At 58.3% G+C, this 55,325-nt stretch carries 45 protein-coding genes and 2 pseudogenes; 36 read left to right on the forward strand and 11 right to left on the reverse strand.

Translation table 11 applies throughout. From position 1 onward, the window contains the following. Positions 1–273: 273 nt before the first annotated feature. Together ACUTJJ_RS09230 and ACUTJJ_RS09235 are read left to right on the forward strand one after the other, a co-directional pair. Positions 274–1,167, forward strand: coding sequence for a lytic transglycosylase domain-containing protein (locus tag ACUTJJ_RS09230; protein ID WP_209091863.1), 894 nt, complete (start codon positions 274–276; stop codon positions 1,165–1,167). 156 nt (positions 1,168–1,323) lie between these two features. Further along, entirely contained in the window at positions 1,324–1,737 is a 414-nt protein-coding gene (locus tag ACUTJJ_RS09235) for a hypothetical protein (RefSeq protein WP_445541945.1), read from the forward strand. A 120-nt stretch (positions 1,738–1,857) separates the two neighbouring features. Here ACUTJJ_RS09235 and ACUTJJ_RS09240 read toward each other — a convergent pair whose 3' ends face one another. Beyond that, the gene (locus tag ACUTJJ_RS09240; protein ID WP_445541946.1) at positions 1,858–2,757 is read right to left on the reverse strand and encodes a hypothetical protein; all 900 of its coding nucleotides are present in this window, start codon (positions 2,755–2,757) and stop codon (positions 1,858–1,860) included. A gap of 189 nt (positions 2,758–2,946) precedes the next feature. On the opposite strand from ACUTJJ_RS09240, the gene ACUTJJ_RS09245 reads away from it, so the two are divergent. The 7 genes from ACUTJJ_RS09245 to chrA all read left to right on the forward strand — a co-directional run bounded on the left by ACUTJJ_RS09245 (position 2,947) and on the right by chrA (position 10,610). Then, complete coding sequence (locus ACUTJJ_RS09245; protein WP_445541947.1) at positions 2,947–3,927, forward strand: 3'-5' exonuclease; 981 nt, start codon at positions 2,947–2,949, stop codon at positions 3,925–3,927. Positions 3,928–4,109: 182 nt separating this feature from the next. Next, positions 4,110–5,195 (forward strand): ABC transporter ATP-binding protein, encoded by a 1,086-nt coding sequence (locus tag ACUTJJ_RS09250; protein WP_445541948.1) that lies wholly within the window; start codon positions 4,110–4,112, stop codon positions 5,193–5,195. A gap of 31 nt (positions 5,196–5,226) precedes the next feature. Continuing rightward, the gene (locus ACUTJJ_RS09255) at positions 5,227–6,516 is read left to right on the forward strand and encodes an ABC transporter substrate-binding protein (RefSeq protein WP_445541949.1); all 1,290 of its coding nucleotides are present in this window, start codon (positions 5,227–5,229) and stop codon (positions 6,514–6,516) included. Positions 6,517–6,744: 228 nt separating this feature from the next. Continuing rightward, positions 6,745–7,659: an ABC transporter permease gene (locus ACUTJJ_RS09260; RefSeq protein WP_445541950.1), complete on the forward strand. Its 915-nt coding sequence runs from the start codon at positions 6,745–6,747 to the stop codon at positions 7,657–7,659. A gap of 3 nt (positions 7,660–7,662) precedes the next feature. Further along, the gene (locus ACUTJJ_RS09265; protein ID WP_445541951.1) at positions 7,663–8,481 is read left to right on the forward strand and encodes an ABC transporter permease; all 819 of its coding nucleotides are present in this window, start codon (positions 7,663–7,665) and stop codon (positions 8,479–8,481) included. An 11-nt stretch (positions 8,482–8,492) separates the two neighbouring features. Then, complete coding sequence (locus ACUTJJ_RS09270; RefSeq protein ID WP_445541952.1) at positions 8,493–9,248, forward strand: aspartate/glutamate racemase family protein; 756 nt, start codon at positions 8,493–8,495, stop codon at positions 9,246–9,248. A gap of 123 nt (positions 9,249–9,371) precedes the next feature. Then, positions 9,372–10,610 (forward strand): chromate efflux transporter, encoded by a 1,239-nt coding sequence (gene chrA / locus ACUTJJ_RS09275; RefSeq protein ID WP_445541953.1) that lies wholly within the window; start codon positions 9,372–9,374, stop codon positions 10,608–10,610. On the opposite strand, the gene ACUTJJ_RS09280 is transcribed toward chrA, so the two are convergent. Continuing rightward, on the reverse strand, positions 10,607–11,485 hold the full coding sequence (locus ACUTJJ_RS09280) for a LysR substrate-binding domain-containing protein (protein WP_445541954.1): 879 nt from the start codon (positions 11,483–11,485) through the stop codon (positions 10,607–10,609). The two genes, chrA and ACUTJJ_RS09280, sit on opposite strands and share 4 nt — an antisense overlap. Positions 11,486–11,618: 133 nt before the next feature. Here ACUTJJ_RS09280 and ampC point away from each other — a divergent pair, with 133 nt between their 5' ends. The 6 genes from ampC to ACUTJJ_RS09310 all read left to right on the forward strand — a co-directional run bounded on the left by ampC (position 11,619) and on the right by ACUTJJ_RS09310 (position 21,430). Next, complete coding sequence (gene ampC / locus ACUTJJ_RS09285) at positions 11,619–12,773, forward strand: class C beta-lactamase (protein WP_445541955.1); 1,155 nt, start codon at positions 11,619–11,621, stop codon at positions 12,771–12,773. Between the two features lie 170 nt (positions 12,774–12,943). Then, positions 12,944–14,347: a diguanylate cyclase domain-containing protein gene (locus ACUTJJ_RS09290; protein ID WP_445541956.1), complete on the forward strand. Its 1,404-nt coding sequence runs from the start codon at positions 12,944–12,946 to the stop codon at positions 14,345–14,347. A gap of 198 nt (positions 14,348–14,545) precedes the next feature. Then, complete coding sequence (locus tag ACUTJJ_RS09295) at positions 14,546–15,868, forward strand: solute carrier family 23 protein (protein ID WP_209089823.1); 1,323 nt, start codon at positions 14,546–14,548, stop codon at positions 15,866–15,868. 38 nt (positions 15,869–15,906) lie between these two features. Beyond that, positions 15,907–16,599, forward strand: coding sequence for an aspartate/glutamate racemase family protein (locus ACUTJJ_RS09300; protein ID WP_445541957.1), 693 nt, complete (start codon positions 15,907–15,909; stop codon positions 16,597–16,599). 176 nt (positions 16,600–16,775) lie between these two features. Further along, complete coding sequence (locus ACUTJJ_RS09305; protein WP_445541958.1) at positions 16,776–20,783, forward strand: Pls/PosA family non-ribosomal peptide synthetase; 4,008 nt, start codon at positions 16,776–16,778, stop codon at positions 20,781–20,783. Continuing rightward, positions 20,780–21,430 carry a 4'-phosphopantetheinyl transferase family protein gene (locus ACUTJJ_RS09310; RefSeq protein ID WP_445541959.1) on the forward strand — a complete coding sequence of 217 codons (651 nt, stop codon included), beginning with the start codon at positions 20,780–20,782 and terminating at the stop codon, positions 21,428–21,430. Before ACUTJJ_RS09305 ends, ACUTJJ_RS09310 begins: the two co-directional genes overlap by 4 nt. Positions 21,431–21,438: 8 nt before the next feature. Here ACUTJJ_RS09310 and ACUTJJ_RS09315 read toward each other — a convergent pair whose 3' ends face one another. The 6 genes from ACUTJJ_RS09315 to ACUTJJ_RS09340 all read right to left on the reverse strand — a co-directional run bounded on the left by ACUTJJ_RS09315 (position 21,439) and on the right by ACUTJJ_RS09340 (position 26,555). Further along, positions 21,439–21,942 (reverse strand): cupin domain-containing protein, encoded by a 504-nt coding sequence (locus tag ACUTJJ_RS09315; RefSeq protein WP_445541960.1) that lies wholly within the window; start codon positions 21,940–21,942, stop codon positions 21,439–21,441. Between the two features lie 146 nt (positions 21,943–22,088). After that, positions 22,089–24,098 (reverse strand): hypothetical protein, encoded by a 2,010-nt coding sequence (locus ACUTJJ_RS09320; RefSeq protein ID WP_445541961.1) that lies wholly within the window; start codon positions 24,096–24,098, stop codon positions 22,089–22,091. Between the two features lie 146 nt (positions 24,099–24,244). Next, positions 24,245–25,138, reverse strand: a complete 894-nt coding sequence (locus tag ACUTJJ_RS09325) for a DMT family transporter (RefSeq protein ID WP_445541962.1) — start codon at positions 25,136–25,138, stop codon at positions 24,245–24,247. Positions 25,139–25,275: 137 nt separating this feature from the next. Next, positions 25,276–25,680 (reverse strand): hypothetical protein, encoded by a 405-nt coding sequence (locus ACUTJJ_RS09330; protein ID WP_209089805.1) that lies wholly within the window; start codon positions 25,678–25,680, stop codon positions 25,276–25,278. A 45-nt stretch (positions 25,681–25,725) separates the two neighbouring features. Then, positions 25,726–25,944 (reverse strand): hypothetical protein, encoded by a 219-nt coding sequence (locus tag ACUTJJ_RS09335; RefSeq protein WP_063950150.1) that lies wholly within the window; start codon positions 25,942–25,944, stop codon positions 25,726–25,728. Positions 25,945–26,099: 155 nt separating this feature from the next. Beyond that, a complete protein-coding gene (locus ACUTJJ_RS09340; RefSeq protein ID WP_144578013.1) occupies positions 26,100–26,555 on the reverse strand; it encodes a pyridoxamine 5'-phosphate oxidase family protein in 456 nt (151 codons plus the stop codon). On the opposite strand from ACUTJJ_RS09340, the gene ACUTJJ_RS09345 reads away from it, so the two are divergent. Further along, positions 26,506–26,886, forward strand: coding sequence for a hypothetical protein (locus tag ACUTJJ_RS09345; protein WP_209091992.1), 381 nt, complete (start codon positions 26,506–26,508; stop codon positions 26,884–26,886). The two genes, ACUTJJ_RS09340 and ACUTJJ_RS09345, sit on opposite strands and share 50 nt — an antisense overlap. A 116-nt stretch (positions 26,887–27,002) precedes the next feature. Further along, positions 27,003–27,173: pseudogene (locus tag ACUTJJ_RS09350) on the forward strand (acyl-CoA dehydrogenase); the annotation flags it as partial. On the opposite strand, the gene ACUTJJ_RS09355 reads toward ACUTJJ_RS09350, so the two are convergent. Continuing rightward, positions 27,170–27,562 carry a winged helix-turn-helix transcriptional regulator gene (locus ACUTJJ_RS09355; RefSeq protein WP_445541963.1) on the reverse strand — a complete coding sequence of 131 codons (393 nt, stop codon included), beginning with the start codon at positions 27,560–27,562 and terminating at the stop codon, positions 27,170–27,172. The pseudogene ACUTJJ_RS09350 and the gene ACUTJJ_RS09355 sit on opposite strands and share 4 nt — an antisense overlap. 81 nt (positions 27,563–27,643) lie before the next feature. Between ACUTJJ_RS09355 and ACUTJJ_RS09360 the strand changes: the two genes are divergently transcribed. From ACUTJJ_RS09360 to ACUTJJ_RS09395, 8 genes are all read left to right on the forward strand, one after another. Beyond that, positions 27,644–28,375 (forward strand): SDR family NAD(P)-dependent oxidoreductase, encoded by a 732-nt coding sequence (locus ACUTJJ_RS09360; RefSeq protein ID WP_445541977.1) that lies wholly within the window; start codon positions 27,644–27,646, stop codon positions 28,373–28,375. A 425-nt stretch (positions 28,376–28,800) separates the two neighbouring features. After that, a complete protein-coding gene (locus ACUTJJ_RS09365) occupies positions 28,801–30,063 on the forward strand; it encodes a RhtX/FptX family siderophore transporter (RefSeq protein WP_209089803.1) in 1,263 nt (420 codons plus the stop codon). A gap of 41 nt (positions 30,064–30,104) precedes the next feature. Beyond that, a complete protein-coding gene (locus ACUTJJ_RS09370) occupies positions 30,105–31,460 on the forward strand; it encodes a diaminobutyrate--2-oxoglutarate transaminase (protein WP_445541964.1) in 1,356 nt (451 codons plus the stop codon). Further along, positions 31,457–32,941, forward strand: a complete 1,485-nt coding sequence (locus ACUTJJ_RS09375; protein WP_445541965.1) for a pyridoxal phosphate-dependent decarboxylase family protein — start codon at positions 31,457–31,459, stop codon at positions 32,939–32,941. Before ACUTJJ_RS09370 ends, ACUTJJ_RS09375 begins: the two co-directional genes overlap by 4 nt. After that, positions 32,928–34,682 carry an IucA/IucC family protein gene (locus ACUTJJ_RS09380; RefSeq protein ID WP_209089800.1) on the forward strand — a complete coding sequence of 585 codons (1,755 nt, stop codon included), beginning with the start codon at positions 32,928–32,930 and terminating at the stop codon, positions 34,680–34,682. The genes ACUTJJ_RS09375 and ACUTJJ_RS09380 overlap by 14 nt, the downstream gene beginning before the upstream one ends. After that, the gene (locus ACUTJJ_RS09385; protein ID WP_209089799.1) at positions 34,675–35,265 is read left to right on the forward strand and encodes a GNAT family N-acetyltransferase; all 591 of its coding nucleotides are present in this window, start codon (positions 34,675–34,677) and stop codon (positions 35,263–35,265) included. Before ACUTJJ_RS09380 ends, ACUTJJ_RS09385 begins: the two co-directional genes overlap by 8 nt. A gap of 2 nt (positions 35,266–35,267) precedes the next feature. Then, positions 35,268–36,632, forward strand: coding sequence for a putative histamine N-monooxygenase (gene basC, locus ACUTJJ_RS09390; protein WP_445541966.1), 1,365 nt, complete (start codon positions 35,268–35,270; stop codon positions 36,630–36,632). Further along, the gene (locus tag ACUTJJ_RS09395) at positions 36,616–38,421 is read left to right on the forward strand and encodes an IucA/IucC family protein (RefSeq protein ID WP_445541967.1); all 1,806 of its coding nucleotides are present in this window, start codon (positions 36,616–36,618) and stop codon (positions 38,419–38,421) included. The genes basC and ACUTJJ_RS09395 overlap by 17 nt, the downstream gene beginning before the upstream one ends. Before the next feature lie 33 nt (positions 38,422–38,454). On the opposite strand, the gene ACUTJJ_RS09400 is transcribed toward ACUTJJ_RS09395, so the two are convergent. After that, positions 38,455–39,315: a helix-turn-helix transcriptional regulator gene (locus ACUTJJ_RS09400; protein ID WP_445541978.1), complete on the reverse strand. Its 861-nt coding sequence runs from the start codon at positions 39,313–39,315 to the stop codon at positions 38,455–38,457. 251 nt (positions 39,316–39,566) lie between these two features. On the opposite strand from ACUTJJ_RS09400, the gene ACUTJJ_RS09405 reads away from it, so the two are divergent. After that, on the forward strand, positions 39,567–41,819 hold the full coding sequence (locus ACUTJJ_RS09405) for a TonB-dependent receptor (RefSeq protein ID WP_445541968.1): 2,253 nt from the start codon (positions 39,567–39,569) through the stop codon (positions 41,817–41,819). Next, positions 41,819–42,922, forward strand: coding sequence for a GNAT family N-acetyltransferase (locus ACUTJJ_RS09410; protein WP_445541969.1), 1,104 nt, complete (start codon positions 41,819–41,821; stop codon positions 42,920–42,922). Before ACUTJJ_RS09405 ends, ACUTJJ_RS09410 begins: the two co-directional genes overlap by 1 nt. A gap of 560 nt (positions 42,923–43,482) precedes the next feature. On the opposite strand, the gene ACUTJJ_RS09415 is transcribed toward ACUTJJ_RS09410, so the two are convergent. Then, positions 43,483–44,220: a DeoR/GlpR family DNA-binding transcription regulator gene (locus tag ACUTJJ_RS09415; protein WP_209091860.1), complete on the reverse strand. Its 738-nt coding sequence runs from the start codon at positions 44,218–44,220 to the stop codon at positions 43,483–43,485. Between the two features lie 333 nt (positions 44,221–44,553). On the opposite strand from ACUTJJ_RS09415, the gene ACUTJJ_RS09420 reads away from it, so the two are divergent. The 9 genes and pseudogenes from ACUTJJ_RS09420 to ACUTJJ_RS09460 all read left to right on the forward strand — a co-directional run. Then, a complete protein-coding gene (locus tag ACUTJJ_RS09420) occupies positions 44,554–45,600 on the forward strand; it encodes an autoinducer 2 ABC transporter substrate-binding protein (protein WP_209089783.1) in 1,047 nt (348 codons plus the stop codon). A 71-nt stretch (positions 45,601–45,671) separates the two neighbouring features. Then, on the forward strand, positions 45,672–47,171 hold the full coding sequence (locus tag ACUTJJ_RS09425; RefSeq protein ID WP_445541970.1) for a sugar ABC transporter ATP-binding protein: 1,500 nt from the start codon (positions 45,672–45,674) through the stop codon (positions 47,169–47,171). A 13-nt stretch (positions 47,172–47,184) separates the two neighbouring features. Next, a complete protein-coding gene (locus ACUTJJ_RS09430; RefSeq protein WP_445541971.1) occupies positions 47,185–48,162 on the forward strand; it encodes an ABC transporter permease in 978 nt (325 codons plus the stop codon). A 14-nt stretch (positions 48,163–48,176) separates the two neighbouring features. Continuing rightward, on the forward strand, positions 48,177–49,175 hold the full coding sequence (locus ACUTJJ_RS09435; protein WP_445541972.1) for an ABC transporter permease: 999 nt from the start codon (positions 48,177–48,179) through the stop codon (positions 49,173–49,175). A gap of 4 nt (positions 49,176–49,179) precedes the next feature. Then, positions 49,180–50,262 carry an aldose 1-epimerase family protein gene (locus ACUTJJ_RS09440; RefSeq protein WP_445541973.1) on the forward strand — a complete coding sequence of 361 codons (1,083 nt, stop codon included), beginning with the start codon at positions 49,180–49,182 and terminating at the stop codon, positions 50,260–50,262. A gap of 24 nt (positions 50,263–50,286) precedes the next feature. Next, positions 50,287–51,225 carry a ribokinase gene (gene rbsK / locus ACUTJJ_RS09445; protein WP_445541974.1) on the forward strand — a complete coding sequence of 313 codons (939 nt, stop codon included), beginning with the start codon at positions 50,287–50,289 and terminating at the stop codon, positions 51,223–51,225. A 19-nt stretch (positions 51,226–51,244) separates the two neighbouring features. Then, a complete protein-coding gene (gene deoC / locus ACUTJJ_RS09450) occupies positions 51,245–52,204 on the forward strand; it encodes a deoxyribose-phosphate aldolase (protein WP_445541975.1) in 960 nt (319 codons plus the stop codon). A gap of 10 nt (positions 52,205–52,214) precedes the next feature. After that, positions 52,215–54,611 (forward strand): aldehyde dehydrogenase family protein, encoded by a 2,397-nt coding sequence (locus ACUTJJ_RS09455; RefSeq protein ID WP_445541976.1) that lies wholly within the window; start codon positions 52,215–52,217, stop codon positions 54,609–54,611. 467 nt (positions 54,612–55,078) lie between these two features. After that, positions 55,079–55,325, forward strand: a pseudogene (locus ACUTJJ_RS09460) (RHE_PE00001 family protein); the annotation flags it as partial.

Consider the following 55,325-nt stretch of genomic DNA (forward strand, 5'->3'; position numbering starts at 1 on the left):
GAATGGCAGGACTTTTGAGGACTGGTCAGTCATCGCCCTCGGGCGGCAGGTGCTAATCGAGCAGTCTCCCGCTCCTATGCCTCGGGCCGGTCCCGTCGCAGGGGGCGGGATCTCCCGTTTTGCCAGCGCATCCTTTGAACGGGGCTTCTCGACCGGGGTGGCCACGTGATGACAAGGCTAAAGACAACGGATATGGTTGTGGATCGGCCGATACAACCATTTCCGCCTTAGCAGTCTGGGGACATTCGTTTGTCAGGACCATCGATAAGCCGCCTGGCTCTTGTCATCTGCCTGCTGGCCGCGGGGGACGCGGCGGCGCGGGATCAAGGTGGCGCTGATCCCAAAGCCGTCTGCACCTATAGGCACGATGTCGCACCGGAATTGTGCATCCATGCAGCGACCTACAACAAAGATCTTTGCCGTGCCATCGAAGCGCTGGCTACCCGGCACGCGGTTCCGCCGGATTATTTCGCGCGTCTGATCTGGCGGGAAAGCCTGTTTCGGCCGAATGCCGTCAGCCCCAAGGGGGCGGAAGGCATTGCACAGTTCATGCCGGGAACGGCGCGGCTGCGCGGTCTGAACGACAGTTTCAACATTATCGCCGCACTGGAGGCGTCTTCCCGTTATCTGTCCGAACTCAATACGCGGTTCGGCAATTTCGGTCTTGCCGCAGCGGCCTACAATGCGGGCGAGGCAGGCCTTCGCAATTTTATTGCCAACGGTCGCCTGCCGACGGAGACACGGGACTACGTCTTTGCCATTACCGGTCATCCGGTGGAGACCTGGAAGGATAATCCGCCTGAAAAGGCCGCTCCGGCACTGGACGACAGCCGCCCTTTTTTCGATGCCTGCGTGCGGCTCGCCGACACCCGCACCATGAATGATCCCGTCCTTGTTTCCTCGGCAGACTGGGCGCCCTGGGGTGTGCAGCTTTCCGCGCACTATAATCCCGGCGTGGCGAACCGCCTGTTTACGCGCGCAATTGTTCAATTGCCCGAGCCGCTCAATGCAGAACGCGCACTGATCGTGCGCCAGAGAGGCGGAAATTTTGGCTCGCGCCCGCGTTATGCGGCCCGTATCGGCCGTGAAAATAGAGCCGAAGCCAACGCTCTTTGTCATGACATCAGGCAAGCGGGGGTACCCTGTACCGTTTTTCGCAACAGATAGCCGCGTGCCCCGTGACCGGTTCGCAAGGCGCCGCATCATCATAACAAGTTGATCTCGCAAAGCAGTGCTCGATCTTTAAGGGAGCCATGAACGTGCCTAGATTGGCGGCGATTGCCGGCCAAGGGGGCCGCTGTATCGGTGGGGATTGATCTGAAAATGAAATGGTTTGAAACCGCTTGTCTCGCAGCCGTTCTCGTCTTCGTAGCGGCCTGCACCACGACAGGAGAGACGCAGATTTCACGCGCTGTCGCGGCTTTTGTTGGTCAACCGCGGGAAGCCGCGATCGCTCGCCTTGGCCGCCCGAACAAGGTTATCATCGAAAACGGCGCAACCGAATCCTATTGGCTGAAGGTCGATGTGGAAACCTATGCGGGTCTCAGCAACAGGCGAGAAATCAGCACTGTCGACGGAAAGGCGCAGGTGTCAGAGACAGAGGGCATGAAGATCAAGCAACATCGGCGCGACTGCATCATCAAGATGACCGCCGACGCAGCATCGGTCATCAAGACGAGCGAAATCATCGGTCGTCCCGCCAATTGTAAGAATGTCCTCAATCGCCAGACGTCGTAAAGCGTTCCGTTGTGGTTGAGAGGCGGTCCGGGCGGTTCAGCGCCCGACCGACTTAAGCCACAATCTCTTTTGGGTCGTCGCTCCAGAGGTGTTCCATTGTCCTTGGCAAACGCCCGGCTGTTAGAACTCCATCTTGAACGTCAGCATATATTCCGTTCCCTTCGAGCGGTCTCGGGTCCGGGAGACTTCAAGTGAGGCCTTTTCGAATTTGTGGCCGATCGTTTCCTTGATCATGCCCGGCTTATCTTCCCGGCGCAGCGAGGTATTGCCGTATCCGATACCGATTTTGCGGGTGATCGCGTTCTCCGTGTAGGTTCTGCCAAACATCGCTGAAGCCCCGCCGCTGCGGACGGTCGTCTCGAAGCCGCGGGAATCGACATCGCGATAGGCGGAAGCGGCGATCGAATTGTCGGACTGGGTATAGCTGCCGCCGGCGCTGATTTTTGCAAGCCGGTGCCCGTCATGTTCAAGCGAAATGTTACCATCGGCCGATGGACCGAACTGGCCGCCATACATGCTGTCTTTGTAAGTGAAGCGGAAGCGACCACTTCGCGCGTCGATCTGATAATTATAGGATGCATCGCCGCTGCGTATCTGGATGCCAGGCGCCGGCTCACTGCCGAGGATCGGCGAAACCTTATCGGCAAACTGGAAGAGCGGTCGCGTGACCTGGTCGAATTCCGATTTCGATAATGGCAGCGGCTTGCCATCCGGATCAAATTTACCCACAGCGAGGCAGGGGCGCTGATTGATGATGCTTTTCAGTGCAAAGACGGTGCAATTGTCGCTGGTGATGCCAGCAATTGCGGCGTGGACGGAATTGCGCAATGTATAGCTGCCGCAGCAGGAGAAGGCTTCGTTGTCCACGCTCGCGTCGCGCGTATAGCCCGTGAAAATGATGCCGCTCGCTCCGGGCGACTGGTCGACATTCGCGAAATGAGGCCCGCTTTGCAGCGGGAAGAGCCTCAGCTGGCCCTCATTGGCTTGCGTTTTCGGGTTGGAAGGTAGTGGAAGCGCCATTCTCTTCTCTCCTGGAACACGGGAACGATGCGCTTTTCTACCATCCTGAATTGAGGCTGCAACCCTCAACTGTACCCGTGGATATTCGTCGTTCCTGTGGATGAGGTTTCATGCTGTTGTTACCGTCAGCCTCTGCGCATATGTTGGGTCCCTTAATTTCGATCTTTCGGCAAGGCGGACAGGCGCATAATGACCTCTCAGTTGGACTTCTTTGCTCCTGCCGCGTCGCGGCTTTCCCAGGCTGACAAGGGGCGGAAAGCGTTGGTGCGCGATAGAACTCAGCGCGCCGCGCCTGATGATGAAGCGCTTGCCAACTATCTGGAGTCCACTGGCAACTATCGCGTCCTGCGCCGGCTGCAACAGCGCGCCGTCGTTGACCGGCCGAGGCCGGACTATCCGCGCCGGGGCGTGATCCTCGATACGGAGACGACTGGCCTTGACCACCGCGCAGACGAGATCATCGAAATTGGCGTCATCGCCTTTACGTTCGACGATCACGGGATGATCGGTGATGTGACCGGGATCTATGGCGGACTTCACCAGCCCGATATCGCAATCCCCGAGGATATTACGCGCCTGACGGGGATTACCGACGAAATGGTTTCAGGGCAGTCGATCGATATCGAGGTCCTGACCGCCCTTGTCGTGGATGCGGATTTGATCATCGCCCATAATGCCGGGTTCGACCGGCCGTTTTGCGAGGCTTTTTCCCCTATGTTCCACGACAAGGCCTGGGCCTGTTCCGTTTCCGAAATCGACTGGAAAGGCCGGGGCTTCGAGGGTAACAAGCTCGGCTATCTCATCGGGCAATCCGGCTACTTCCATGACGGACATCGCGCCGTGGATGATTGCTTCGCTCTGCTGGAGGTCCTTGAGCAGACCCGACCCGGCGACAGCATCACGCCGTTTGCCGAACTTTATGCGGCAAGCCAGCGGTCAAAAGTGCGCCTCTACGCGGAAAACAGCCCGTTCGACATGAAGGATCATCTGAAAAAGCGCGGCTATCGCTGGTCCGACGGCTCGGATGGCAGACCGAAATCCTGGTGGGTGGAATTGCCGGAAGAGCGTCTGGACGACGAACTGCATTTCCTGCGCACGCAAATCTATAGGTGGGAAGCTTATCCTGTTATCCAGCGTCTCACCGCTTTCGAGCGGTTCAAGGCCCGTTAGAAGCTGCAAAATCCGCCGGTCAGGATTGCATACAATTTCTGCAGTGGATCGAAAACAATCGACCTAAATTTGAGCATGTCCGAATTCGCCTTTTCGGGCAGCGGACAAATATTATTTTAGATCAATGGCAAAGCCCAACTGGCACGGCTCCTGCATGACCAAGATGTCGCAGGAGAGTGTTTATGAGCAAAGCCGCAGCAATCGACATCGCTTCCGTTTCCAAGGTCTACGGCAGCACCACCGCCGTGCATGCGATCAGCCTCAAAATTCCCGCCGGCAGCTATTGCTGCCTTCTTGGTCCCTCGGGCTGCGGCAAGACGTCGACGCTGAGGATGATCGCCGGCCATGAGACGATTTCCAGCGGCGATATCAGGCTTGGCAATACGGTGGTGACGGACCTGCCGCCCGCCCGACGCGGCACGGCGATGATGTTCCAGTCCTATGCGCTGTTTCCGCATCTCGATCTCGTCGACAATGTCGCCTTCAGCCTCAAGATGAAGGGTACGGATAAGGAGACCCGGCGGGCCAAGGCGCTTGAGATGCTGCAGCTGATGCAGCTCGAACCCTATGCCAGCCGCCGTCCGGCCCAGCTTTCGGGCGGGCAGCAGCAGCGTGTGGCACTGGCGCGGGCGCTGATTACCGATCCGGAGGCGCTGCTGCTGGATGAGCCGCTTTCGGCGCTCGATCCGTTTCTTAAGATCCGCATGCGCGCCGAGTTGAAGAAGCTACAGACCTCGCTCGGCATCACCTTCGTGCACGTCACCCACAGTCAGGAAGAGGCGATGGCGCTTGCCGATATCGTCGTCGTCATGAATGACGGCCGCATCGAGCAGGCGGCCACACCGCGTGAGGTGTTCGAGCGCCCGGCCACCGCTTTCGTTGCCCGTTTCATGGGGGACCATAACGTTATTTCCGGCCGCTACCGCGAAAAATCGGGTGATCTCGTGACGCTCGAAGTGGCGGGCGGCGGCACATTTATCGCCAGTGGCGTGGCCCCGGATGACGGCGCGGTCGATATTGCCGTGCGCACCGACCGGGTGCGCGTCGGCGAAGCGGATCAGCCGGGCCTCGGTTTCACCGGCATCGTTTCCAACGTCGAATATCGCGGCGCCAGCGTGAAGATTGCCGTCACCGGCGCGGGCATAGAGGATTTCAACGTCATCCTCAGCGATGCCGCCTTCTTCGAAAATCCGGTCAAGGCCGGTGATGCCATACCACTTTCATGGAATGCGGCCGATGCCATCGTGCTCGGCCGGGTAGAGAAGTGACCCCAAAAAATAACCAGAGGAGAACTTTGAAATGACCGATACCATCAACAGCAAGAAGGGCTTGTCCCGCCGTGGCCTTCTGAAGGCAGGCGCGGCCGCGACGGGTGCGGCGATCGGCTCCGGCCTCATCACCGGCTTCCCGACCATCTGGGCGCAGAACCCCATCACCATCCGCCAGTTCGGCACCGGCGTCTCCAACCTCAACGCCATCGCCGAGAAGTGCAAGGCGGACCTCGGCATCACACTTGAGATGACGGCGACGGATTCCGACGCCGCTGCCCAGCGTGCCGTCACCCAGCCGAATTCCTACGATATCGCCGATATCGAATACTGGATCCTGAAGAAGGTCTATCCGGCCGGCGTCATCCAGCCGATGGAAATCAAGAAGCTCAAATACTACGACAAGATCGTGCCGCTGTTCAAAAACGGCAAGCTGAAGCCTGACAGCGTGGTCGCGCAGGGCACTGCGCCGCACACGGTCGGCTACGTCGAAAAGCCCGGCGACAAGACATTTGCCAAGGGTGAGACCGATTATTTCACCATGGTTCCGACCATTTACAATGCCGATACGCTCGGCATCCGCCCCGACCTCGTCGGGCGCGATATCACCAGCTGGGCCGATATCATGGACCCCAAGTTCAAGGGCAAGACCTCGATCCTCAACATCCCGTCCATCGGCATCATGGACGCGGCGATGATCATGGAAGCCATGGGCAACATTAAATATGCCGACAAGGGCAACATGACGAAGGCAGAGATCGACAAGACCATCGATTTCCTCATCAAGGCCAAGAAGGACGGCCAGTTCCGCGCCTTCTGGAAGAGCTTCGATGAAAGCGTCAACCTCATGGCGTCGGGCGAAGTCATCATCCAGTCCATGTGGTCGCCGGCCGTTGCCGCCGTCCGCTCGAAGGGTATCGCCTGCAAGTACCAGCCGCTGAAGGAGGGCTATCGTTCCTGGGGCGGAGGTCTGGGTCTCGCCAAGCATCTGTCCGGTGCGAAGCTCGATGCAGCCTATGAATATATCAACTGGTACACCTCCGGCTGGGTCGGTGCTTACCTCAATCGTCAGGGTTATTACTCCGCTGCGATGGAAACAGCAAAGGAGCACATGACCGCCGACGAGTGGGGCTATTGGGTCGAAGGCAAACCCGCGCAGGGCGATATCATCGCACCAGATGGCAAGGTCATGGAAAAGGCCGGCGCGGTGCGCGATGGCGGCTCCTTCGAGGAGCGCATGGGCAAGGTGGCGTGCTGGAACTCTGTCATGGACGAAGACCGCTATATGGTCCGCCGCTGGAACGAGTTTATCGCGGCCTGATCCTTTTAGGACGACCGGCGGCAAGTGCCGCCGGTCAATTGCGACAGGCACCCACCTCTCAACGTCATCCTCGGGCTTGACCCGAGGATCTAACGAACCACCACATCAAACGTGGTTGGATCCTCGGGACAAGCCCGAGGATGACGTCGAGGGTGTAGCGGACTTTCCAATATGCTTGCTGGCGGCATTGCCGCCGGTGCATCCGCAAACTCAGCGAAAGGCACACCCATGGTGACGGTCAGACTCATCGGCGTCAGCGATAAAAATAAGGACAAGCCGCCCCGCAGCTTCGCGCTGCCGACAAAGCTCGTCTCCTATGTGCAGGCGACGCCGCTTTTCCTGATCCTCGGCTTTTTCCTGGCTCTGCCGATCCTGATGATCGCCGTCGTCAGCTTCTGGGATTATGATTTCGCCCAGATGTACCCCGATTTCGTGACCTTCAATTACCTGGAGACGCTCGGCTCGTGGGTTACCTGGCAGACCTATCTCAACACGCTGAAATATGCCGCCATGGTCTGGGCGATCACGCTTTTCTGCGGTTTCTGGGTGGCCTACTTCCTCGCATTTCACATCCGCACCACCACCATGCAGATGGTGCTGTTCCTCGTCTGCACCGTGCCGTTCCTGACCTCGAACATCATCCGCATGATTTCCTGGATTCCAGTCCTCGGGCGGAACGGTCTCGTCAACAGCGCGCTGGTCGGCACCGGCATCATTCCCGAGCCGATTGAGTGGTTGCTCTATTCCGACTTCGCCGTGCTGCTGGCCATGGTGCATCTTTATACGCTGTTCATGGTCACGCCGATCTTCAACACGCTGATGCGCATCGACAAATCGTTGATCGAGGCGGCGCGTGACGCCGGCGCGACCGGCTGGCAGACACTCATCAATGTCATCATTCCGCTCGCCAAGCCCGGCATGGCCATCGGCAGCATCTTCGTCGTGACGCTGGTCATGGCGGATTTCTCAACCGTTCAGGTCATGTCCGGTGGCCAGAGCGCCTCGGTGGCGCTGATGATGAAGAACCAGATGTCGCTGCTGCAATATCCGGCTGCGGCCGCCAACGCCGTCATCCTGCTCATCCTCGTTCTTCTGATGGTCGCGGGCATCCTGCGCATCGTTGATATTCGCAAGGAGCTTTGATCCATGCACCGGGAAAAACGCAGCCGCGAATTCTATTTCCTTGCCTTCTTTTTCGCCCTCTTTGTGCTGTTTCTGTATGGCCCGCTATCGGCCATTCTCATCCTCGCCTTTCAGGGCCCGAATGGCGGCCTGACCTTCCCGCTGAACGGCATGTCGCTACACTGGTTCGGCAACCTCTTCGAGCAACAGGCAGTCGGCGACTTTGGCGGCTCGTTCCGCCGCTCCTTCGGCCTCGGGCTAATGGTGATGATCGTCACCGTATTTGTATCGCTGCTGGCAGGTCTTGCCTTCCGTCGCAAATTCATCGGCGCGACACCGCTGTTCTACCTGTCCATTGCCAGCCTTGTCGTGCCGTCGATCATCATATCGCTCGGCATTGGTGTTCTTTTTCAGCAGCTTGGGTTGGAACCCTCATGGTATACATCAGCTTTCGGCGCGCATCTGACCTGGACGTTGCCCTTCGGCGTGCTCATCATGTTCGCCGTCTTCAACCGCTTTTCTCCGTCCTATGAGGAAGCGGCGCGAGATCTTGGCGCATCCTCCTGGCAGACCTTCGCCCATGTGGTGCTGCCGATGATCGCACCGAGCCTGATCGGCGTCGGTCTTTTCGGCTTCACGCTGTCTTACGACGAGTTCGCCCGCACGTTGATGACGGCAGGCACTTACAATACTTTGCCGCTGGAAATCTACGGCATGACCACCAACGTCACGACACCGGTGCTTTATGCGCTGGGCGCTGTGACAACCCTGTTCTCATTCCTGGTGATCGCGGCCACGCTCGGTCTGATCGTCATGCTCAATCGCCGCCATTCTCGCGGATAAAGAAACGGAAAATGCGCGTTCTCGTCATCAATCCGAACACCACGCAGTCCATGACGGCAACAATTGCCGATGCCGCCAATCGGATCGCTGGCCGCGGCACGGAAATCGTTGCCGTCACCTCTTCCATGGGCCCTGTTTCAATCGAGGGTTACTACGACGAGGTTTTTGCCGTCCCGGGCCTGTTGCTGGAACTCGCAAAGGCGCCGCAGCTTGGAGCCGACGCTGCGATCATTGCTTGCTTCGACGATACCGGGCTCGATGCGGCGCGCGCTCTGGCCGATATTCCCGTTCTCGGCATTTGCGAAGCCGCTGTGTCGGCGACCGCTTTCATCGCCCAGAAATTCACCGTCGTCACGACGATGGAGCGCTCAAGATTGCCCCTGGAACACCTTGTCCATCGATATGGCATGTCCTCGCGCTGCAATGTGAGGGCCGCGGATATTCCGGTGCTGTCGTTGGAAGATCCCGGCTCCAACGCGCGCGAAAGGTTGCGCGAGGAAATCGCGCTGGCGATCAGAGATGACAGGGCGGAAGCGATCGTGCTCGGTTGTGCCGGCATGGCTGACCTTGCCGCCGAATTGCGCGAGGAATTCGGCGTGCCTGTTGTCGATGGTGTCGCGGCAGCCGTCAAACAGGCGGAATCGCTGGTCGCCATGGGGCTTTCCACTGCCAAGCGCGGTGCCTATGCCAGCCCGCTCGCCAAACCCTATCGTGGATTGTTGGAAGCCTTCCAGCCGGACAGGCTGTCGGCGATGTCGGCAGGCTGAGTTACCGACGCCGTTTTGCGGGTGCCACCCCTTCATATCCCTGTCATCATGGTGTTTGATATCGAGACCATTTCAAGCCAGATCTGTGTTGACGACTAGCCGTTTGCACACAAGGGAGCTTCCGTGGAATCGTCAGCGCGAACTGTAGAGGCAGAGGGGCGCAGCCTCAGGCATGGCACACCGGGGGAGGTTTTTGCGGCGTTCCTGAAGCTCGGGGTCACGTCCTTTGGCGGTCCTATCGCGCATCTCGGCTATTTTCGCGATGAGCTGGTTGTCCGGCGCAAATGGATCGATGAGACAGCTTATGCCGATCTTGTGGCGCTCTGCCAGTTCCTGCCGGGGCCGGCCTCAAGCCAGGTCGGTTTTGCGCTGGGGCTGCTGAGGGCAGGGCCGCTCGGTGCGCTTGCAGCGTGGACGGCCTTCACCCTGCCTTCGGCTATTCTGCTTGTTCTCTTTGCCACGGTTGCGGCTTCCATCGATGGATCTGTCGGGACGGGCTTGCTGCACGGCTTGAAGATCGTTGCCGTTGCCGTTGTGGCGCAGGCGGTCTGGGGCATGGCGAAAAGCCTCACGCCGGACCGGGAGCGCGCAAGCATCGCGCTTGCCGCGATTGTCTGCGTCGTCTTTGTCGCTGGCGCCTTCGGACAGGTGTTGGCGCTCGCTGTCGGTGCCGTCGCCGGTCTGGTCTTTTGTCGTGCAGAAGCCGCTGGGCAGGCAAGCCATCTCTGTTTCCGGGTGCCGAAAACTGTCGGCTTTGTCTCGCTTGCCAGTTTCACTCTCCTTCTTGTTTTTCTGCCCCTGCTCGCGGCATCGGATGCATCGCAGGGCCTTTCCCTGTTTGATGCATTTTATCGGGCTGGCGCTCTGGTTTTCGGTGGCGGGCATGTGGTCCTGCCGCTGCTGCAATCGGAAGTCGTTTCAAATGGCTGGGTGACGAGAGATGCCTTTATCGCGGGTTACGGGGCGACCCAGGCCGTTCCCGGGCCGCTTTTCACCTTCGCGGCCTATCTTGGCGCGGTTGTCGGGCCGCAGCCGAATGGTCTGGCAGGTGCTGCTATTGCGCTTGTTGCAATCTTCCTGCCGGGTATGCTTCTGCTTGTCGGCGCGCTGCCATTCTGGGAGGGGTTTCGCAAACGGCTGCTCGCGCAAGCGGCCATGCGTGGCGCAAACGCCGCCGTCGTCGGTATTCTCGGTGCTGCTCTCTATGATCCGGTGTGGACGAGTGCCATCTTTACGGCAAAGGATTTTACCCTCGCGCTTGCCGGTTTCATCCTGCTGACGGTGTGGAAAACACCGCCATGGGCGGTGGTGTTGTTCTGTGCCGCCGGAGGCGTCCTGCTGGCTATCTCATCGGCTGCTTAGGAGGAACCAATCGTCTCAAACATCCACTCGGAAAACACCTGCATCGCTGGTGTCGGCGGTTTTGATTGCAGCCGGGTAAGCCAATAGCTCCCGAGCGAAATCGTAACGGGAAATGGCTGAACGATCGCACCCGAGGCAAGATGCCGTGAAAACATCGATGGTGGCGCAAGCGCAACGCCAAGCCCCTGAAGCGCGGCTTCCATCATTCCAAGCGAGGTATCGAAGACAATACCCGCGTTGACCTGCGCTGCGGGCGTCACGCCGGCTGCTGCAAACCAGGTGCTCCATTCATCCGCACGGTAACTGCGCAGCAAGGTCGCTTCCATGAGGTCGGCGGGAGTTTTCAGTGTCTCTGCGAGTTTCGGCGTGCACAGCGGGGAAAGCGGCGCCTCGAAGAGCCGGAATGCATCGGTGCCGTGCCATGAGCCCTGGCCAAAACGAACGGCAAAATCAAGGCCCTCGGCTGCCATATCCACTCGGTTGTTGTTGGTCGAAATCCTGACGTCGATAAACGGGTATCGCTTTTGAAAGGCCGCCAGCCGTGGCAGCAGCCAGCCCACGGCGAAAGTGCCGACGACGCCCAGAAACAGCAATTCGCGCACCTGCCCGGCTTCGATCCTGTCAAGCGTCGTCGCCATCTGGTCGAAGGAGCTGGTAACCGTCGGGAGCAACGCCTCGCCTTCGGCCGTGATTTTCAAACCGCGCGGAAGCCGTTGGAAAAGCGCCACGCCAAGCCGTCTCTCCAGCCCCTTCACCTGCTGGCTCACAGCCGCTTGGGTCACGCAAAGCTCGATGGCCGCACGGGTAAAACTCAGATGCCGGGCGGAGGCTTCAAAAGCCCGCAGACCGTTCAGGGGAAGAAATTGCCGTACCATCCAAGACCTAGATTTTCTTGTGTCTCGTCCCAGATATCATGGTTTGTTCGTGCAATGTAGCGCGGTTACACGTTTTTCGCTGGGGCTGGCTGAGAGGCCGAAAATCCACCTGAGGTTTTGGAGAAAGCGAAACATGAAATTCACCCGCCGACATATCGCATTGGCTGCCTTGCTCTCGACGGGCCTTTCCGTGCAGGCATCTGCCGCCGATGAGGCCGAGCTGAGAGCGGCAGCCGACGCCGCCATCAGGCCGATCATGGAGAAGAACGGCATTCCCGGCATGGCCGTTGGCATCACTGTTGACGGACAGAGCCAAGTCTTCACCTACGGCGTCGCCTCAACCGAAACGCGCGCGGCGGTTACGCCGCAGACGCTGTTCGAACTCGGCTCGATCAGCAAGACCTTTACCGCGACGCTCAGCGCCTATGCCGCACTAAATGGTCAGCTTTCGCTTGAGGGGAAGGTTGCGGACTATGTTCCGGCGCTGAAGGGCAAGCCTTTTGGCAACGTCCAACTTTATCATCTCAGCACCCATACGGCAGGCGGCTTTCCCTTGCAGGTGCCGGACGACGTGAAAACGGAAGAGCAACTGATGTCCTATCTGAAGGGGTGGAAACGTTCCTATAGGGCCGGCACCCACAGAAGTTACGCCAATCCCAGCATCGGCATGCTTGGATACATCACTGCAAAGGCGATGGGGCAGGGCTTCGATGACGCCATGCACAACACGCTTTTTTCTGCGCTCGGTCTCAAAAACACCTTCACCGTGGTGCCGAAAGCAAAGATGGACGACTATGCGCAGGGTTATAAAAAGAATGGTGACCCCGTCCGCCTGACACCCGGTGTCCTCTCTTCCGAGGCCTATGGTGTGAGATCGACGGCCGACGACATGATCCGCTTCGTCAACGCTAACATGGCGCTCGAAAAACTGGATGCAAAAATCCAGCAGGCAGTTACGGCTACCCACACCGGCTATTTCAGCGTCGGTCCCATGACGCAGGACATGGTATGGGAGCAATTTGCCTATCCGGTTTCGCTCAACACCTTGAGTGAGGCGAATTCGGGTGCACTGGTGAAGACCGTCCCGGTCACGGCAATCTCCCCGCCCATGGCGCCGCGAAAGGATGTGCTGATCAACAAGACCGGATCTACCAATGGTTTTGGTGCCTATGTCGCCTTCATTCCAGAGCGTAAGATCGGCATCGTCATCCTGGCCAATAAATTCTATCCCAATGTCGAGCGGGTTCGCGCCGCCTATGAGATATTGGCGGCTATCGAAAAAAGATAAAGCTGCGATCGCGGCGCCGGCTACTGACTTGTAGGGCCGGCGCCGTCCGCAATTACGCTATAGCTAAAATAAAGCATTAACCCACACGTCTGAAAAAGCAGAGATCGTAACCGCTGTTAAACGCCGCAACGTCAATATGCCGTCTCCACGACATCAGGACGCCTATTAAGATGCGCTCAACCCAATTCAGACTTGTAGGCTCCGCCGTCCTGCTCGTCGCGGTCCTTCTGATCGGTCTTGCCGCGATCCCGTACTTCGGGGTTGCCCGGCTAGACAGGGAAGTCCGCGAGCGTCAGGAGACGCTGGTATCCCGCAATATTTCGATCTGGATTTCCGACGTAGAGTTCGCTTTGACGGCCTGGACGATATGGGATGAGGCCATCGCCAAGGTCGACAATGCCTTCGATCTGGAATGGACTGACCGCAACATCGGCCGTTCGCTGATCGGGACGTCACGGACGCGCTTCGTCATGATCATCAACGGTCGCGGAGACATCGTCTACACTAAAACGGACGATGAATTCCAGGGCCAGCCCTTTTTCGCTCGCGGGCCGCAAATGATAGCCGCTGATGCGCGTCCGCTCATCGATTCCGTCAGAGACAAGGAAAAGGCCGGTCACCCAGCCGGTATCCCTCAGCCGATCGCCTTCAGCAAGATCGAAGTGATTGGCGATGAAGCAGTGCTGCTGTCGGCAAGCCTGTTTCAGCCGGATTTCAGCACCACCGTTCCACAAGGTACACATGCCCCCATCCTCGTCTCAGCAATCCCTATCGCCGGCAGTCTTCAGGAATTCCTCGGTAATCGTTTCCTGCTCGACGACGCGACCATGGGACCCGCAGTGAACGTTTCCGAAGGGCGTGCGAAGGTGGAGGTGGCAAGCGGGCCGAACGGGCAGGCGCAGGCATTGTCCTGGCGTCCAGCGACGCCGGCACATGATCTGCTAAGGCAATCGCTGCCACTCGCAGGCGCCGTCATTCTGGTTCTCGTTGTCGTCTGTACGGTTGCGGCACGCATTTCACGGCGTGCCATCGTTTCTCTCGTCGAAGCCGAGCGCCGGATGAGGCATGCTGCCACGCATGATTTTCTGACTGGCCTCGCGAACCGATCGATGGTTTCCCCGGAATTCGGTCGAATGTCCAAAACCGGAGAGGTTGCCGTCGTTTGCCTTGATCTTGACGGTTTCAAAGCGATTAACGACCGCCATGGCCATGCAGCGGGTGACGCGTTGCTAAAGGAAGTCGCTGCACGTCTGAAAGCGGCCTGTCGTGCAGGAGACAGCGTCTTCAGACTTGGAGGTGACGAGTTTGCCCTCCTGATGTCAGACGTTTCTCCTGCGAAAGCCGAGTTGTTTTGCCGGCAACTCTGCTTGGAGATTTCCCAGCCTTATCTCATACAGGAAAAGCCCGTGGTTATCGGAGCGTCGTTCGGGCTCAGCGTCGTGCCTGCCGGCGAGACGAGCTGTGACGCTGCGTTTCGAAATGCCGATGAGGCGCTTTATCGCGCAAAAAATACGCTTCGATACACACCGCCTACCCAGCAACCGGAGAGCGACCACGTGCGGCGTGTTGGCTGACAAAACACTGACATCTGGAAAACCGGCCGGAGCGGATGACAGTCGGGGTGAACCGCTGTACCTGACAATAGTGCGCCGGCAACCGATTCGGCTTCGTGCGCAAGCGGTATGTCATTAAACGGCAGACGTTCTGTGAGGCGGTGAATCCAGGGGAGGAGCCTCGCGCATGCCTGCCGGTTGTTTCCTTGGGGGACGAGAATGAGCGATAGGGGTGGATATTTTCCGCGTTGGAGACTGAAAACCGAAGGGCGCATCCTGCCCGATGAGCGGTTGCCCGCCGGACAGACGGCTGTGCTTGGGCTGCAGCATGTCGTTGCGATGTTCGGTTCTACGGTTCTAGCCCCGCTGATCATGGGTTTCGACCCCAACGTCTCGATCCTGTTTTCCGGTATCTCGACGCTGATCTTCTTCATCGCCGTTGGCGGTCGCGTTCCAAGCTATCTTGGCTCGTCCTTCGCATTTATCGGGCCCGTGCTTGTTGCAACGGGTGCCGCTGCCGGTGCCGCGAGCCCGAATATTGCCCTGGCGCTCGGCGGCATCATCGCAGCCGGTATGCTCTATGCGTTGATCGGCGTTATCGTCATGATCGCCGGACACAACTGGATCGAGAAACTGATGCCGCCGGTTTTGACGGGCGCGATCGTCGCGGCGATCGGCCTCGTTCTCGCGCCTATTGCGATTGCCAGCGCTTCCGGCTCTGGTCCCGGTAATCCCGATGGCGACCAGCTCTCGCGTTGGATTGCGATCCTGACTGTCGCATCAGTCGGTGCCATTGCCGTCTATGCGCCCGGCATGGCGCGCCGCCTGCCGATCCTCCTGGGTGGTGCCATTGCCTATATCGCCTATCTCGTGGTGGCAAACGGCCTCGGTCTCGGCAAACCCGTCGACTTTAGCGGCGTCGCAGCTGCATCATGGTTCGGTCTGCCGACTTTCACTGCTCCGGTGTTTTCCGCATCCGCCATCACGCTGATTGCGCCCGTGGTCGTTATCCTTGTTGCTGAAAATCTGGGGCATATTAAAGCGATCGGCGCAATGACCGGCCAAAACCTCGACCGTTATCTCGGGCGCGCCTTTATCGGTGATGGTCTAGCAACGATGTTTTCCGGCGCTTTCGGTGGAACCGGCATGACGACTTATGCCGAAAACATGGGCGTCATGGCGATCACCCGAATTTTCTCGACGCTCGTGTTCGTTGTTGCGGCACTGGTCGCCATCCTCCTCGGTTTCTCACCGAAGTTCGGTGCGCTGATCCAGACAATACCGGGACCCGTTATCGGCGGGCTGTCCGTTGTCGTTTTTGGCCTGATTGCCGCGACTGCGGGCCGCATCTGGGTTGAAAACAAGGTCGATTTTTCCGAGCCACGCAACCTCATCACGGTCGGTATTGCGCTTGTTCTCGGTGCCGGCAACTTCAAGCTCAACGTCGCCGGCTTCACGCTCGACGGTATCGGCACGGCGACGATCGGCGCGATTGCCTTTTATCATCTGCTGGGCCTCGGCAGATCAACGGGCGCGAAGTGACGCACAGATAATGTTGTCGCTTGGATGGTGATGAGATCATGAAAACCATCGGAATTCTCGGCGGCATGTCGGCCGCATCGACCCAGATCTATTATCGGACGCTGTGCGAGATCACCCGTGATCGCCTCGGCGGCCTTCATTCGCCCGAGCTTTTGATCCGCTCTCTCGATTTTGCGAAGATTGAGGCGCTGCAGGCGCTCGGGCAATGGGATGTTGCGGCCTCCATTCTCAATGCCGAGGCGAAGGCGCTGGAAAAGGGCGGTGCAGACTTCATCCTGCTGGCGACGAACACGATGCATAAGGTCGCATCGGCGATGATGGCTGACGTGACCATTCCGTTACTGCACATCGCTGATGCCACCGCGCAACGCATTTCAACCGCCGGTCTCAACCGCCCGGGGCTGATCGCCACCGCCTTTACGATGGAGCAAAGCTTCTATCGTGACCGGCTTGTCGAAGCATCACTTCACCCAATTATTCCAGACGAAAATGACCGGGCAGAGGTGCATCGCATCATCTATGATGAGCTCTGCATGGACATCATCGAGGACGAAAGCCGCTCGAAATTCGAAGACGTTGCCCAGCGTCTGGTGGCCGTCGGGGCTGACAGCGTGATCCTTGGCTGCACGGAAGTATGCATGCTACTCAACCAGGGCAATGTGACGGTGCCCGTCTTCGATACGACACGGATTCATTGTGAGGCAGCCATCGATCTGGCCCTTTCGCCGTGACGGTATCCGCGCCGGCATTCTCGCGTCTTGCCGAGGCCCGGATAAACGCCTGTCTGAGCGCCGGACGGAACGGGCGATGCTAAAAAAGTAGCCATATTGCTCCTCCTTTCGTCGCAATTCCAAATCATGTATAGCGGCATCAGTTTTACATGCCTGGTGACACTATGGATCGGAATGTGACCGCCGAAAGGCAGTTGGAACTTACGGTATTTGCGCCGATTGCGCCTTCTCTTCCAATCCGAGAGGATGAGCCTTATGCCCGCGACGAGATGCTGCACGAAATATTCGAGCAGACAGCGAGGCGTTACCAAAACAAGTGCGCAGTCCGACTGCTCGGGAATGACCCCGAAAACAGCCGCCGCAAAGAACTGACCTACGGACAGCTTGCCGAGCGCGCCGTCCGGTTTGCGAGGCAGCTGCATTCGATGGGCGTCAAGCGTGGTGATCGTGTCGTCATCTGCCTGCCGCGCGGCCTCGATCAATATATGGCCATTCTCGGCACGCTTTGGGCCGGCGCGTGCTACGTGCCCGTCGACTGGACCTATCCGCAGGATCGTATCGATTTCATTGCCGAAGATAGCGGCGCGAAGCTAATCGTTACGGATGCCGAGCGCGCGGGCGGCATGCGGGTCACGACCCTTGTCGTCAACGAGACGCTTGGCGATCTTGCCGCTCAGGACGCCGTGCCAATTACCCGCGCCGAAAGCGGCGCGACGCCTGATGATCTCGCCTATATCATCTATACATCTGGAACCACCGGGCGCCCGAAGGGAGTGATGATCTCCCATTGCAGCGCCTGCCACTTCCTGCGGTCCGAAGGCGCAATCCTTGCTATCGAAGACAGCGACCGGGTGTTCGGCGGCTTCAGCATCGCTTTCGACATGTCCATCGAAACCATGTGGAGTGCATTTGCCGCCGGGGCAGAGCTGCTTGTCGCGACCGAGGCGCTTCACAAAGCTGGCCCGGATGTGGCGATCACCCTTGCGGAAGAAGGGGTTACCGTCTGGCATGTCGTGCCGTCGCTCTTTACCCTCGTTGAGACGCAGATACCGACATTACGGATTGTGAACCTGGGTGGCGAAGCCTGCCCGCCTGATCTGGTCGACCGTTGGGCGCGTCCCGGTCTTCGTATCCTCAACACCTATGGCCCGACCGAAACGACTGTCACGGCAACCTGGACGGAGGTGCAGCCCGGCCGCCGCGTAACGATAGGCCGGCCGCTGCCGGGCTATACCGCCTGGATCGTCGATGACAAACTCTGGCCAGTCAATGCCGGTGCCGAAGGCGAACTCGTCATCGGCGGGCCTGGGCTCAGTGGCGGTTATGTGAACCGGCCGGACCTGACGGCCGACAAATTCGTGACAACGCCTTTTAACGGGCCGGACGGCCGCCCCGCCCGAATTTACCGATCCGGCGACCTTGTACGTCTCGATGCCGTCGGTGACATCGAGTTCATGGGCCGTATCGATACGCAGGTAAAAATTCGCGGTTTCCGTGTCGAACTCGCAGAAATTGAAGCAGTCATTGCCGAGGATGCGTCCGTCGCCCAGGCGGTCGTCCACCTCTTCCGCGACAACGACGGATCGGAGCTTTTGGCTGCATTCCTTGTTGCGCGCGGCAGTGCCGCAGTCGACATCGAAGCCGCGCGCAAACGGGTGAATGACCGTTTGCCCAATTATATGCGGCCGGCCGCCTACCAGGTGCTGGATGCCCTGCCGACACTGCCGGCCTCTGGCAAGGTGGATCGCAAAGCGCTGCAGCGTCCTGTGGTCGTTTCCGTTTCCGACCGCGAGATGGTCGCTCCCGAAACGCCGCTCGAAATGCAGCTTCATGGCATCTGGTCGGAAGCTTTCGCCCCGCAGAAAGTATCGGTGGTGGACGATCTATTCGAGGATTTGGGTGGCCATTCCCTTAAAGCCGCCCGCCTGGCATCGGCGATCCGCAAATGTCCCGGCCTTTCCGGCGTTTCCATTCAGGACCTTTATGCCGCGCCGACTATCCGTCTGCTTGCCGAACGGCTGCGGGACCGCGTCATAGCCGAGAGCGTGGTGCAGGAACCGTTCCACCGGGTCAGCCAGTCCCAGAAACGCCTATGCTGGGCGCTTCAGACACTTGCCCTCATCCCCATTTACGCTGTGGCGGGCCTGCAATGGTTCTTCCCCTATCTCGCCTATACCTATCTGGTCGAAGACTTCGGGCGCGTCTCAGCGCTGCTTCTTGGCGGCCTGAGTTTCATTTTCATTCCGCCCCTGGGTATGTTGTTTGCCATTCTCGTCAAATGGCTGATCATTGGCCGTTATCGGTCGGGCGACTATCCGCTCTGGAGCAGTTACTATCTGCGCTGGTGGTTCGTCAGGCGCCTTTCAGACATCATAGCCACGCCTTATCTCAGCGGCACGCCGATGATCCGTTTTTATTATCGGTTGCTTGGCGCCAGGATCGGTCGTCGTGCCTTCATCGGAACCGTCAACATCGACACGGCCGATCTCGTCAGCATTGGCGATGACGCCATTGTCAGCGATTACGCGATGTTGGCAACAAGTTCGGTCGAACGCGGGCTGCTCCGCATCGGTCCGGTATCAATCGGCAACAGCGCCTTTATCGGGACGATGTCGGTGGTGGGACGCAATGGGGCAGTTGGCGACGCTGCAGCACTCGATGATCTTTCGTCCCTGCCGATGAACCAGTCGATCCCGGCGGGGCAAAGCTGGAGCGGCTCCCCCGCTAAATGTATCGCGACCGGACGTGTTCCAAAGCGGGATGAGGAGGCGGGCTTCCTGCGCCGGTTCCTCGTAGGTTTTGGCCTTTTCGTTGCCGCCGCCGTTCTTCCGCTCGTTGCGATCCTGCCGATCGCGCCGGGTCTGATTGCGATGATCGAAATCGACTGGAATACGGACGGGTATTCCTACCTGTTGATTTCGCCGGTCCTGGCGCTCACCTATATCGTCCTCATGTGCGTTCTGACGGTCGCTGCCAAGCGGCTGATCCTCGGGTCGGTGCGACCGGGGCGCTACTCGATCCACAGCTGGTTCTACCTGCGGTTCTGGTTTGTCCAGCAGGTGAACGATCTCGCATTGGCACTGCTTCATCCGATCTACGCCACGCTTTACGTCATTCCCTGGTACCGGGCGCTTGGCGTGCGGATCGGCAAGCGCGCCGAAATCTCCACCGCCGCGAAGATCGTTCCCGACCTCGTCGATATCGGGCCGGAAAGCTTCATCGCCGATGCGGTTGTCTTCGGCGCGGCGCGCCATGAGCCAGGCATTATCGAACTTGCGAATACGCGCATCGGGCGTCGATCCTTCATCGGCAACTCGGCGCTTTTGCCAACGGGCGCAACCATTGCCGATGGCGTTCTGATCGGCGTCCTGTCCAAGCCCCCGGCAGATGGTGGCGCCGAGAAGCCCGATGGGACGTGGTTCGGCTCCCCGCCGATTTCGCTCCCCGTGCGACAGGCCGTTGGCCTGTTCGATGAGGGTGCGCGCTTCAATCCCGGACCGCGCCTCGTTGCGATGCGCCTTGCGATCGAGGCGATCCGCGTGATCCTGCCGCTGACATTGTTCCTGGCGTTCTTCAGCCTGCTGTTCTCCATCGTCGGTGATATCCAGGATTTTGACGACAGTCATTGGTTGATCGCAGCAGTTTTCCCTTTCCTCTATATCGGGTTTGCTGTCGCCTGCGGCTTGTCTGTCGTCGGCCTTAAATGGCTGGTAATGGGGCGTTACAAGCCGACGACAAAGCCGCTCTGGAGCACCTTCGTGTGGCGGACGGAACTTGTGACAGCAACCTACGAGAACCTTGCAGTACCGAACCTGCTCCAGCCGCTGCGTGGAACGCCTTGGCTCGCCTTTTATCTCCGCCTTCTCGGCTGCAAGATCGGTCGGGACTGCTTTATCGACACGACCGACATCACCGAACATGATCTTGTACGGATCGGCGATGAGGTCGCGCTCAACGAATATTCCGGCTTGCAGACACACCTGTTCGAGGATCGCGTCATGAAAGTCAGCGGCGTGGCGGTTGCTGACCGTGCCGTCATCGGTTCTTATGCCATCGTGCTTTACGATGCCGAGATCGGCGAGGATGCCCAGCTCGGCGATCTCTCTGTCGTCATGAAAGGCGAGACGCTGCCGGCCGGAACATCTTGGGAAGGGTCTCCGGCGCAGCTCGTGCGGAATGCATGAGCGGCATTATCTGGCATTCGGGAGATGGCGGTTCGCTGAAGCAGGCGGGCGATCAGGGGCTCGTCTGGCACTTCCGTCTCGATGAGGTTGCGACGGAGCGTATGGCGGGCGGGGCAACGCTGTCTCGCTCCGATTTCGAAGATCTCGCATCTCGACCGGATGCTGGGGTGCGCGGCCTTCGCCGACGCCTGGTGAAGGTTCTTCTTGCGCGCGCGTCAGGTTTGCACCCGGACGAAATCATTGTCGGCAGGACGCAATTTGGCGGGCCGCACGTCTTTCATCCGACCGGATGGCATATGAGTGTTGGGGGACGCTTTCCACATTGCCTGATCGGCCTCAGCCGTGCGCCAATCGGCGTCGATATCGAGCCGCTCGATGCCGAGCCGCCACCTGACGACAGCTTTACGGACGCGGAGGCGGTCGAGCTTCATGGTGGCGCGCGAACGTTCCTTCTTTCCCGCTGGGCAGCAAAGGAGGCGCACGCAAAATGTCTCGGTATCGCATCGCGCATCGAGGCGGTTGAGATTGAAACACGTCTCTATGAAGGCAGGTTAAGCGCCGTCTCGAGTTACGGCGCGACAGAGGTCTTTTGGCGGGTGGAGGGGGAGGCTGTACAGGCCGCCGCCATTCTTCAGCCTGACGCGTAGCTCCGTCTTCAACGCCACATCGTCGTGAGGCCGCCGACCGCGCCATGCACCGGGTCGGTCTCGGGCTTCGGCAGTGACTTGATCGCCGCCAGCATGTCGTCGTCAGGCGAAGACGTCTGGATGTCCGCTTCCTGGCCGGGTGGATAGGCGCCGACGACCTGGAAGTCGGCGGAAGCCTTCAACCTCTTGTGGCCGGTTCCGGCTGGCAGAATCAGGCAGTCTCCCTGCTTGACGTCCACCGCCTCACCCTTTGGTCCGCCAATCTGCAATGTCGCTTCGCCACGCCCGACGCCCAAAACTTCGTGCGCTTTCGAGTGGTAGTGGTGGTAGTCAAACACGCCATTGCGCCAGATGCCGGTCCACCCGTTGCGGGAGAACAGCGCCTCAAATCCCGCGGAGTCGAGAGCCGGTCCGACGCCCTGATAGATCACTACCGAAAATCTCCCGTTGTTGGGGACTTGCTCGCTCGGGCGGAATGTTAATTCTTGGGTCTTCAAGGGACTGATCCTCATGCCTATGACCGCCGTGACCGTCAGCGGATACGACCGTCATAATCCCTGCACGCGCGGGGAAGTTCCCTGCCCACGACTTTCTGATCATGCAGAAAAGGTGGTCTCAAGCCCGACAGGTCGAGCTTGAGACGTTTGGCATGGTCGGATTATTCGGCTGTTGCCTGAATATCCACCTTGTCGAGAAGTAGCATCGGATTATCAGAGGCCGCGATCAGGTCGAACATGCCGAGGCCGTTTGCACCTGTGGATTTCACGGTCACCGTCAACGTCCCGGGCTTGCTGATAAATTTGACGAGCGCGTCCACGGCATTTTGCAGCTTTGGCTGGTCGGCGGCCAGTTGTGGCAGCATCATGCCGGCAACCAGCGTGAGCATTGCCCGCACCTGATCTTCCGACATGTTGTTTTCGAGCGCGTAGAGTTTGATCGCCTTCGCCACCAAGCCTTCGTCCTTGACGGTCAATGTCAGCTCGCGGCCGGCCAGACCGAAGAGAGCCGCCTGGGCGCGATTGATATCGAAGGAGAAAAACTCCTCCGTAAAGCCGCTTGCCAGACCCGAGAACTTGATGCTGCCGATATCCTTGCTGCTAAGCGAGATGTCGCGGATCACGAGATTGCTGTTCGGCTCGTCCCAGCCCGCGGAAAGCCCATAAGAAACTGCGAGCGTTTCAAGACCAAGCTTGCGGGCCTGAACGAAAATGTCTTCTTGCGAGTCCGCTGGAACGGGAAGCGTCAGGTCTTCCTGCCTGATCTCGATGTCGGTCGGAATTCCGTTGTAGGGCTTCGTCAGTCCCATATCGAAATTCTTGAGCGAGAGCTTGATGCGCTCAGGCTTGGGGGGAGCCTCTTCATCGGGATTTTCCGGCGCGGCGAAATCGACGTTGATACCACCCAGATGCATCCGGCCGAATTCCGGTATCAGGCGGTTGAAGGCAAAGGTCTCCATCTCGCTCTCGTCAAGCCCGACGATGTCGGACATTCCGTTGAGCGTAGAGCTCCAGTCGAAACCTGTCAGGCTCGCTTCGGCGACTTCCATCTTTCCGTCTTCATCGCCGATCGACATGCCTTTCACGCCGATGTCGAGCTTGCGGCTATCCATCTTCATGTCCATGCGGTCGATGGTGGCCTTGAGCCTTTTGCCAGCGGCGCCTTCTTTTTCGTCTGGCACGTCGATCTTGAAGCCGATCAGCTGGATGTTGCTGTTGCCGATCATGTCGATGATCGACACGGCCTTGGCGAAGAGCGCCTGACGCGCCTGCGGCGACAACTCGTCAGGGTTTTGAGTTGCCGTCAGCGCTTTCAAGGTCTCCGAGAGCGGCTCTGCCGGCATGCGAGCTGTGAAACCGTCGCTGCGGATTTCGTCGTAGCTGAAATGAGCGGTCCCATCGGTGAGGGTCACGGCGCGGATGGAAAGCGGGCCATAGAGCGGCTTTGCTTCCTTGTCCTCAGGGCCGGCCTTTTCCGTGTAGAACCGGGCGAGATAAGCGACGTCGATGCTTTCGCCCGCTATAGTGCCGGTGGAGGCCACGATGTGGCTGTCTTTCATCGCGCCTTCTGCGTCGGGCAGCTTCATCTTGATGTCGTAGCTGCCGCTCTCGATGGAATAATGGCCAATGCGGCCGCCTGCGATGTCCGAAAGCGCGAGGTTCTTGTAAACGGTCGTCTGCTCGGTGGTCGCGACAGACTGGGTAAACGTCAGCGCGGGGGTGGAAATACGCGTCGCGCCGAAGCGCTCGAGGCGCCGGGGCAACGAGTTGCTGTCTCCGCCGGCCGGCGCCGGCTGAGGCCTTTCGAACACCGCGTTCTCGATGCGCGCATCGTCCATCGAGATTTTCCCGGTCGGCACCTCGATGTCGATCGATTTCACATCAAGCGCCCCATCCAGAAACGGCAGCTTCGGGCGTCCGTCGATGGAGGCAATCTTGATGTTTTTGCCGTCTTCCAGCGGCAGCGTCAGGTCGCGAACATGGATTTTACCAAGAAAATCGACCTCCACGGAGGCGGCCTTCGCGCCGGCGCGGGCAACGACTTCCTTCACCTTTGTTTCCAAAAAGATCTTGCCGCCGATGACGCCGGTGGCGGCCACCGCAATGATTGCAACCGCCGCCCAAAGCGCCTTGCGCCGAGCCTTTCCAGGTTGGGTAGTTTCCTGTTCCACGACGTGGCCCTCTCTCACGAACTGATCATATTGCGCACCTTTTAAGCACGCGGAGGTTGCTTATCAAGTGGTCGCTTGAATGCTTGTCAGGAGCCGAAATATCGCCGTGGTTTCGGCGCTCCCCAGGCGGTTCTGCAGTGTTTTGGCTATTTCCAGAACATCAGCGCCATCCCGGCCACGACCAGCGCAGCGCCGGCCCAGGCGCCGGGCGCCGGTACTTCGCGTGTTTTCAGCCAGAGCAGCGGCAGGATGATCACGGGTGTCGTCGCCGATAGTGTCGAAACGATCCCGACCTTTCCGCCGGAAAGGGCAAAAAGAAGCAGCGTCATGCCGAAGGCCAGAGCAATGAGGCCCGTGGCCGCCGTCTGCAGGAACAGGGCCGGGGTTAGCCTCGTCTTCGGTTTAACGGCTTGGATTGGCAGACTGGTCAGAGCGGTGAGGCAGATCGCCGCTATGCCGACGCGTAGCATGGAGGCCGCCAGAGGGTCGATCCCGGTCGCCATGACAGGCCTTGCGATCAGCGATCCCACCGCCTGGCTGAGCGCGGCGAGGAGCCCTAGAAGCACGCCGATCCAAAGCGGCCCTTTGACGTTTTCCCATTCGTGCAGCTGTGCCTTACGCTTGCCGAAAAGAATAGCGAGCAGAACGCCGCTCAGCGTCAGGCCGATACCCGCAATGGCCTTTCCGGAAAGCTGTTCGCCAAGCACGAGCCATCCCAGCAGCGCGGCCATCGGGGCGTTCAGCGCAAACAAAATCCCCGACCGACGCGGACCAACGCGATTGAGGCAGGTGAAAAGCAGCGTGTCACCGACAAAAATGCCGATGAAACCGGACAGGAGAAGCGACCATAGTGCCTCGGGCTGAAGCTCCCGCCAGCTGCCCGAAGCAAGTACATACACCCCGAGCAGGGCAGCGACGAAAAGCTGGCGCGTCCTGCTGAAGGCGAGCGCGCCCAGCCGACCCGCAGGGCCCGCCGAAAGCATGCCAGTCATCGCCCAGCATGTTGCCGCACCCAAGGCGGCCAGTTCATAAATCGGCATGGTCCCCCCAACCGCTTCCAGGCCGATTTCAGGCCAAAGGCACAATTCGTCCGGCACTCATGGCAGATTCTGGCACTTCCTGCCACACCATAAGCGCGGTCCACGGCGTGCGGTCGGGCGGCTCGGTGCTTCGTGGGTCAGGCGCCCTTGATGATGTTGCAGATCCCCTCACGGATGACGTTCTTATCCGCGATCTGCCCTGCCTGAATATTGAAGACGGCGTCAATCCTCACGCTGGCGCCTTTCTGCCGGGCCACGACCCGCAAGGTCTGGATTCTGCCGCTGCCACTCGTTTCCTGATGTGCGTCGATAGCGGACAGTTCCTTGTTGATCTGGATACCGGAAAAGCCTTCCGCCGCCACGGCCTGTGCGAGCTTTTGCAGCACCGCCGGAGCCTTGGCCTTGGGCAGCTCCTGCCATGATTTGTAGGAAACGGCCGTGACCATCGGTACGCCTGAAACGGAGAAGTTTTTCTCGCAGGATGCCGCAAGGACAGGGCTTGAGAACGCAATCAGGGCGAGGGCTGCGATAAGTGATTTCATTGAATCTATCCAATTGCTGGTGAAGGTTTATCGGCTGTTGCCGCGTTAAAACGACGATCGCTTTCCTCGGTACGCTGCGGGTGGCGGGAGCGCCTCATGGGCTTGCGCCAGCGTTTCAAGCCATGTGGCAAGGCCCTCGGGCACGATCTCATTGCCGGCTTCCAACGCCTCAATCCACGAAAGCTCGCATTGCAAGGCAGAGGCAATGTTGATCGGCGTCCAGCGGATCACCCGCAGGCATTGATTAAACCGTTCCGGCGACATGATGATTGGTCGTTCCTCGTCGTTTTCGCGAAGCTCACTCACACTGACACGAGAGTCAATCCTTTTCTGCAACCTTTGATCGCCGACGCGAGTTCTTGGGTTGCATTCACCTTGAGGGCATGACGTTCCGGATGTGTTTGCAACGCCGGCTCGCGTCACACGGCTCCAATCGTTGCCGCATCGCTGGATCGTTCTATGACGCCGCTTTCGTCGCCATCCCAGAACTTGATTGTATGCGCCGACACTTTGATAAGAAGAAGATGTGGCGTATCCGTTCCCTGTGGAAACCATCTGTCGAGTTCATTTACCCAATGGGCCTCGAACTCGGCCTTGTCTCGAATTAAGCTCGCCTGGCCGTCAACGGAGATGAATATCCCCGGCTTTCCCAGAATGCTGGGCGGCGCGGAAAACGTCAGTGTGACCGTAGAATCCCGCTCGATTTCCGCGACCTTAGCGGTGTCTTCATACGAAAAGAACCAAGAGTCGCCGTCATATTCCACATCGCCATTATTGCTCATCGGCCGAGTATTAATTCGCCCAGCTGCACCTTTGGTGTTAAACATGCAAAAGTCTATCTTGCTCAGTTTCTTAGAGAGCTCATCCATCGTCATTTGCAACTCCTCGCTTTCGACCGACGAATTTCAACCCTCACCGCGGTTTGAAGTTCCGCGAGCTGGGAAAGATCGTCAAAAAGCCCAATGGACGATAGGGAGAAAACAGGTTCAACCGGTGAGACGGCATGAGATATTAACGCTTTTCATCGACTGGCCGGTGAGCCTCGTGGAGGAAGGGATCGACTTTCCCTTGCGTATCGTCCATCCGCAAGGGCGCCACGCTCCAGCAAAACTTCGCGCATTCGTCGACATGGCTGCGGCCAGCCTGCGCGAGAACCGCCTTCTCAATCAGCCCTTTAATATCACCAAACGAAGCCTGAACGTTTGAGCGAACTGCCTCCGTCCGCCGCGCAGTAGCGTAAGCTGAAGCGTTTGACGCGAAGATCCTCACCCGAGTTGTCGACATAGGCCGCAAAAAGGTTGTGCCCGGCGGACGCGAGGTTGGTGGGCGTGACGGATCTCGCGCTGGAGCTCGGCGGCAATCGGGGCTTACGGCGTGAGCACAATCTTGAGTGTCACCATCGCGATGCCATCACCGCAAGGGCGCACGGACTACAGAGCCATATGATCCGCAAGATCCTCGGCCGACAGAGCATCAATGCTTCATCCGGTTAGCGCTGCTTACGTGTGGTGTCATACTGTAGAATCGCCGCCTCGATCTTGGCACCGTTGGCGGCGGCCCATAGGCACAATGCTTCAAAGGGCTCCCGCAACGAGTGCCCTAGCGGCGTGATCGCGTATTCAACTCCAATTGGCTGCGTGGGAAGGACTGTTCTGGTGACAAGTCCGTTTCGCTCCAGCCGCTTTAACGCGTCGGCTAAGGCCTTGTGAGTGATACCATCGAGGCGGCGCTTGATTTCGTTGAAGCGCGAGGGTTTGGGACAAATCACTGTCAGGATCAGAATTGTCCATTTGTCCGCAATTTTATCCAGAACCGGGCGAGCCAGCGGCATGTCGCAAAGTGCGCGATGAGAGAGGGTTTCGAGGTCGGTATACTCATCCATATCTAGGCTATTCCAGGTGCGTAATTGATATCAGATATCCAGCGTATATCATGAGTGGATCAACGAGTGAAAGGCTTTACGATGGATAGAATGAATAACAAAGTTGCTCTGGTGGTCGGTGGTGCAAAAGGGATTGGTCTGGCGATTGCAAGGCTTCTTTCTGAGGAAGGGGCCCGTGTCTTTCTCACCAGCCGGAGGGGAGAGGATGCCGACAACGCAGCCGCGAGAATTGGCAACGGCACGATTGGACTTCGGGCTGACGCAGGCTCACCGGAAGACATGGTCGCTGCTGTCGACGCTGTCCGCAGGGCATATGGCCGCATCGACGGACTGGTCTTGAATGCGGGTTTATCCGAACACTCGCAGATAGCCGAGATAACCACGGAGCATTTTGACCGCCATTTCGACGTCAACGTCCGGGGGATGGTGTTCGGCTTCCAGGCGGCTCTGCCCGCCATGACGGAGGGCGGTTCGGTGGTGCTTGTCGGGTCCATCGCCGGGACCGCAGGCTATAAAGGTTACGGAACCTATGCCGCCACGAAAGCAGCGGTTCGTTCTTATGCGCGAACCTGGACAGCAGAACTCACCCCGAAGGGTATCCGGGTGAACGTTGTTGCGCCCGGACCCACAGATACGGAGATGATGGCTGCTGTCGCGGAAGAGACGCGAGCGGAAATTGTTGCACCAATTCCGATGGGACGTATGGCGCAGCCTTCAGAAGTTGCCGCAGCCGCTTTGTTTTTGTTGAGCGACGACGCGAGCTACATTGCCGGTGCCGAACTATGCGTCGACGGCGGCTTACGACAGGTTTAACGCGCCGCCGAAACCTTTCCCGGGTGTCAGATGAGTAAAGGTGCTCAATGACATCCGGGTTTGCGAAAGAATAATTCTATCGCCCTGCTTAGGTGTCTTAGAGCAATGCGCCGCGGATCGCCAAACCGGCGGCCGCAACGCTTCTGAGCCTACCATCCTGAGCCCCAAGGACCATAGTAGTTTTTGGAAGTCGTCACTCATCATTGGTAGCCTGCCTCAGGATCGACCTTTCCGCGGAATTTGGACGCGCCACAGCCCGTTCGTAATTGTCTTAAACGGGTTCGCTCATATCCAAGCATTTTCTTAAAGCTGAGATAAAGATGAGAGAAATACTCCTCTTTAACTTCTTCAGAACAGCCGGGCGCTGGTAGCGCTGAGAACCTAACGCGGGTGGCGGTGTTCTGGAATATCAGTGCGGATCTTGCATGGTTAAAATCAACGACGCGATCTCCGGTGACGCGGGCCGGACACCCACCTTCCAGTGGTCGTTGATGTATGTGCTAGGGGGGCTTTATCTCGCTCAGGGCATACCCACCTATCTGCTCTTGGTGGCGCTGCCGCCGATCATGCGGGAGAGCGGTGCATCACGTACGGCCATCGGGCTGTTCTCTTTGCTGATGCTGCCGCTGATCCTGAAATTTGCGGTCGCGCCACTTGTAGATCGTTGGTCTCCATTTCCCAGACTTGGTCATCGCCGCGGCTGGGTGATCCCAACGCAGCTCCTTGTGAGCGCCGGGATCGCGTCCATGGCACTGGTAGAGCCAAGCGACGCCGCAATTTTGTTTGCGATCTGCATATCGATTACACTTGTCTCCTCCATGCAGGATATCGCAACGGACGGTTACGCCGTCAGGCACCTGACCGACAGGAACCGCTCTTTCGGCAACGCGGTGCAGGCAGGGGCTGTTGCGCTCGGCGTCATCATTGGTGGGACGGCGGCGCTCGTGGTGTTCCATATCGCGGGATGGCGCACGATGATCCTTCTGGTCGCCGTGCTGTCGCTGCTGCCCCTCTTGGCCGCTTTGGCGATGCAGCCGGAGGAAACCACAGGTAAAGAGACCAAGCGTGCCAGTCTCGCCCGTTTTTTCCGTCGCCCGAATGCCTGGCTGATCCTTGGTTTTGCGCTGACATACAGGGCAAGCGAAGGTCTCGTGCGGGGTATGGAAGGCACTTATCTGGTTGACAGCAAGGTGCCGACCGACTGGATCGGGTACCTCTCGGGAGGAGCGGCCGCAACGGCGGGTCTGATGGGTGTTGCTATCGCTGCGCTGATTATCCGCAAGGTGGGCCTCACAGCAACGCTTATCCTGTTGGGTGGCCTTAGAACCCTCTGCTTTTTCGCCTTTGCGCTCAATGCCTTCGGTGTATGGCCCGGCATGTGGGTGGCGATGTCGGCTTCGGCATTTCAGACCCTGATCCGGTACATGGAACTGGTTGCCATCTATTCCTTCTTCATGAAGAACTCATCGGATGATCAGCCGGGAACGGATTTCACCATCCTCACCTGCGCGGAACTCATCGTTTACATGGCGGGAGCCTCTGCAGCAGGTTTTGTTGCGGACCGTATGGGATACCCATCGCTGTTTTCGACTGCAGCCATGCTGTCACTCGCCGGAATGGGGCTGTCGGTCTGGTTCCTTCGACGCATCGGCCGCTGTCCGAAGGCACCTGTTATGGCAGGTGCCTGATACGGACGCGAATCCACAACAATTCCATTGGAGTTGATATCATGGACCCGTTCCCACGGCACGATAACGATTTTTACCTCAAGCGTCAGGCACGCCGCGAATCCAATGCGCGCAGCTATCCGCGGCGGTTTCCCCTTGCGCTGAAATCAGCGTCCGGTTGCCTCGTCACAGATGTTGAGGGACGCACCTATCTCGATTGCCTCGCCGGTGCCGGGACGCTTGCACTCGGGCATAATCACCCGGAAGTCATTGCCAGCCTTCAGGACGTGCTGGCCTCCGGCCTCCCGCTGCACACACTCGATCTTGTGACCCCCGTTAAAGACAAGTTCGTTTCCGATATCTTCGAAACATTACCCGCCGGAATGCGAGAAGAGGCCAAAATCCAGTTCTGCTCACCGAGCGGGACGGATGCGGTGGAAGCGGCGATCAAACTTGCCAAGACCGCAACGGGGCGCACGGATGTCGTCGCCTTTCGGGGCGCCTATCACGGCATGTCACAGGGATCGCTGTCGCTGATGGGGTCGCTCGGACCGAAGGCGGCCATCGGCCAACTGGTGCCGGGAACACATTTCTTTCCGTACCCCTATGCGTTTCGATGCCCCTTCGGACGGGGCGGCGACGAAACAGCGACGCTTGCGGCAGAGTATTTCGAAAAGGCGCTGCGCGACCCCGAAGGTGGGATCAACCTTCCGGCGGCGGTTATCCTTGAGGCCGTTCAGGGCGAGGGTGGTGTTATTCCGGCGCCGGCCGGATGGCTGCGGAAAATTCGCGCCGTTACCCGTGAACTCGGGATACCGCTGATCCTCGATGAGGTGCAGAGCGGCGTCGGTCGCACAGGCACTTTCTATGCCTTCCAGAAGGCCGGTATCGTGCCTGACATCATCGTGCTTTCCAAGGCGATTGGCGGCGGGTTGCCAATGGCGGTGATGATTTATCGCGATGGCCTCGATCTCTGGAAACCCGGCGCACATGCCGGGACGTTCCGCGGCAACCAGCTGGCCATGGCAGCCGGATCGAAAACCCTTGAAATCATCAAGCGCGATGGGCTCGTGGAGCGGGCAGCAATTGCCGGTCGCAGGCTGCGGGCCAATCTGGAACGCGTTCAGAGCCATACGCCCTATATCGGCGAGGTTCGCGGCGAAGGTCTGATGCTCGGCGTGGAAGTCATCGACCCCACGCGCAATCCTGACAGCCTGGGCCATCCACCGCATGGCGGCGATATCGCCAGGGCGATCCAGAGCGCGGCATTTCGCGACGGTCTGATCCTGGAAACCGGTGGTCGCCATGGCAGCGTTCTGCGGCTTCTTCCACCGCTGACCATTTCCGACGCCGAGATCGATCAGGCCTCCGATATCCTGTCCGACGCTTTCCTGCGCCTTGGACGCAACGCCGCATGAATGTTACCCTGCTACACAGTAAACAGGTCGACGTGGCAGAGGACGCGTTGTCCACCGCGATCCTTGGCCCAGGGGACCCCGCGCTCAGGGCTTATCGTCAGGCGATGATGACCGCGGTAACGATGATCACCGAAAACGCCATCCGGGCTGACATTCACTCCGGTGTCGAAGCCGACGATATCCGCGGCTTCCTGGCGACGCTTGATGTCTGCCCGAACCGGGGAACCGGCGTTTCCGCGGCGCTTGAGCATATCGGCGTTCCGGCTGTGCGGCATGCGCTGGACGTGGGCAATCCCGCCACCATGGCACATCTCCATTGCCCAGTGGCGATTCCGGCTCTCGCAGCGGAAGTGCTGATTTCCGCCACAAACCAGTCCCTCGATTCCTGGGACCAGTCACCATTCGCGACGCTGGTCGAGGAACGGGTACTTTCTTGGCTGACAGGTTTTATGGGATTGCCAGAAACGGCAGGTGGAAGTTTCACCAGCGGTGGTAGTCAGTCCAACATGACAGCCCTCTATCTTGCAGCAGAGAAGCAGGGGCTCGCGGTTCGGCGGAACGGTGTCATCTTCACCTCGGAACAGTCGCATTTCAGTATCCAGAAAAGCGCCTCCCTTCTCGGTTTCGCGAAGGACGCGGTCCTGACCATTGCGACGGATGACGAAGGCCGCATGTCAGTTCCCGCCCTCCAACGGGCAATCGCTGAAACGGCTGCACAGGGACGGCCGCTGGTTGCTGTGGTGGCGACGGCGGGCACAACAGACCTCGGCGCGATCGACCCGCTGGAGGGTATCGCCGATATAGCGAAGGAACACGGCTTATGGCTCCATGTGGATGCGGCCTACGGCGTGGGACTTCTGTTTTCAAACTATCGCCATCGCCTTCGTGGAATAGAGCGGGCTGATTCGATCGCGCTGGATTTTCACAAGATGCTGTTCCAGCCGATCAGCTGTGGCGCCCTGCTTCTTGGTGAGCGCATCCACTTTTCGCCGCTCGCGACGAAGGCAGATTACCTTAATCCCGAAGTGTCTATTTTCGGTGATGTCCCCAACTACGTGGAGTCGTCGGTGCAGACGACCCGCCGCAGCGACGCACTGAAGGTGCTTATGACGTTACGCTCTATCGGGCTTGACGGTCTCGACGAGCTGATCTCGAAGACGCTCGACAATACGAAGGCAGCAGCCGGGGCTGTGCGAATGCGTGATTATCTTCATCTTGCGCAGGAGCCGGAATTGTCGACGGTGCTTTTTCGTTATGTTTCGCCACATGGGCCGGAGCGTTCCGACGAAGTGACGCTTGCCGTTCGCGCTAAACTTTTTCGAAAGGGCATTGCTGCTCTTGCTACCACCGTTCTTAGCGGACGGGTCCATTTTAAACTGACGCTTCTTAATCCCCATTCCACACCCGACGTCATTGGCCGCGTTCTGGACGCGGTTGGAGAGATGGCGCGCGAACTGGAGAACGACCATGTATGCCCGTAAAGCCGCAACCCTTGCGCTTCGATCCTTGCTCAATTGCGTGGCTCGCGAATATACCGAGCATTGCATATGGGGGCACGACAGTGGCAGACAAAAGCTGACGCTGGATTTTCCCGATAACGGCGGCAGCCTTAGGGTGCCGATACTCTATCGCTCCGCGACGGGCCATCATCTCTTCGGCGAGCCGCTGGTGCTGAGCGATGACGCCGGTACGAACACGATCAGCCCGGAACGTGCGATCGACATCATCGTCGAGCGCGTCGAGGCTACTGCCAGCGAAGAGGGACGCAAAGATCTTCTGGCTCGCACCCATTCCAGCCGTTTGTTGGTGGAGGCTGCGCTTCACGCGCGCGAGAATGATCTTTCCGAGCTTATTGGCGACCATGTCTCCTTCATCGAAGCGGAGCAGGGACTGATTGCCGGTCACGGAATACACCCTTGCCCTAAAAGTCGCGAAGGCATGACAGAAGAGGAGGGCAGACGCTACTCGCCCGAATTTGCCGCAAGCTTTCCGCTGCGCTGGTTCGCCGTTGCACGGGACGTTTATCACACAGGCCATTCAGATGGGTCGGCCGCTGCCGAAGAGTGGCTTGATGCCGTGGACGGCGAAACGTTGGCTGCTCTGCGTACCAGCCTGCCCAAGGGTGACTTCGCGTTCTTGCCGGTACATCCCTGGCAGGCGGACGCCATGCTCAAACAGGCGGATGTGGCAGCCCTGGTAGCCGCCGGTAAAATCGTGGACTGCGGCGAGGCGGGCAAACCATGGTTTCCTACCTCCTCCGTGCGCACGCTCTACCGGCCGGATGCACCCTTTATGTTGAAACTATCGCTCGGTATCGGCATCACCAATTCGGTGAGGGTCAACCTTGCCCGCGAACTGCTCCGGGGCGATGACATGTATCGCTTCCGGGCAAGCCATTTGTGGCAGGACCTGAAATCGGATTATCCGGGCCTGAATTTCATGCCGGACCCTGCCTATGTGGGTGTTTCGGTCAATGGCGGCGTGATCGACGGTCTTTCCGCCACGATGCGTGAAAATCCGTTCCATGATGACGACGTTGGCCGCAACGTCAGTCTGCTCGCCGCCTTATGCGAGCACCTGCCGGAACGTGGCAGCAGGTTGGGTGCGTTGATCCGCAGGCGGGCGGAAATGGAGGGCCGCCCGGTGGCAGCGGTCGCTGCGGACTGGTTCTCACGGTTCCTGACGGTTTTCGTGACGCCGGTATTTGCTCTTTACCTGCGTCATGGCATTGCCATTGAAGCCCATCAACAGAACATGTTGCTCGAAATTGCCGATGGTTATCCCGTTGCCGCGTTCTATCGCGATAACCAGGGTTTCTTCCACCACGAGCGCGGCCATCTGGCGCTGAATGCTGCTATTCCGGGCATTGGGGTCCGCAGCGAGTCCGTCTTCGGCGAGGAGCCGGTCGATGAGCGCATCCTCTATTACGCCTTCATCAATTCCGTTCTCGGCATGGTCGGGGCTCTGGGCCGTGAGGGCCTGATCGAGGAAGAGGCCTTGATTTCGCAGTTGCGCGCAGCGCTTGTCAAACTCAACGCTGAAGAAGGCGGACAGTCCCGTCTGGTGGAAAAGATGCTGGCGCCCGTTTTGCAGTGCAAGGCCAATCTCAAGACGCGGCTTGCGCAGATGGATGAACTGGTGGGGCCGCTGGAAACGCAATCGGTCTATCTGCAAATCGACAATCCACTGTTTCAGCATGCGCGGGCGCAGGCTCATGGATAACCTGACCACGACTGGCGCCGGCTTTGCCTATTCCCGATACGATCCGGATATCGGCAAGACGATCAGCTTCAGGCTGCTGGACAAGGGGCGCGACCTTGACCTGTTGTGGCGCTGGATGAACCAGGGCCATGTCGTGCCGCAATGGAAGATGGCGAAGCCGAAAGAGCATATTGCCGCCTATATCGACGCCAATCTGGCTGACCCGCATCAGGATCCGTATATCGGCTTCATCGATGGCACACCGATGAGCTATTGGGAGGCCTATTGGGCCAAGGACGATATTCTCGGCCGCCATTATGCCGCTGCCGACAAGGATCGCGGCTGGCACATGCTGGTGGGAGAGCCTTCCTTTTTTGGGCGAGGCATCGCGCCTGCGGTGATCCGTGCGTTTACGCGTTTCCTTTTTCTCGATGATCCCGCCACGGAAAAGGTCGTGGGTGAGCCGAGCGTCGAGGCGCGGCGTTTGCTGCGTTATGCGCCGGTTTGCGCCTTCGAGGAGCAGGGGGAAATCGACCTGCCAGATAAACGCGCCAAACTGATGTTCTGCCATCGACAGCGCTTCATCGAACAATTTGGACTATGACCATGACCACACTCGATCTTACCGGTATCGGTATCGGGCCTTTCAATCTTGGCCTCGCCTCGCTTCTCTCCTCGCACCCCCAGGTTTCGGCAACGTTCCTGGAGCGCAAACCTGGTTTCCGCTGGCATGAGGGGCTCATCCTGCCGGGAACGACGTTGCAGGTACCGTTTCTTGCGGACCTCGTTTCGATGGCGGATCCGACGCACCGCCTGAGCTTCCTCAACTATCTGGCCGCCCACGACCGTCTTTATAAATTCTACTTCTATGAGAATTTCCTGATCCCACGCCAGGAATATGATGATTATTGCCGTTGGGCCTCTCAGCAGCTCGATAGCTGCCGGTTCGGCGAAACGGTTGCCGACGTGCGGCACGACGCTGCGACCGATACGTTCGTAACTGAAACCTCCGCTTTGGGCGGCACGACGCGCAGCTATCGAAGCCGCAATATCGCCGTAGGGATTGGAACGTCTCCCTACCTACCGAAGTGGTCAGGGTTGAATGCCAACTCGCCGGTTTTCCATTCCGCCGAATTTGCCAAGCGCAAGGCGGAGTTGATGAAAGCCCGTCGGGTGACCGTGATAGGATCGGGCCAAAGTGCCGCTGAATGTGTGCTCGCGCTCTTTAGCGAACTGACACCGCAAAGGGTGGCGGCAGGAGCATCCATTCGCTGGATCACCCGCTCGGCGGGTTTCTTCCCCATGGAATATTCCAAGCTCGGATTGGAATATTTCACGCCCGACTACATGCGCGAGTTCCACAGGCTGCCGCGCACGACACGACGACAGACGGTTGCCGATCAAGGATTATTATACAAAGGCATCAGCTTCTCGACGATTGGGGATATCTTCGACCTGCTCTACGAGCGCTCCATCGGTGGGCGAGATCCGGGCCTGTCGCTCGCGCCCAACTGCGATGTCACCGATATCCGATCATCCGGGTTTTCTGGTGGACTGAAGATCGGCCTGCGGCACAATCTTTCCGGCGAGGAAAGTGCTGTCGAGGCTGATGCGGTCGTTGCGGCAACCGGTTATCGCCACGCGTGGCCGCAATGGCTGGACACGTTGAAGGAGCAGATGCTGGAAACCTGTGACGGTGGCGACTTGATCGTCGACGCTGATTTCCGCGCCAGACGACGCGACGGCGGCGCAGGAGCGATTTTCGTCCAAAACGCCGAAACGTTCCAGCATGGCGTTGGCGCGCCGGACCTTGGCCTCGGCGCGTTCCGCAACGCTGTCATCATCAATCAGTTGCTCCAAAGAGAACACTACCGAGTCAATGCGCGATCTGCCTTCCAGGATTTCGCAATTGCGAAAGACCACGCCCCGTCCTCGACAATTTCAGGAGACGTCTATGCCCGCGCCGTTTGACACGCTTTATCGCCCCGCCTTTGCGCCGTCCCTTTGGAAAGAAACTTCCCGCCGATTGCTCGCCAAGGTTATCGAGGAATTCGCCTATGAACGTGTTTTCCCGGTAACGTCCGACAAGCCGGGTCACTATCGGATCGACTTTTCGGCGGTTTCCTACAGTTTCAAGGCCAAGCAATATGTCTTCGATAATCTCTCGGTCGAACCCCAGAGCATTCTGAGACATGCTAATGGTATCAGCACGCCGGTTCATGATCCGCTGGCCTTCTGCGCAGAGGTGCTGCCGGAACTGGGCGTCAAGCCCATGACGACAGCGCATTTCATCCGTGAGCTTGGCAATACCCTCGTCTCCGATGCTCACATCGCAGCCCGTGCCGGCAAGACCGGTGCAGAGCTCGCCGAGCTCGATGATATCCGTATGGAAGGCGAGATGACCGGACATCCTTGGGTCACTGTCAGCAAAGGTCGGATCGGCCTTGGTTATGCGGACTATCTTGCTTATACCCCGGAAAACCGGTCGCCATTGAAGATCGTCTGGATCGGCGTAAGCCGCGAGCGAGCGTCCTTCGCTGGTGAGGCGGGGCTGACAAACGAACGGCTGGTGGCCGAGGCTATTGGTGAGACGCTCTACGAGTCATTTGTTGGCAGGCTGAATTCTGCAGGGTTCTCGACCGAGACCCATCATATCATGCCGGTTCACCCGTGGCAGTGGGACCATATGATCTTGCCGCACTTTGCAGCGGATATTTCTTCGGGGCATATCGTGCTTCTGGGGGAGGGAGACGACCTGTATCTGCCGCAGCAATCTGTCCGCACCCTTTCGAACGTCAGCACCCCTGCAAAATCGACGCTTAAACTGTGCATGACGATCCTTAATACGGCGGTCTATCGCGGTATTCCCGGAAAGCGGGCGCTGACGGCTGCGCCGTTCACGACCTGGCTTGATGACCTCCTGAAGAATGACGCTTTCCTCTCGAAAGATTGCGATCTCGCGCTTCTGGGAGAGCGGGCAGGCATGCATTATACGCATCCGCAATTTTCGAAGGTTCCCGGCGCGCCTTATCAGTTTAACGAGATGCTTGGATGCCTGTGGCGCGATAGTCTACAAGGACATTTGAAGCCCGGTGAAACCGGCATGCCGCTCGCCGCATTCATGCATGCCGGTAGCGATGGCAAGCCGGTGGTGCAGGCGCTGGCGGAAAAAGCGGGGGTCAGCGTCGAAAGCTGGCTGGGGCGGTTCTTTGATGTCGTGCTGCCTCCGGTTTACCACCTCCTTGCCCGTCATGGCCTTGCCTTTTCCGCCCACGGGCAGAACGCGACGGTTATCCTGAAGGACGGGCTACCGGTGCGGTTGGCGTTGCGCGACTTCATCGACGATGTCATCGTCTGCGATCTTAATTTCCCTGAAAGCGACAGCCTGCCGAAGGAGGTTCAGGATGTGCTGCTGCGCCTGCCGGCTGATTTCCTGATGCACTTCATCCAGACAACGCTGTTCATCTGCGTCTTCCGTTACATGTCGGTGCTGCTGGACAAGAGGTCGGGCCTGTCGGAGGAGGCGTTCTGGGCGCTGGCTGGAGAAAGCGTTAGGCGCTATCAAGCCCGTTTCCCAGACATGGCTGCACGTTTCGCAATCTTCGATCTATTCGCAGATGACTATCCCCGCCTTTGCCTGAATCGCGTGCGCCTGTTCACCCATGGTTATGCCGACGATGACGAGCGGCCGGTGCCGGATTTCCAGGGCATGGTCAACAATCCTCTCGTCCATTTCGACCGGAAGAAAGACGCAGCCTGACGAGCCGGCAATCGGTTCGAAGGTTTCAACGTATCAAACGGTTTGCGTCGTCATGCGGCGCAAATCCGTCGGGCGTATGCCGTAGCGGCTGCGGAAAGTACGATTGAAATAGGACAGGTCGTTGAAACCCACGCTGTAGACGATCTGGCTGATTGGCGTTGCGGCATTATCGGAAAGAATTCGGGTTTTGGCGAGCACCAGCCGCCGCTCCAGCACGTAGCGTGAAAAGGTGGTTCCCGCCTTGCTGAAAAGCTTTTGGATCGCGCGCGGTGTGATCCCCTCGGCCTGCGCCACATCGGCTATGGAAAACGAGCCATCGGCCAGATTTTCCTCGATCATCGCTTTGATTGCCTCAAGCCGGCTCTGCGGCACCGCCGAAGGTGCCGCCTCGGCCACGTATTGGGCGAGAACGGGCAGCAGCGAATAAAAGTGAGCCACCATCATGCTGGCGTGCTCCTTGTCCTGATGGTCCTGGCGCAGCAGATAACCCGCATAGTTGGTCAGGAGCTGTAACGGCAGGCATTCTGCTAAAAACGGCCGCAACAAAATCCGGTCGACGGATTTCCGCGCAAGCGTAATGCCGGCGTGGGGAAGATGCGCACAGTCGAGGCGCCCGCCTTCGGGCAGGACTATTTCCGACATCATGTCGGAGGGAAGGAGGATGACATCGCGCGGTGCCATCTCGAAGCTTTGTTTGCGATGATGAACGATCAACGGCCCGTCCGTCGCCCTCAACATCACGATATCAGGCCTGCCCACCCCATGTGCAGTCAGACGCAATGCGGTCCTTGGCAGGTAAACGGTGGCCAGCGACAGTTCCTGATGTTTCCAGACAAGGCCGGTCACGCCTGCCAGATCACCGTCTTCGACGGTTATCGTTGCTTCCCCCAGCATATCCAGGAGTATCGTGCGGCAGACCAGCCTGCTTTCTGAATCGGGCAGGGTAAGGGTTCCAAGTTTCAAGGGTCGGATCACTTCCATGAAAAATCAAACCTGTCTTTTCTGTTGATGTTCGCATCTATCCAAATCGGGTTCGTCCCCATCCAAGCCCGGCCGTTTCATAGCGCATAAAACATGATAAAAATAGTCTTGTATTCTTCCCGGTTGGACGAACCGGGAGATATTTTTTTCGCATTGGGGGCGACATGATCGGAAAGTGGAATGTCGGCGTTAGTCTTCTGGCTATCGTCGTTGCAATTGGTGGCGGCACCAGCCGGGCGCAGGCGCAGGATGCATCGCAGAGCGAGCAACCAAACAGCGGTTCGACGGTGCTGGAGCCGATCGTCGTGACCGGCAGCCGTATACCCCAGCAGATTTCGCGAACGGCGCGAACGATTTATGTCGTCGATGCACAGGCCATCGAGACTGAGGCCCGCTCGGGCAAGTCGCTACAGCAGATTCTCGCCGAGAAAGTTCCAAGCTTCGACCCCGCGAGCGAAGGCGCGCGCACGGCTTACGGCCAGAACCTGCGAGGACGCACAGCCCTCATTCTTATCGATGGTGTTTCGATGAACTCGGCCCGCTCGCTCAGTCGCCAATTCGATTCCATAGACCCCTTCAATATCGAGCGCGTGGAGGTCCTGTCCGGTGCAACGGCGATCTATGGCGGCAATGCGACAGGCGGCGTCATCAACATCATCACGAAGAAGGGCAAGGATGCGCCGGAAGGTCTGCATGGCGAAGTGACGGCTGGCCTCGGCAGCGGCTTTGGGCACACCCGCGACATTGACCGCAATGGTGCGGGTGCGGTGACCTATAACAGCGAAAACTGGGACGCGCGTTTCGCCATTGCCGGTAACCAGACAGGTGCCTTTTACGACGGCTCCGGCACGATGCTCACGCCTGATATCACCCAGACATCCACCGCTTTTAACAAGCGTGTCGATTTCATGGGTACCGTCGGCCTTCAGTTTGACGACAACAGACGCCTCGAAGTATCAGGCCAATTTTACGACAGCGCACAGGATTCGCCATTTGGGCTTTATCTTGGCGCGGGGCTTGCCGGCATACGCAATTCCAAACTGGTCGAAACGCGGGATGGATACCGGTCGGATTTCAATCCCCGAACGCGTCGCACGATGGTCAACGCGACCTATACTGACAATGATTTCTTAGGCCAGGAGCTTCTTCTGCAGGGCAGCTTCCGACGGGAAGAAATCCGGTTTCACCCTTTCCCCGGCAGCGCGATTTTCTCTCCCTTCGTCTATTTCGGCGGCAGCTCGCAGGATACCGATTATTACAGCCTGAAGGCAGCGATGATCTCGGCGCCTCTGGACGGGCTGAAGGTTACCTACGGCATCGACGCCGACCGGGATTCGCTGAGTTCCAAACAGAATGTCTTCGATTTCCTCAGCGTTGCAACGACTGGGGCCATGGACTTCAAGACACGCGGCATAACGGGACTCTACCCCGATATTGATGTCTCGACCGTGGCCGGTTTCATCCAGGGGTCTTATGAGGCGACAGATCGTCTGACGGTCAACGGCGGGGTGCGTTATCAATATGTTACCACCGATATCTCCAGCTTCGCCGGAGCGGCACAGCAGGTCGCCGTCCTGAACAGGGTCGGTTCCTCCGTTGATAGCATCCCCGGCGGCGACGTCAGTTACGATGCCGCTTTGTTCAACGCAGGCGCGACCTACGATTTGACCGACGTGCAGCAGGTCTATGCCAATTTCAGCCAGGGCTTCGAGCTGCCTGATCCGGCGAAATATTACGGGATCGGCAGCTACAGGCTCGTCGGCGGCCGTTATGTCCTCTTGAACAGCGTCAACGTGGGCGACTCGGCACTCCAGGCGATCAAAACGAACTCCTTCGAAGTTGGTTATCGCTTCAATGACGATACATATAGCTTCGAAACGGCGGCATATTATTCGCTCTCCAACCGATCCATCGAGCTGAACCGCACGACCTTGGCCGTTGATGTGGTTGATCGTGAACGACGCGTCTATGGTATCGAGGCGAACGCTAGCGCGAAACTGGATTACGGCTTCGACGTTGGCACATCAGCGCATTGGGTGAAGTCGGAAATAAAAAGCGACGGTCAGTGGGAAAAGGAAAGCATCGGCAGTGCCAGTGTTTCCAAACTTGGTGGTTATGTCGGCTGGACGAAAGATAACTTGAACGTCAAACTTGCCGGGCAGCATGTCTTCAGCCTCAGTGACGATGACAGCCGGACGATCGATGATTACACCCTGTTTGATCTAACCGGCGCCTATCATTTCGAAGCTCAGGACACGACGCTGCGCTTCGGCGTGATGAACCTCTTCGACAAGGATTACTCGAATATATGGGGCGCTCGCGCCAACGCTCTTTACGGGGCTTTAGCAAACGAGGCCGTGTTCGACTACAAGGGGCGCGGACGCACTTTCGCCGTGTCGCTAACGAAAGTTTTCTGATGAATTGGCAGGGCGACATGCGGCGGGAGATCGTCACTCCCGCCACACCCCGCGACGTGGGCGGAATGACCAGTCCTGGTGTCTATCTCGCCTTCAATCTCCATCGCCGCGGACCAGTTGGGGTCTATCGAGACGGTCAGCAGCTTCTGGTTTCTGATGCTCATGGGGCAAAGGCAGCCTTCCATCTTTCAACGGATGACAGTGTTGGAAAGATCGAGGTTGCGGACCTGTCGGTCGCGGCGTCCGGTGCTTGGCGTCTTGCCGCCGCAGCGTTCGAATGCCTGTTTTCCTCGTCTCCAGCGCTTCGGTTTATGACGCTGTCGGGCAATGGTTGGGCAAGTTTCGAAGAGGAGTTTGCGGCCCACGGGCTTTATATGCACGCGGCATCCACCTCGTCACTTCCTTCCGTGTGGGCAGATATGTTCTGGCAGACGCAAGGTCTTTGGAATGCACCCGCCACCGCGTTGTTCCCCCGCCACGAAATCCATGACGGCAGAGTGTCGCATCCCTCACGTCCACGCAAACCTGTCGGAACGGTCTATGCCCGCTACATTCCCTGGCTAGGCGGCGTCCTTTCTTTTGATGTGGCGACCCTAGACGACCTGCCGGAGGTGCACCGCTGGATGAACAGTCCCCGTGTGAACGAGTTCTGGCATGAAGCTGGAGACGAAGATCGCCACAGGCACTATCTGGAAGGCATGTTCGCAGACCCACATATCATGCCGCTTATAGGCCGGTTCGGTGGCAGGGCGTTTTCCTATTTCGAGGTGTACTGGGCAAAAGAAGATGTCGTCGGGACCTTCTGCGATGCGAACGACTATGACCGCGGTTGCCACGTTATCGTGGGTGACGAGGCATGTCGTGGCCGCGAGTGGTTCACCGCCTGGCTGCCTTCCCTTCTGCACTACATGTTTCTTGACGATCCGCGTACAGAGCGCATCGTGCAGGAACCAAGCAGCAACCATCACCGGCAATTGAGAAATCTGCAAAAGTCCGGCTTTTCACATCTCAAAAGCGTTGATCTGCCAACGAAACACGCCGCCATCATGACCATTGGCCGACAGCGCTTCTTCTCTGATCGGCTGTGGCATCCGGCCGATTAGTGGCTGGAATTTTGGACTAGCATTCTTGCCGCATGAGAAAGATTGATATGCGCACCGGCGGTGAATGGGGTCATTGATATGCTCGGCCTGGTGGCGCAGTTTTCCCGAGCCGTCATTGTCATGTCGTCAACCGTTCCGAAATGAAGATTTCCTGTTGGCTGTCGTTATTCAAGAACGGCCCGCTATGTGTCGACACCTAATTCGAAGAATGGGGTGGGACAAGAAAAAATGGGGCGACAAAAGCGGCGCTGGGCGGTTTGGCGAGCATGCAAGCCGAGTTTCGGCAAGCGGAGTGTCTTCGCGCGGCTTGGTCAGTCAGCGCATGTCAAACGTCAACCTATGGCCAAGGCGCTTTAGATGTGGCGCACCCCTAATGCTCGTGCAGGTGTTTCGACACTCGCCTTGTATCCAGGCCATCAATCAGTCGCAACCGCTTTGCGCGGTCGGATCGTCTTGCCGGTCCCGCTGTCCTTTTTGCCAACTATCTCGGATGACTGGGGCGTGGTACAGAAAAAATCCCTAGATGCATCACTCTCGTATCGAATGGCAGCAAGCCATTGTCAGCTTATCTTAACCCATGGTGCAGGCTGATCGGACACAATAGAATTGAAATCGCTGATGGAAGCGTAACGTGCGGCTCGCACCTTGGTGAACTTGCTGCTGTCCACGACAAGATGCTTTTGGACCGAGCGCTGCATAACGATCTGCTTGATTGGCACTTCATGGAAGTGCGAACAGGTCACGCCATGCTGTTCGTCTACGCCGCCGGCAGATAAAAATGCCTTGTTAATGTTGATGCGCTTCAGCACCTCGATGCCCTCATCACCTGAAAACGAGGCCGCTTCCGGGTGATAAACCCCTCCAAGCATGATCAGGCGGGCATCGCTTCTTCTCGCCAGCTCCTCTGCAACATTAAGGGAATAGCAGATGACGGTGACATGGGCATTTGCCGGAATCTGCCGCGCCAAATGCGGCATCGTCGTTCCGCAATCGATGAATACAGTATCATACGGTTCGATCAGAACCGCCGCCTGCGTACAGGCCCGCGCTTTTGCAGTCGCGTGACTGTCCTTCTCCTGCTCCAGCACATAGTCGCTGCTAACGTTGCCGTCCTGAACCGGAACAATATATCCGCCAAGACAGCTTAGCCGCTCGCCATCGGCAGCAATGTCGCGCCGAATGGTAATTTCTGAGACGCCAAGCCGGGACGCGGCGTCGCGCAGCCTCAGGATACCCGTCTCCTGAACCAGCCCAGCCAAGGCATCCAACCTGGCATTGTGTGCACTTATTCTACTCACCTTGTCTCCGCTTTCCGCTTGTCGCTGCGCTTCAAATTTCGGTGTTATTTTGCTCGCAATCGCACTTCTCTGCGCTTGACAGGAGAATAACAAACATGAAACGATCGAAACATAATGATCGGATTGTATCATAATAGTTCGCATTATCGGGAGAGGAAAACAACAGGTTTCTAGGCCACATCTTGGCTAATGCACCGGGGCATGGGAGGCCTTTCCGGGAGAATAAGTAGGCGTCGGACGCGGAAGCGGTTCCGGCGTTAGGGATCGAACATTTTCGGGTGCTGCGACTGGAGTTGGTCCGGCACATTGCGGTTTCAAAGGGAGGAGTTATTCGTGAACAAGATTTTCACTACCATAGCGCTTGCTGCAACGCTTTCGGCCTCGGCTGTTTTTGCGCAAAGCGCCGTCGATGCATCTAAGGTCAACAAGGAGCTGATCACAGCGGCGAGCGGCAAGAAATACACCATCGCAACTGTCGTGAAGGTGGATGGTATTGCGTGGTTTGACCGCATGCGTGATGGCGTCGAGCAGTTCAAGGGCGATACCGGAAACGATGTCTGGATGGTTGGCCCAAGCCAGGCTGATGCCGCCGCTCAGGTGCAGATCGTTGAAAACCTCATCGCACAGGGCGTTGATGCGATCGCCATCGTGCCGTTCTCGGTCGAAGCGGTAGAGCCGGTGCTCAAGAAAGCCCGAGATCGGGGCATCGTCGTCATCAGCCATGAGGCTTCCAACATCCAAAACGTCGATTTCGACATCGAAGCCTTCGACAACAAAGCCTATGGCGCCAACCTGATGAAGGAACTTGGCAAATCCATGGGCGGTAAGGGCAAGTACGTCGCCACCGTTGGCAGTCTGACTTCCAAGTCGCAGATGGAATGGATCGACGGCGCCGTCGAGTACCAGAAGGCAAACTTCCCGGAAATGTCGCAGGCGACCGAGCGGCTGGAAACCTATGACGACGCCAACACCGACTACACCAAACTCAAGGAAGCAATGACTGCCTATCCGGACATTACCGGTATTCTCGGCGCGCCGATGCCGACATCCGCAGGCGCTGGCCGCCTGATCGCCGAGGGCGGCCTGTCGGGCAAGGTTTTCTTCTCGGGAACGGGCCTGGTTTCCGTTGCCGGCGAATACATCAAGAACGATAATATCCAGTACATCCAGTTCTGGGATCCGGCCGTGGCCGGTTATGCCATGAACATGCTGGCTGTCGCGGTTCTCGAGAAGAAGAATGAGCAGATCAAGGCGGGTCTCAACATGGGTCTGCCCGGTTATGAAAGCCTGCTGGTTCCTGACGCCTCCAAGCCACACCTGCTCTACGGCGCAGGTTGGGTCGGCGTGACCAAAGAAAACATGGACAAGTACGACTTCTGATCCGAACCACGGAGGGAGGGGCAACTCTCTCTCCGTGCACCCCCGTGTTTCCAGCCTTGCACGAGGCCATTATGACTGAAAATCTGATCGAGCTGCGCCACATCGGTAAGCGGTTTGGCGGCGTGAAGGCGCTCGATGACGTATCGTTGAGCATTCGCCCTGGCGAAATCCATTGCCTTGCCGGGGAAAACGGTTCCGGCAAATCCACCGTCATCAAAATCATGTCCGGGGTTTACACACCCGAGGACGGTGAAATTCTGATCGACGGGAAGCCTGTCGGCAAACTCGATCCGGTAAAATCCGTTCACCACGGTATTCAGGTAATCTATCAGGATTTTTCGCTGTTCGGTAACCTGACGGTCGCCGAGAACCTGGCCATCAATACCTTTCTGATGGAAGGTCGCAAGACGGTCGACTGGCGACATGTCCGTGAGCTGGCCCAAAAGGCGTTGGACCGCCTCGGCGTGAGCATCGATCTTGATACGGATGTCGGAACCCTGCCGACCTCTGGAAAGCAGATCGTGGCGATTGCCCGTGCCGTCATGGCCGATGCACGCCTGATCATCATGGATGAGCCGACGACGGCGCTGACGCGCCATGAGGTTGATGCCCTCTTCAAGATTGTGCGTGACATTCAGGCGCAGGGCATCGCCGTGCTTTTCGTCAGCCACAAAATGCGCGAGATGCTCGAAATCAGCGAGCGTCTGACAGTTTTCCGCAATGGCAAGAAGGTGTCCGAAGGACCGATCGCCGAATTCGATGAGCCGGCAATCACCCGCGCGATGACCGGGCAGGAGTTGACCGCCCACAGCTACAAATGGGCACCGCAGGAAGGTGCGGATACACCGGTGCTGGAAGTCCGCAACCTCTCGGTTCCGGGTTCCGTGGAAAACACCGACCTGACCTTAAGGCCAGGCGAAATCGTCGGTATTTCGGGTTTGATCGGTTCGGGTCGTACCGAACTTGCGCTGGCGCTGTTTGGCATGCGCCCCGATTTTACCGGTTCGGTGCGCCTCGCAGGCCGCGACGTTCACCCAAGGACCGTTCAGGAGGGTATTGCCTGCGGTGTCGCTTATGTGCCTGAAGATCGCCTGACCGAGGGTCTATTCCTGACGCAATCGATCGAGCGCAACATCATTGTCACGTCGATTGAGAAATTCGTCCGCGGTCTTTTCATCAATCGCAAAAAGGCGGACGAGACGACTCGCGAAATGTTCTCGGCCATGCAGATCGTGGCGCCAGGACCGCACACGCCGGTCAACCATTTGTCCGGTGGCAACGCACAGCGCGTCGTTCTGGCTCGCTGGTTGTTGACGGGTGCCAAGGTGCTGATCCTGAACGGCCCGACCGTCGGCGTCGATGTTGGTTCCAAAGCACAGATCCACACTATCATCCGCAAGCTGGCCGAAAAGGAAGGTCTCGCCGTGCTGATGATTTCCGACGATGTGCCGGAACTGGTGCAGAACTGCAACCGCGTGCTGGTCATGCATCGCGGCCGTTTCGTTGACGAGTTGACGGGAGAGAGCATGACCGAAGACGCCGTTAACGACCGGCTCAAGACGCTGAATTGAGGGGTCGCAAGACATGAAATTCCTGAAAAGCACAGAATTCATTATCGCCTGCGTCTTGCTCGCGGCCATGGTCATCATCGGTCTCATCAATCCAGCCTTCTGGTCGCTCGACAACATCTTCGGCCTGTTGCGCTCCAATGTCGTGATCGGCATCATGGCGCTCGGCGTATTGCTGGTGATGATTTCCGGCGGCATCGACGTATCGTTCACGGCCTTTGCCATTGCGGCGATGTATCTGACTGTGCGCAGCATGGTCTATCTCGGCTATGATGGCGTGCTCATTCCCTTTGTTGCGGCAACGCTGATTGGGCTCATTCTCGGTGCTTTCAACGGTTTCATTATCCATCGTTTCAGGATGATCCCGCTGATCGTGACGCTCGGAACCGGTTCGATTGTGCGTGGTTTGGTTCTCGGCCTCGTCGGTACCAGCATCGTCAACATCAACAAGATGCCAAAGGAGCTGATCGAGTTCGGCAAGACCGATATTATCTCGCTGACGTCGGCCACTGGATCGACTTTCGGTCTGACCGCGATGTTCCTGGTCTATCTGGGGCTGGCATTGGTCATTCATCTCATCCTGACCTACACCATGATCGGGCGCAGCGTTTATGCCTATGGCGGCTCTCCTGAAGCAGCCAAACGTGTTGGCTTTAATACAGGCGCGACGATCTTCTTTGTCTATTGCGTCGCAGGCGCGCTGGCGGGCTTCTCGGGCCTGCTGCATTCCTCGATGATCTGGCTTGCCAACCCGCGTGATTTTGTCGGTCTCGAACTCGACGTAATCGCGGCCGTGGTTCTGGGCGGTGCATCAATCTTTGGCGGACGCGGTACGGTTCTCGGCACATTGATGGGCGTGTTCATGCTGGTGATGGTCAAAAATTCTCTGATCATCATGAAAGTGGACACGACCTGGCAGCGCGTCGTTGTCGGCCTGATCATCATCATTGCCACCGCCATCACGGCATGGCGCGACCGCAAAAGCATAGCGTGACGGGAGAGCGCATCATGAAAAATTCGTTCGACATGCGTCGGCTTTTAGGCAACGACAGCAACATCATTCAGCTCCTTGTCATCACCGTTATCGTCTTTGCGCTGATGACCTGGATGAACCCCGGCAAGTTCCTGAACTACTACAATTTCGAATCCATCAGCTACATCATGCCCGAACTGGGGATCCTCTCCATCGCCATGATGGTTGCCATGCTGACCGGTGGTATCGATCTGTCCGTTGTAGGGATTGCAAATCTGGCGGGTATCATCGCCGGCGTCTATTTCCATTCCACAATGGTTCAGGCGGGGCAATCCTCCACTTCGGGCGTTGTGTTCTACACCGGGCTCGGCATCGTCCTCGCCATGGCGGTCGGCCTGCTGGCCGGTCTGATCAACGGCCTTTTGGTCGCGAAGCTGCGTATTACCCCGATACTGGCGACACTCGGCACAGGTCAGGTGCTGATGGGGCTGGCGCTGGTATTGACCGGCGGCCCGGCAATCGTCGGCTTCCCTGACGCGTGGAACTGGATCGGCAACGGCAAGATCCTGGGTATAGCGACGCCGTTTCTGCTGTTCATCGGCGTCTGCATCACCGTGGCGATCCTGCTGACGCGCTCGACGCTCGGCATTAACCTGATGCTGATCGGGACCAATCCGCGCGCAGCCGTCTTTGCAGGCATCCGCAAGGATCGCATGATGCTCTATTCCTACATGCTGACCGGCGTTCTGGCGTCGCTGGCGGGCATCATTCTGTCTGGGCGAACCAATGCAGCGAAATCCGACTACGGCGCGTCCTATCTGCTTCAGGCGGTGCTGATTGCAGTTCTCGGCGGCACAAATCCGGCAGGCGGGAAGGGGCGGGTTCTTGGCATCGCCATTGCGCTGATCGCCCTCATGCTGCTCTCCTCCGGTTTCCAGATGATGCGGTTCTCCAACCACCTTATCGACTTCATCTGGGGCGCATTCCTCATTCTCGTCATCGCCATCAATGCGTGGCGAAACCCGGGCAGGTGATCCCATGCAGGCGACAGAATTTCATCTCCGCAGGCAGGACTTCGCCGATCTTCCGCATCTTCTAGCCGCAACCGATGGGCTGAAGGTTACCACCTTCCGCTACGCCAGCGGCGTTGAGGCGCTGCAATTGGAGAACCGCCACGGCCGGATCGTCATATTGCCATTCATGGGGCAGATGATCTGGAGCGTCGAGTTCAACGGTGTGGACCTGACTATGGGAAGCCGCTTTTCGATGCCCCGACCTGCCGGTTCAATCGTCGAGACATACGGATGTTTTGCATTCCATAGCGGCATGTTGCGCAACGGATGCCCGTCGCCGCAGGATAATCATGCGCTGCATGGCGAAATGCCCTGTGCCGCCATGGACAAAGCCGGCCTTGTCATCGGTCACGATGCGCGCGGCCCCTATGTTCGGGTCACAGGCGAAGTCGAATATGTCATGGGCTTCGGCGCCAATTATCTGGCCCGACCCAGTGTGACTTTGCATGCTGAGGACACGCTTTTTGGCATGGTCATGGACATCGAGAACCTCTCATCAGCGCCCATGGATCTCATGTATATGTGTCATGTGAATTTCGCCTATGCCGAGGGCGCACGGATCGTTCAGCCCGTGCCCTACACGTCGGCGCATGTGAAGGTGCGAACGGCCGTACCCGGCCATGTCACACCAAATCTCGATTACATTTCCCTGCTGGAGACGCTCGCAAGGCAGCCTTCGGCCATGGAAGTGCTCGACGAACCACAACGTTACGACCCCGAACAGGTGTTCTACATCAACGGCCTGCCGGCGGACGGTGAGGGGCTCACGCATCTGATGATGCAACGACGTGAAGGTGATGGCTTTGCCATCTCCTATTCGCTTTCAGCCTTCCCGAAGACGGTGCGTTGGATCCTGGTTAACGGGGATTCGCAGGTTGCCGCATTCGCCCTGCCATCCACCTGCGAGCCGGAAGGCTATCTCGCGGAAAAGGCCAAAAACAACGTGCAAAGACTATCACCGGGTGAACGCAGGGTCTTCCCGGTACGGCTGGGCTATCTCGACCACGCTGCCGCCGATCGGTTCGGCGCCAGGATCAGCGCCCTTTAAAACAGATAAGCAGGGAATATCGGCATGAGCAAGAAAATCGGGGTCGTCGGCTCCAACATGGTGGATCTTATCACATATGTGGACCGTATGCCTGGACCGGGCGAGACCCTTGAGGCGCCCACCTTCGAGATGGGGTGCGGCGGCAAGGGTGCCAACCAGGCGGTTGCCGCGGCGCGCCTTGGTGCTGAAGTGATGATGGTCACCCGGGTCGGGGACGATGTCTTTGCGGATAACACCATTCGCAATCTTGCAAGCTTTGGCGTTGAAACGCGTCATGTGGTGAAGGTTGCCGGCAAATCCAGCGGTGTCGCGCCGATCTTCGTCGAACAATCTGGCGAGAATTCCATCCTCATCGTCAAAGGAGCCAATGCCGACCTTTTGCCTGTTGAGGTCGACAAGGCGGCCGCCGATCTGAAAGAGTGCGGCCTGATCCTGATGCAGATGGAAGTGCCAGTCGAGACCGTCTATCACACCATCGAGCTCGCGGCCAAAAACGGTATCGAGACGATCCTCAATCCCGCCCCTGCCGCTGCCAATCTCGATCCTGAGCGCATCCGCCATGTAACCTTCCTCGTGCCGAACGAGAGCGAGCTTGCCTTGCTGTCGGGGCTGCCGACCGACACCGACGAAGACATCGTCACCGCCGCCCGTTCGCTGATCGCACGCGGCATTCGCACCGTCATTGTGACCCTGGGCGGGCGCGGTGCGCGCATGATTACGTCAAATGAGATCGTCAACATCGAACCCGTCAAGGTAACGCCGAGAGACACTACGGGTGCGGGCGATGCCTTTATCGGCGCCTTTGCCCGCTTTTACGCCGAAACGCGCGAGGTCGTATCCTCCCTGAAGAAGGCATCGCTTTACGCGGCGCATTCCATCACCCGTCCCGGAACACAGAAGGCCTACGCCAGCCTTGAAGAGTTCGAGGCATTCTGCCGCGACCATGCCAATGGCGCAGCCTGACCAGAAGAATGGACAGAAAATGAGCGAAGCATTTCCCAGAAATAACGGCACCGCTCTTAAACCGGAATGGTTCGAAGATGTGTCGGTCAATCGCAGCGCTTCCGAACGGCGTGCAGCGACGATCACCACCCGGCGCTCGGTCAAGAAGGAATACCAGGTCGCCTGGCAGATCAAGGCCATCACCTGCATCGATCTGACGACGCTCTCCGGCGACGACACGCCCGGTCGCGTGCGCCGACTGTGCGCGAAAGCGCGCCGTCCGGTCCGGGAAGACATTCTCGAAGCAATAGGCCTTGCAGATGCCGGCATCACCACCGGCGCCGTCTGCGTTTATCCGACCATGGTGCCCCACGCCGTCAAGGCGCTGGAAGGCACGGCAATTCCGGTCGCATCGGTGGCGACGGGCTTTCCCTCCGGCCTGACCCCGCTGCCGCAACGGCTTGCCGAGATTCGATATGCCGTCGAGCAGGGGGCCAAAGAGATCGATATCGTCATAACCCGCGAGTTCGTTCTGACGCAGAACTGGACAGCACTTTATGACGAGATTTCCGCGATGCGTGAAGCCTGCGGCGACGCCCATATGAAAGCGATCCTGGCGACGGGCGATCTCAACACGCTGACCAACGTCTACCGCGCCTCGATGGTGGCGATGCAGGCAGGCTCAGACTTCATCAAAACCTCCACCGGCAAAGAAGAGGTCAACGCCACCCTGCCGGTCAGTCTGACCATGGTTCGGGCACTGCGCGATTATGGCGAACTCACCGGCCAGATGGTCGGCTTCAAGCCCGCAGGCGGGTTGAAGACGGCAAAGGACGCACTGTCGTGGTTGACGCTGATGAAGGAGGAGCTGGGCAATCGCTGGCTGGAGCCGGACCTGTTCCGCATTGGCGCCAGTTCGATGCTTGGCGATATCGAGCGGCAGCTCGAACATTTCGTAACCGGCCGCTATTCCAGCGCTCAACACCACGCTGCCGCATAAGGACTGAAACATGCGACCCATTAAGGACATTTTGGAAACCATGGAATATGGACCTTCCCCCGAAGCCAATGGTGACGTGAAGCAGTGGCTCGACGGTCACGGACGCTCGTTCGGTCACTATATCAACGGCCGGTTCGTATCGCCTGATGGCCGCAAGACGATTGCCGTCTCAAACCCCGCAAACGGGGATAAGCTGGCGGACATCATTTGCGGCAATCAGGAAGACGTGGATCAGGCGGTCAAGGCCGCTCGCACGGCCTTCGGAAAATGGTCGAAGATGTCGGGTCACGAACGCGCCCGTTATCTCTACGCCATCGCCCGTCATATCCAGAAGCGCGAGCGCTTCCTTTCCGTTCTGGAAACGATGGATAACGGCAAGCCGGTCCGCGAAACCCGTGATATCGACATTCCACTTGTTGCCCGCCACTTTTATCATCACGCCGGATGGGCCGAAATGGTGGAAGACGAGTTCCGTGGTTTCTCGCCCGTCGGTGTTTGCGGTCAGGTGATCCCCTGGAACTTCCCTCTGCTGATGCTGGCGTGGAAGATCGCGCCGGCACTTGCAGCTGGCAATACCGTGGTGCTGAAGCCTGCCGATCTGACACCGCTGACTGCTGTCGCCTTTGCGGAAATTTGCCACGAGGTCGGCCTTCCGGCCGGTGTCGTCAACATCGTGCAGGGCGATGGCTCGACGGGTGCTGCGATCTGCGGCCATGACGGCGTCGACAAGGTTGCCTTCACCGGCTCGACCAAGGTCGGCCGCGTTATTCGCGAGCAGATTGCCGGTTCGGGCAAAAAATTGTCGCTGGAGCTGGGCGGCAAGTCACCCTTCATCGTGTTCGAGGATGCCGATCTTGACGCGGCGGTTGAAGGTGTTGTTGACGCGATCTGGTTCAACCAGGGAGAAGTCTGCTGCGCCGGTTCCCGGCTGTTGGTGCAGGAAGGCATTGCCGAGAAATTTTATGCACGGCTGAAAAAACGGCTGGAAACCCTCCGGGTCGGCGATCCGCTCGACAAGTCGACCGATGTCGGCGCGATTGTTTCCGCCACGCAGGTGAAACGTATTACGGATCTGGTCCGCAAAGGCGTGGAAGAGGGCGGTGAACTCTGGCAGAGTTCCAACCCGTTGCCAGCCACCGGCAATTATGTCGCTCCCGGCTTCTTCACCGAAGTCGATCAGGCGTCGACGGTCTGCCAGGTGGAAATCTTTGGCCCGATCGCTGCGGCTACCACATTCCGCACGCCGGATGAAGCCGTTTCGCTGGCCAACAACACCCGTTACGGCCTCGCCGCCTCGATATGGTCGGAAAACATCAATGTCGCGCTTGATCTGGCTGCCCGGGTCAAGGCAGGCGTGGTCTGGATCAACTGCACCAACATGCTGGACGCCGGTGCAGGTTTTGGCGGCTACCGTGAAAGCGGTTTCGGCCGTGAAGGTGCGCGCGAAGGGCTTTACGAATATCTGGCAGCAGACTGGGAAAAGAACCTGTCGGTCAGTAAGCCCGCTGAAGCCTTCACGCCATCCGCATTACCGAATGCTGACAGCAAGATGGCGATCGATGGCCTTGATCGGACCATGAAAAACTATATCGGCGGCAAGCAAGCGCGCCCCGACGGCGGCTACAGTTATTCGGTCACCGGTAAGGGCAATGCCGTGATTGGCATGGCCGGCATAGGTAACCGTAAGGACATCCGCAACGCTGTGGAAGCCGCGTCCAAGGCTGGCAGCTGGAGTTCCGCAACCGCCCATAATCGCGCGCAGGTGCTCTATTATCTCGCAGAGAACCTCGATGCGCGGCGTGACGACTTCGTTGTCCGCATCGTCGATAGCACCGGTGTGAGCGAAAAGAAGGCGAGGGACGAATTCGACGCGTCTCTGCGTCGCATTTCCTATTACGCCGCCCAGGCCGACAAGTTCGATGGCGCCGTGCACTCCACCAAGTCGCGTCACGTCACGCTTGCCATGAATGAGCCGTGGGGCATCGTCGGTATCGTTTGCCCGGATGAGGCGCCGCTCCTGTCGCTGGTGTCGCTGGTGCTGCCGGCAATCGCCATGGGCAATCGCGCCGTGGTCATACCGTCACCGCGACATCCATTGATTGCTGGCGATTTCTATCAGGTTGTGGATACATCGGATGTGCCCAGCGGGGTCATCAACATTGTAACCGGCGAACGCGACATGCTTGCAAAGACGCTGGCCGAGCATGATGACGTTGCGGCTATCTGGTATTTCGGATCGGCTGACGGGAGCGAGATGGTAGAGCGGGCTTCTGCGGGGAACCTAAAGGCCACTTGGGTCAATAATGGGCGTCAGCCGGATTGGCTTGACCGCACACAAGGGCAGGGCCGTAACTATTTGCGAAGGGTGATTCAGGTGAAGAACATCTGGGTGCCATACGGAGCCTGATCGAAATCTTGGCTGATCAACAACTGACAAGCTTGTCTAAGGGGGGCTGGCGGCCCCCGGTAAGGTTTTATCCGTGAGATCAACCCTGAGGAGGCACTTGCACGCTGTTGGGGCGCTGGGAGGCTGGTCGAGACGCAAACTGAAGCAGTAGCGTTGGACAATCTGAGTACTTCTCCACGCGATTATATGCAGGAATGCTTAGGCTTCAAAGTGGTGGTTCGTAAACGGGCTGTTATATGGCAGAAATATACTTTGTGATCAAATTCACAAGAAGTCGGGAAAAGTATATTAAAAAATTTATACTTTTGCGTTATAATATATGAATATAAAATATTTTCTCGAAATAAAACTCTATTATTGATATGGGATACTTATCGATGGCCAGGCGTGGCCTGGAGCATCATGAGGAGTAAGGAATGTTAACCCTGACATAGATTTCCTTTTGCAAATCGTTTACCATAAAAACAATGGCTTACGATCTCGCGAAAATCAGCATGATAGCCCTGATGCGGCCGACCTTCGAGGCCGGCATTGCCCTGACGCGTCTAGACGAGCGCATCGCCCGCTCGCCCGTCGGCACCGGCTGGATCGAACGGCAAAATTTCGCCGATGCCTGCGCCTCGCTGTGGATCGACGGCGAGCTCGTCCATCTCGAAGACCTCGTCCTCCACGACGCCACCCGCGATATCCGCACGCCACCCACGAACTCACCAT

It is taken from the genome of Agrobacterium sp. DKPNP3 (assembly GCF_052686535.1).

What these genes read in the sequence shown, in the direction of transcription:
- ACUTJJ_RS09435 (WP_445541972.1), top strand. Translation starts at nt 48,177, where the DNA reads ATGAAAAATTCGTTCGACATGCGTCGGCTTTTAGGCAACGACAGCAAC.
- ACUTJJ_RS09365 (WP_209089803.1), top strand. Translation starts at nt 28,801, where the DNA reads ATGGTTAAAATCAACGACGCGATCTCCGGTGACGCGGGCCGGACACCC.
- deoC (WP_445541975.1), top strand. Translation starts at nt 51,245, where the DNA reads ATGAGCGAAGCATTTCCCAGAAATAACGGCACCGCTCTTAAACCGGAA.
- ACUTJJ_RS09270 (WP_445541952.1), top strand. Translation starts at nt 8,493, where the DNA reads ATGCGCGTTCTCGTCATCAATCCGAACACCACGCAGTCCATGACGGCA.
- ACUTJJ_RS09280 (WP_445541954.1), bottom strand. Translation starts at nt 11,485, where the DNA reads ATGGTACGGCAATTTCTTCCCCTGAACGGTCTGCGGGCTTTTGAAGCC.
- ACUTJJ_RS09340 (WP_144578013.1), bottom strand. Translation starts at nt 26,555, where the DNA reads ATGACGATGGATGAGCTCTCTAAGAAACTGAGCAAGATAGACTTTTGC.
- ACUTJJ_RS09325 (WP_445541962.1), bottom strand. Translation starts at nt 25,138, where the DNA reads ATGCCGATTTATGAACTGGCCGCCTTGGGTGCGGCAACATGCTGGGCG.
- ACUTJJ_RS09425 (WP_445541970.1), top strand. Translation starts at nt 45,672, where the DNA reads ATGACTGAAAATCTGATCGAGCTGCGCCACATCGGTAAGCGGTTTGGC.
- ACUTJJ_RS09290 (WP_445541956.1), top strand. Translation starts at nt 12,944, where the DNA reads ATGCGCTCAACCCAATTCAGACTTGTAGGCTCCGCCGTCCTGCTCGTC.
- ACUTJJ_RS09335 (WP_063950150.1), bottom strand. Translation starts at nt 25,944, where the DNA reads ATGTCGCCGGAACGGTTTAATCAATGCCTGCGGGTGATCCGCTGGACG.
- ACUTJJ_RS09385 (WP_209089799.1), top strand. Translation starts at nt 34,675, where the DNA reads ATGGATAACCTGACCACGACTGGCGCCGGCTTTGCCTATTCCCGATAC.
- ACUTJJ_RS09405 (WP_445541968.1), top strand. Translation starts at nt 39,567, where the DNA reads ATGATCGGAAAGTGGAATGTCGGCGTTAGTCTTCTGGCTATCGTCGTT.
- ACUTJJ_RS09360 (WP_445541977.1), top strand. Translation starts at nt 27,644, where the DNA reads ATGGATAGAATGAATAACAAAGTTGCTCTGGTGGTCGGTGGTGCAAAA.
- ACUTJJ_RS09265 (WP_445541951.1), top strand. Translation starts at nt 7,663, where the DNA reads ATGCACCGGGAAAAACGCAGCCGCGAATTCTATTTCCTTGCCTTCTTT.
- ACUTJJ_RS09295 (WP_209089823.1), top strand. Translation starts at nt 14,546, where the DNA reads ATGAGCGATAGGGGTGGATATTTTCCGCGTTGGAGACTGAAAACCGAA.
- ACUTJJ_RS09380 (WP_209089800.1), top strand. Translation starts at nt 32,928, where the DNA reads ATGTATGCCCGTAAAGCCGCAACCCTTGCGCTTCGATCCTTGCTCAAT.
- ACUTJJ_RS09440 (WP_445541973.1), top strand. Translation starts at nt 49,180, where the DNA reads ATGCAGGCGACAGAATTTCATCTCCGCAGGCAGGACTTCGCCGATCTT.
- ACUTJJ_RS09245 (WP_445541947.1), top strand. Translation starts at nt 2,947, where the DNA reads ATGACCTCTCAGTTGGACTTCTTTGCTCCTGCCGCGTCGCGGCTTTCC.
- ACUTJJ_RS09345 (WP_209091992.1), top strand. Translation starts at nt 26,506, where the DNA reads ATGCAAAAGTCTATCTTGCTCAGTTTCTTAGAGAGCTCATCCATCGTC.
- ACUTJJ_RS09430 (WP_445541971.1), top strand. Translation starts at nt 47,185, where the DNA reads ATGAAATTCCTGAAAAGCACAGAATTCATTATCGCCTGCGTCTTGCTC.
- ACUTJJ_RS09235 (WP_445541945.1), top strand. Translation starts at nt 1,324, where the DNA reads ATGAAATGGTTTGAAACCGCTTGTCTCGCAGCCGTTCTCGTCTTCGTA.
- ACUTJJ_RS09330 (WP_209089805.1), bottom strand. Translation starts at nt 25,680, where the DNA reads ATGAAATCACTTATCGCAGCCCTCGCCCTGATTGCGTTCTCAAGCCCT.
- ACUTJJ_RS09455 (WP_445541976.1), top strand. Translation starts at nt 52,215, where the DNA reads ATGCGACCCATTAAGGACATTTTGGAAACCATGGAATATGGACCTTCC.
- ACUTJJ_RS09410 (WP_445541969.1), top strand. Translation starts at nt 41,819, where the DNA reads ATGAATTGGCAGGGCGACATGCGGCGGGAGATCGTCACTCCCGCCACA.
- ACUTJJ_RS09355 (WP_445541963.1), bottom strand. Translation starts at nt 27,562, where the DNA reads ATGGATGAGTATACCGACCTCGAAACCCTCTCTCATCGCGCACTTTGC.
- ACUTJJ_RS09370 (WP_445541964.1), top strand. Translation starts at nt 30,105, where the DNA reads ATGGACCCGTTCCCACGGCACGATAACGATTTTTACCTCAAGCGTCAG.
- ACUTJJ_RS09400 (WP_445541978.1), bottom strand. Translation starts at nt 39,315, where the DNA reads ATGCTGGGGGAAGCAACGATAACCGTCGAAGACGGTGATCTGGCAGGC.
- ampC (WP_445541955.1), top strand. Translation starts at nt 11,619, where the DNA reads ATGAAATTCACCCGCCGACATATCGCATTGGCTGCCTTGCTCTCGACG.
- rbsK (WP_445541974.1), top strand. Translation starts at nt 50,287, where the DNA reads ATGAGCAAGAAAATCGGGGTCGTCGGCTCCAACATGGTGGATCTTATC.
- ACUTJJ_RS09255 (WP_445541949.1), top strand. Translation starts at nt 5,227, where the DNA reads ATGACCGATACCATCAACAGCAAGAAGGGCTTGTCCCGCCGTGGCCTT.
- ACUTJJ_RS09395 (WP_445541967.1), top strand. Translation starts at nt 36,616, where the DNA reads ATGCCCGCGCCGTTTGACACGCTTTATCGCCCCGCCTTTGCGCCGTCC.
- ACUTJJ_RS09250 (WP_445541948.1), top strand. Translation starts at nt 4,110, where the DNA reads ATGAGCAAAGCCGCAGCAATCGACATCGCTTCCGTTTCCAAGGTCTAC.
- ACUTJJ_RS09315 (WP_445541960.1), bottom strand. Translation starts at nt 21,942, where the DNA reads ATGAGGATCAGTCCCTTGAAGACCCAAGAATTAACATTCCGCCCGAGC.
- ACUTJJ_RS09260 (WP_445541950.1), top strand. Translation starts at nt 6,745, where the DNA reads ATGGTGACGGTCAGACTCATCGGCGTCAGCGATAAAAATAAGGACAAG.
- ACUTJJ_RS09310 (WP_445541959.1), top strand. Translation starts at nt 20,780, where the DNA reads ATGAGCGGCATTATCTGGCATTCGGGAGATGGCGGTTCGCTGAAGCAG.
- basC (WP_445541966.1), top strand. Translation starts at nt 35,268, where the DNA reads ATGACCACACTCGATCTTACCGGTATCGGTATCGGGCCTTTCAATCTT.
- ACUTJJ_RS09300 (WP_445541957.1), top strand. Translation starts at nt 15,907, where the DNA reads ATGAAAACCATCGGAATTCTCGGCGGCATGTCGGCCGCATCGACCCAG.
- ACUTJJ_RS09240 (WP_445541946.1), bottom strand. Translation starts at nt 2,757, where the DNA reads ATGGCGCTTCCACTACCTTCCAACCCGAAAACGCAAGCCAATGAGGGC.
- ACUTJJ_RS09375 (WP_445541965.1), top strand. Translation starts at nt 31,457, where the DNA reads ATGAATGTTACCCTGCTACACAGTAAACAGGTCGACGTGGCAGAGGAC.